At 64.6% G+C, this 57,054-nt stretch carries 53 protein-coding genes (1 of these 53 only partly in view); 38 read left to right on the forward strand and 15 right to left on the reverse strand.

What is annotated here, in order from left to right; genetic code table 11:
- Positions 1 to 248 precede the first annotated feature (248 nt).
- From P0D96_RS01365 to P0D96_RS01385, 5 genes are all read left to right on the forward strand, one after another.
- Positions 249 to 968, forward strand: a complete 720-nt coding sequence (locus tag P0D96_RS01365) for a FadR/GntR family transcriptional regulator (protein ID WP_408310972.1) — start codon at positions 249 to 251, stop codon at positions 966 to 968.
- Positions 969 to 1,129: 161 nt separating this feature from the next.
- Entirely contained in the window at positions 1,130 to 1,897 is a 768-nt protein-coding gene (locus P0D96_RS01370; protein WP_132374275.1) for an SDR family oxidoreductase, read from the forward strand.
- 81 nt (positions 1,898 to 1,978) lie between these two features.
- Positions 1,979 to 3,271 carry an MFS transporter gene (locus P0D96_RS01375; protein ID WP_408180721.1) on the forward strand — a complete coding sequence of 431 codons (1,293 nt, stop codon included), beginning with the start codon at positions 1,979 to 1,981 and terminating at the stop codon, positions 3,269 to 3,271.
- A 44-nt stretch (positions 3,272 to 3,315) separates the two neighbouring features.
- Positions 3,316 to 4,563, forward strand: coding sequence for an enolase C-terminal domain-like protein (locus P0D96_RS01380; RefSeq protein WP_408289967.1), 1,248 nt, complete (start codon positions 3,316 to 3,318; stop codon positions 4,561 to 4,563).
- A 294-nt stretch (positions 4,564 to 4,857) separates the two neighbouring features.
- Positions 4,858 to 5,109 carry a hypothetical protein gene (locus P0D96_RS01385; protein ID WP_408180719.1) on the forward strand — a complete coding sequence of 84 codons (252 nt, stop codon included), beginning with the start codon at positions 4,858 to 4,860 and terminating at the stop codon, positions 5,107 to 5,109.
- A 64-nt stretch (positions 5,110 to 5,173) separates the two neighbouring features.
- On the opposite strand, the gene P0D96_RS01390 is transcribed toward P0D96_RS01385, so the two are convergent.
- Both P0D96_RS01390 and P0D96_RS01395 read right to left on the reverse strand, forming a co-directional pair.
- Positions 5,174 to 5,422 (reverse strand): hypothetical protein, encoded by a 249-nt coding sequence (locus P0D96_RS01390; RefSeq protein WP_132374279.1) that lies wholly within the window; start codon positions 5,420 to 5,422, stop codon positions 5,174 to 5,176.
- A 78-nt stretch (positions 5,423 to 5,500) separates the two neighbouring features.
- Positions 5,501 to 5,884, reverse strand: a complete 384-nt coding sequence (locus tag P0D96_RS01395) for a hypothetical protein (RefSeq protein ID WP_132374280.1) — start codon at positions 5,882 to 5,884, stop codon at positions 5,501 to 5,503.
- Positions 5,885 to 6,674: 790 nt separating this feature from the next.
- On the opposite strand from P0D96_RS01395, the gene P0D96_RS01400 reads away from it, so the two are divergent.
- Entirely contained in the window at positions 6,675 to 7,607 is a 933-nt protein-coding gene (locus P0D96_RS01400; protein ID WP_408310975.1) for a TauD/TfdA dioxygenase family protein, read from the forward strand.
- Between the two features lie 11 nt (positions 7,608 to 7,618).
- Here the strand turns inward: P0D96_RS01400 and kdgR are convergent, their stop codons facing one another.
- The 3 genes from kdgR to kduI all read right to left on the reverse strand — a co-directional run bounded on the left by kdgR (position 7,619) and on the right by kduI (position 10,251).
- Positions 7,619 to 8,491: a DNA-binding transcriptional regulator KdgR gene (gene kdgR, locus P0D96_RS01405; protein WP_408180716.1), complete on the reverse strand. Its 873-nt coding sequence runs from the start codon at positions 8,489 to 8,491 to the stop codon at positions 7,619 to 7,621.
- 100 nt (positions 8,492 to 8,591) lie between these two features.
- Positions 8,592 to 9,362 carry a 2-dehydro-3-deoxy-D-gluconate 5-dehydrogenase KduD gene (kduD, locus tag P0D96_RS01410; protein ID WP_408310978.1) on the reverse strand — a complete coding sequence of 257 codons (771 nt, stop codon included), beginning with the start codon at positions 9,360 to 9,362 and terminating at the stop codon, positions 8,592 to 8,594.
- Positions 9,363 to 9,414: 52 nt separating this feature from the next.
- Entirely contained in the window at positions 9,415 to 10,251 is an 837-nt protein-coding gene (gene kduI, locus P0D96_RS01415; RefSeq protein WP_408233502.1) for a 5-dehydro-4-deoxy-D-glucuronate isomerase, read from the reverse strand.
- 270 nt (positions 10,252 to 10,521) lie between these two features.
- On the opposite strand from kduI, the gene kdgT reads away from it, so the two are divergent.
- On the forward strand, positions 10,522 to 11,538 hold the full coding sequence (gene kdgT / locus P0D96_RS01420) for a 2-keto-3-deoxygluconate transporter (RefSeq protein ID WP_408183591.1): 1,017 nt from the start codon (positions 10,522 to 10,524) through the stop codon (positions 11,536 to 11,538).
- Between the two features lie 63 nt (positions 11,539 to 11,601).
- Here the strand turns inward: kdgT and P0D96_RS01425 are convergent, their stop codons facing one another.
- Entirely contained in the window at positions 11,602 to 12,201 is a 600-nt protein-coding gene (locus tag P0D96_RS01425; RefSeq protein WP_408310983.1) for a GNAT family N-acetyltransferase, read from the reverse strand.
- Between the two features lie 87 nt (positions 12,202 to 12,288).
- Positions 12,289 to 13,734: an NAD-dependent succinate-semialdehyde dehydrogenase gene (locus P0D96_RS01430; RefSeq protein ID WP_408310986.1), complete on the reverse strand. Its 1,446-nt coding sequence runs from the start codon at positions 13,732 to 13,734 to the stop codon at positions 12,289 to 12,291.
- A gap of 319 nt (positions 13,735 to 14,053) precedes the next feature.
- Between P0D96_RS01430 and P0D96_RS01435 the strand changes: the two genes are divergently transcribed.
- The 4 genes from P0D96_RS01435 (at position 14,054) to P0D96_RS01450 (ending at position 18,262) form a co-directional block, all read left to right on the forward strand.
- On the forward strand, positions 14,054 to 14,257 hold the full coding sequence (locus P0D96_RS01435; protein ID WP_007181784.1) for a cold-shock protein: 204 nt from the start codon (positions 14,054 to 14,056) through the stop codon (positions 14,255 to 14,257).
- Between the two features lie 334 nt (positions 14,258 to 14,591).
- Positions 14,592 to 16,013: a hopanoid biosynthesis associated radical SAM protein HpnJ gene (gene hpnJ, locus P0D96_RS01440; RefSeq protein WP_408176507.1), complete on the forward strand. Its 1,422-nt coding sequence runs from the start codon at positions 14,592 to 14,594 to the stop codon at positions 16,011 to 16,013.
- A complete protein-coding gene (hpnI, locus tag P0D96_RS01445; protein WP_408281972.1) occupies positions 16,010 to 17,170 on the forward strand; it encodes a bacteriohopanetetrol glucosamine biosynthesis glycosyltransferase HpnI in 1,161 nt (386 codons plus the stop codon). The genes hpnJ and hpnI (P0D96_RS01445) overlap by 4 nt, the downstream gene beginning before the upstream one ends.
- Positions 17,171 to 17,263: 93 nt before the next feature.
- Positions 17,264 to 18,262, forward strand: a complete 999-nt coding sequence (locus P0D96_RS01450; RefSeq protein ID WP_408310990.1) for a flippase-like domain-containing protein — start codon at positions 17,264 to 17,266, stop codon at positions 18,260 to 18,262.
- On the opposite strand, the gene P0D96_RS01455 is transcribed toward P0D96_RS01450, so the two are convergent.
- Together P0D96_RS01455 and P0D96_RS01460 are read right to left on the reverse strand one after the other, a co-directional pair.
- Positions 18,259 to 19,662, reverse strand: coding sequence for an ATP-binding protein (locus P0D96_RS01455; RefSeq protein ID WP_408176511.1), 1,404 nt, complete (start codon positions 19,660 to 19,662; stop codon positions 18,259 to 18,261). The genes P0D96_RS01450 and P0D96_RS01455 overlap by 4 nt on opposite strands.
- Positions 19,659 to 20,318, reverse strand: a complete 660-nt coding sequence (locus P0D96_RS01460) for a response regulator (protein WP_408310993.1) — start codon at positions 20,316 to 20,318, stop codon at positions 19,659 to 19,661. The genes P0D96_RS01455 and P0D96_RS01460 overlap by 4 nt, the downstream gene beginning before the upstream one ends.
- Before the next feature lie 329 nt (positions 20,319 to 20,647).
- Between P0D96_RS01460 and P0D96_RS01465 the strand changes: the two genes are divergently transcribed.
- Genes P0D96_RS01465 through hpnK form a run of 3 tightly spaced genes read left to right on the forward strand, consistent with a single transcriptional unit; the run spans position 20,648 to position 23,099 of the window.
- On the forward strand, positions 20,648 to 20,998 hold the full coding sequence (locus P0D96_RS01465) for a hypothetical protein (RefSeq protein WP_132374293.1): 351 nt from the start codon (positions 20,648 to 20,650) through the stop codon (positions 20,996 to 20,998).
- Between the two features lie 12 nt (positions 20,999 to 21,010).
- Entirely contained in the window at positions 21,011 to 22,285 is a 1,275-nt protein-coding gene (hpnI, locus tag P0D96_RS01470; RefSeq protein WP_408310995.1) for a bacteriohopanetetrol glucosamine biosynthesis glycosyltransferase HpnI, read from the forward strand.
- Positions 22,275 to 23,099, forward strand: a complete 825-nt coding sequence (hpnK, locus tag P0D96_RS01475) for a hopanoid biosynthesis-associated protein HpnK (protein ID WP_408176515.1) — start codon at positions 22,275 to 22,277, stop codon at positions 23,097 to 23,099. Before hpnI (P0D96_RS01470) ends, hpnK begins: the two co-directional genes overlap by 11 nt.
- A gap of 89 nt (positions 23,100 to 23,188) precedes the next feature.
- On the opposite strand, the gene P0D96_RS01480 is transcribed toward hpnK, so the two are convergent.
- From P0D96_RS01480 to P0D96_RS01490, 3 genes are read right to left on the reverse strand one after another with little or no spacing between them, the layout of a single operon-like run.
- Positions 23,189 to 26,239 (reverse strand): efflux RND transporter permease subunit, encoded by a 3,051-nt coding sequence (locus P0D96_RS01480; protein WP_408310998.1) that lies wholly within the window; start codon positions 26,237 to 26,239, stop codon positions 23,189 to 23,191.
- Positions 26,236 to 27,369 carry an efflux RND transporter periplasmic adaptor subunit gene (locus P0D96_RS01485; protein ID WP_408176518.1) on the reverse strand — a complete coding sequence of 378 codons (1,134 nt, stop codon included), beginning with the start codon at positions 27,367 to 27,369 and terminating at the stop codon, positions 26,236 to 26,238. Before P0D96_RS01485 ends, P0D96_RS01480 begins: the two co-directional genes overlap by 4 nt.
- Complete coding sequence (locus tag P0D96_RS01490) at positions 27,359 to 28,837, reverse strand: TolC family protein (protein ID WP_408176519.1); 1,479 nt, start codon at positions 28,835 to 28,837, stop codon at positions 27,359 to 27,361. Before P0D96_RS01490 ends, P0D96_RS01485 begins: the two co-directional genes overlap by 11 nt.
- 205 nt (positions 28,838 to 29,042) lie before the next feature.
- On the opposite strand from P0D96_RS01490, the gene P0D96_RS01495 reads away from it, so the two are divergent.
- Both P0D96_RS01495 and P0D96_RS01500 read left to right on the forward strand, forming a co-directional pair.
- Positions 29,043 to 29,702, forward strand: a complete 660-nt coding sequence (locus P0D96_RS01495) for a response regulator (RefSeq protein WP_408176520.1) — start codon at positions 29,043 to 29,045, stop codon at positions 29,700 to 29,702.
- Entirely contained in the window at positions 29,702 to 31,066 is a 1,365-nt protein-coding gene (locus P0D96_RS01500; protein ID WP_132374299.1) for a sensor histidine kinase, read from the forward strand. The genes P0D96_RS01495 and P0D96_RS01500 overlap by 1 nt, the downstream gene beginning before the upstream one ends.
- A gap of 25 nt (positions 31,067 to 31,091) precedes the next feature.
- Here the strand turns inward: P0D96_RS01500 and P0D96_RS01505 are convergent, their stop codons facing one another.
- Positions 31,092 to 32,078 (reverse strand): LysR family transcriptional regulator, encoded by a 987-nt coding sequence (locus P0D96_RS01505; protein WP_408176521.1) that lies wholly within the window; start codon positions 32,076 to 32,078, stop codon positions 31,092 to 31,094.
- A 305-nt stretch (positions 32,079 to 32,383) separates the two neighbouring features.
- On the opposite strand from P0D96_RS01505, the gene P0D96_RS01510 reads away from it, so the two are divergent.
- The 9 genes from P0D96_RS01510 to P0D96_RS01550 all read left to right on the forward strand — a co-directional run bounded on the left by P0D96_RS01510 (position 32,384) and on the right by P0D96_RS01550 (position 43,073).
- Complete coding sequence (locus tag P0D96_RS01510; protein WP_408176523.1) at positions 32,384 to 33,868, forward strand: UbiD family decarboxylase; 1,485 nt, start codon at positions 32,384 to 32,386, stop codon at positions 33,866 to 33,868.
- Entirely contained in the window at positions 33,861 to 34,484 is a 624-nt protein-coding gene (locus tag P0D96_RS01515) for a UbiX family flavin prenyltransferase (RefSeq protein ID WP_408176524.1), read from the forward strand. The genes P0D96_RS01510 and P0D96_RS01515 overlap by 8 nt, the downstream gene beginning before the upstream one ends.
- Positions 34,481 to 37,519, forward strand: a complete 3,039-nt coding sequence (locus tag P0D96_RS01520; protein ID WP_408311003.1) for a xanthine dehydrogenase family protein molybdopterin-binding subunit — start codon at positions 34,481 to 34,483, stop codon at positions 37,517 to 37,519. Before P0D96_RS01515 ends, P0D96_RS01520 begins: the two co-directional genes overlap by 4 nt.
- Positions 37,516 to 38,337 carry an FAD binding domain-containing protein gene (locus P0D96_RS01525; protein WP_408311006.1) on the forward strand — a complete coding sequence of 274 codons (822 nt, stop codon included), beginning with the start codon at positions 37,516 to 37,518 and terminating at the stop codon, positions 38,335 to 38,337. The genes P0D96_RS01520 and P0D96_RS01525 overlap by 4 nt, the downstream gene beginning before the upstream one ends.
- 32 nt (positions 38,338 to 38,369) lie before the next feature.
- A complete protein-coding gene (locus P0D96_RS01530; RefSeq protein WP_408311656.1) occupies positions 38,370 to 38,891 on the forward strand; it encodes a (2Fe-2S)-binding protein in 522 nt (173 codons plus the stop codon).
- A complete protein-coding gene (locus P0D96_RS01535) occupies positions 38,884 to 40,461 on the forward strand; it encodes an AMP-binding protein (RefSeq protein WP_408311008.1) in 1,578 nt (525 codons plus the stop codon). The genes P0D96_RS01530 and P0D96_RS01535 overlap by 8 nt, the downstream gene beginning before the upstream one ends.
- A gap of 4 nt (positions 40,462 to 40,465) precedes the next feature.
- Positions 40,466 to 41,272 (forward strand): enoyl-CoA hydratase/isomerase family protein, encoded by an 807-nt coding sequence (locus tag P0D96_RS01540; protein ID WP_310815005.1) that lies wholly within the window; start codon positions 40,466 to 40,468, stop codon positions 41,270 to 41,272.
- Between the two features lie 151 nt (positions 41,273 to 41,423).
- Positions 41,424 to 41,603 (forward strand): hypothetical protein, encoded by a 180-nt coding sequence (locus P0D96_RS01545; protein ID WP_408176530.1) that lies wholly within the window; start codon positions 41,424 to 41,426, stop codon positions 41,601 to 41,603.
- A gap of 93 nt (positions 41,604 to 41,696) precedes the next feature.
- Entirely contained in the window at positions 41,697 to 43,073 is a 1,377-nt protein-coding gene (locus P0D96_RS01550) for an MFS transporter (RefSeq protein ID WP_408282010.1), read from the forward strand.
- A gap of 32 nt (positions 43,074 to 43,105) precedes the next feature.
- Here P0D96_RS01550 and P0D96_RS01555 read toward each other — a convergent pair whose 3' ends face one another.
- A complete protein-coding gene (locus P0D96_RS01555; protein WP_132374310.1) occupies positions 43,106 to 44,017 on the reverse strand; it encodes a LysR family transcriptional regulator in 912 nt (303 codons plus the stop codon).
- 224 nt (positions 44,018 to 44,241) lie between these two features.
- Here P0D96_RS01555 and P0D96_RS01560 point away from each other — a divergent pair, with 224 nt between their 5' ends.
- Positions 44,242 to 45,036, forward strand: coding sequence for a ProQ/FinO family protein (locus P0D96_RS01560; RefSeq protein WP_408311011.1), 795 nt, complete (start codon positions 44,242 to 44,244; stop codon positions 45,034 to 45,036).
- A gap of 161 nt (positions 45,037 to 45,197) precedes the next feature.
- Here P0D96_RS01560 and P0D96_RS01565 read toward each other — a convergent pair whose 3' ends face one another.
- Positions 45,198 to 46,550, reverse strand: a complete 1,353-nt coding sequence (locus tag P0D96_RS01565; protein WP_408176536.1) for a TAXI family TRAP transporter solute-binding subunit — start codon at positions 46,548 to 46,550, stop codon at positions 45,198 to 45,200.
- A gap of 264 nt (positions 46,551 to 46,814) precedes the next feature.
- Here P0D96_RS01565 and P0D96_RS01570 point away from each other — a divergent pair, with 264 nt between their 5' ends.
- The 12 genes from P0D96_RS01570 to P0D96_RS01625 all read left to right on the forward strand — a co-directional run.
- Positions 46,815 to 47,267, forward strand: coding sequence for a DUF2946 domain-containing protein (locus P0D96_RS01570; RefSeq protein ID WP_408311013.1), 453 nt, complete (start codon positions 46,815 to 46,817; stop codon positions 47,265 to 47,267).
- Positions 47,268 to 47,373: 106 nt separating this feature from the next.
- On the forward strand, positions 47,374 to 48,270 hold the full coding sequence (locus P0D96_RS01575; protein WP_408282019.1) for a hypothetical protein: 897 nt from the start codon (positions 47,374 to 47,376) through the stop codon (positions 48,268 to 48,270).
- A gap of 15 nt (positions 48,271 to 48,285) precedes the next feature.
- On the forward strand, positions 48,286 to 48,678 hold the full coding sequence (locus P0D96_RS01580; protein WP_408311659.1) for a copper resistance CopC family protein: 393 nt from the start codon (positions 48,286 to 48,288) through the stop codon (positions 48,676 to 48,678).
- A gap of 135 nt (positions 48,679 to 48,813) precedes the next feature.
- The gene (locus P0D96_RS01585) at positions 48,814 to 49,869 is read left to right on the forward strand and encodes a HoxN/HupN/NixA family nickel/cobalt transporter (protein ID WP_408311016.1); all 1,056 of its coding nucleotides are present in this window, start codon (positions 48,814 to 48,816) and stop codon (positions 49,867 to 49,869) included.
- 337 nt (positions 49,870 to 50,206) lie between these two features.
- Positions 50,207 to 51,265, forward strand: a complete 1,059-nt coding sequence (locus P0D96_RS01590; RefSeq protein ID WP_132374316.1) for an NADH-quinone oxidoreductase subunit B family protein — start codon at positions 50,207 to 50,209, stop codon at positions 51,263 to 51,265.
- Between the two features lie 53 nt (positions 51,266 to 51,318).
- Complete coding sequence (locus P0D96_RS01595) at positions 51,319 to 53,133, forward strand: nickel-dependent hydrogenase large subunit (RefSeq protein WP_408176541.1); 1,815 nt, start codon at positions 51,319 to 51,321, stop codon at positions 53,131 to 53,133.
- Positions 53,130 to 53,741: a NifU family protein gene (locus P0D96_RS01600; RefSeq protein WP_408311019.1), complete on the forward strand. Its 612-nt coding sequence runs from the start codon at positions 53,130 to 53,132 to the stop codon at positions 53,739 to 53,741. Before P0D96_RS01595 ends, P0D96_RS01600 begins: the two co-directional genes overlap by 4 nt.
- Positions 53,738 to 54,376 (forward strand): DUF5947 family protein, encoded by a 639-nt coding sequence (locus P0D96_RS01605; RefSeq protein WP_408311022.1) that lies wholly within the window; start codon positions 53,738 to 53,740, stop codon positions 54,374 to 54,376. The genes P0D96_RS01600 and P0D96_RS01605 overlap by 4 nt, the downstream gene beginning before the upstream one ends.
- Positions 54,369 to 55,028 (forward strand): DUF6084 family protein, encoded by a 660-nt coding sequence (locus tag P0D96_RS01610; protein WP_408176545.1) that lies wholly within the window; start codon positions 54,369 to 54,371, stop codon positions 55,026 to 55,028. Before P0D96_RS01605 ends, P0D96_RS01610 begins: the two co-directional genes overlap by 8 nt.
- Positions 55,025 to 56,437: a hypothetical protein gene (locus P0D96_RS01615; protein WP_408311025.1), complete on the forward strand. Its 1,413-nt coding sequence runs from the start codon at positions 55,025 to 55,027 to the stop codon at positions 56,435 to 56,437. Before P0D96_RS01610 ends, P0D96_RS01615 begins: the two co-directional genes overlap by 4 nt.
- Entirely contained in the window at positions 56,434 to 56,985 is a 552-nt protein-coding gene (locus tag P0D96_RS01620) for a hydrogenase maturation protease (protein ID WP_132374321.1), read from the forward strand. The genes P0D96_RS01615 and P0D96_RS01620 overlap by 4 nt, the downstream gene beginning before the upstream one ends.
- Before the next feature lie 60 nt (positions 56,986 to 57,045).
- A protein-coding gene (locus P0D96_RS01625; protein ID WP_408176547.1) for a DUF6893 family small protein crosses the window boundary here: on the forward strand, positions 57,046 to 57,054 show its 5' portion. 93 nt of this gene lie beyond the right edge of the window; the window shows 9 of its 102 coding nt (coding positions 1–9); the start codon lies at positions 57,046 to 57,048; its stop codon lies beyond the right edge, outside the window.

Here is a 57,054-nt window from a genome sequence, read left to right on the forward strand (position 1 = left end):
TCGCCTATCTCTTCCTTTGAAGAAATCCGGCACGTGCAGGGTTCTGTGGCCATAAGCAATCGACGGCGCGTGCCATGACCGCCGAATGATCTGATCATTTGCCGCCAGAATCCGCACCCGCCGCCCACCAGCCCGCCCGCTCGGGCATCTCCGTCCATTCCTTCCGACACCCCGGGTCAACCCGCATTGCCATCTCAAGTTCTTGCGACTATCTTTCTACATCATACGTATGACCTAGAGAGTAAATCGTGGCAACTTTGCACAGGCAGGTCCTGAACCAGATGGGCGAGCAGATCTGTTCAGGCAAGTTCATGCCCGGCGATATTCTTCCCGCCGAGCCCGTGCTTGCCGAACAGATGCAGGTGAGCCGCATCACCATCCGCGAGACGATGAAGTCGCTGTCCGCCAAGGGCATGCTTCAGGTGCGCCGCCGCTACGGCACCGTCGTGCTGCCGCGTTCGCAATGGCAGTTGTTCGACCCGGACGTGATCACATGGCGGGCGCGCGCGGGCGCCGTCGAGCCGGGTCTCATCGAAGATCTGATGGAGTTGCGTCTGATCATCGAGCCGAACGCGGCCCGGCTCGCCGCGAAACGCGCGACCGCGGAAGATCGCGTCGCGGTCCGGCGCGCGTTCAAGCTGATGGAGCGCGCGGTCGCCGGGCACGGCGAATATGTTCCCGCCGACCTTGCGTTTCACGGCGCCATTCTGACGGCCTGCCACAACCAGTTTGTCCAGCAGATGCAGAACGCGCTGTCGGCGATCCTGCGTACCAGTTTCGAACTCAGCTCGGAGATCGAGGGTGGGCCGGCTCGTTCGCTGCCCATGCACGAGGCGCTGTGCGTGGCGATCGAGCAGGGCGATCCCGTGGCGGCGGAACAGGCCGTGCTTACGCTGATCCAGCGCGCCGAGCAGGACTTCGAGGACCGTGCCGCGCTCGATCGCAGCGCTAGCGAGAAGCCCGTCTGACGAATCGCCTGAACCACGCAACACGACCACACGGGGCGGCCTCTTAGGCGGACCGTCCAGAAGCAGCGCCGTTGCATCCCCAACTCATTTATCGCGGCTGTCATGACGACACGCGAGGGGCGCACTCGCGCCTCGTTACCGAACCTCGAGAGGACACTTGCATGACACAGTTATTCGATCTGAGCGGCCGCACGGCGCTCATCACCGGATCGGCGCGCGGCATCGGCTTCGCGTTCGCCGAAGGCCTCGCCGCCGCCGGCGCCGGCGTGATCCTGAACGGCACGCGCGCCGACACGGTGGCGCAAGCCGTTGAGCGGCTCAGCGCCAAAGGCTTGAAAGCACAAGGCCGCGCGTTCGACGTGACCGACGAAGCCGCCGTCGCCGAAGCCTTCGCGCAATGGGACAAGGACGGTGTGCAGATCGACATCGTGATCAACAACGCCGGTATCCAGTTTCGCAAACCGCTCGTCGACCTCGAACTGAGCGACTGGCAGCGTGTGATCGACACCAACCTCACGAGCGCATTCATCGTCGCGAAGCAGGCCGCGCGACGCATGATCGCGCGCGGCACGGGCGGCAAGATCATCAACATCGGGTCGCTGACGAGCGAGGCCGGGCGAGCGACGGTCGGCGCCTATACGGCGGCGAAGGGCGGCATCAAGATGCTGACCCGTGCCATGAGCGCCGAGTGGGCGGCCGCGAACATTCAGGCCAATGCCATTGGTCCGGGCTACATCCTGACCGACATGAACAAGCCACTGATCGAAAACGCCGCGTTCGATGCGTGGGTCAAGAACAGCAATCCTTCGCAACGCTGGGGCAAGCCGGAAGAACTCGTCGGCACGGCGGTGTATCTGGCGTCGCCGGCTTCGAGCTACGTGAACGGCCAGATCATTTACGTGGACGGCGGCTGGCTGGCCGTACTGTAAAGACCGATTCGCGCGGGTAGAGCACAACCAAAACACCGCCCGCGCCAGATAGTGAGTATGCCGTACCGATCCGGAGACATCATGGAAAGCGTCAAACCCGTAGCACCCCAAAGATGGTGGTATCTGATGCCCATCATCTTCATCACCTACAGCCTCGCCTATCTCGATCGCGCGAACTACGGCTTCGCCGCCGCGGCCGGCATCGATCGCGATCTCGGCATCACGCACGGCACGTCGTCGCTGATCGGTTCGCTGTTCTTTCTCGGGTACTGCCTGTTTCAGGTGCCCGGCGCGATTTACGCGCAACGCAACAGCGTGAAGAAGCTGATCTTCTTTAGCCTGATTCTCTGGGGGCTGTGCGCGGCGGCCACCGGCATGGTCAGCAACATTCCGATGCTGATGGTGCTGCGCTTCGTGCTCGGCGTGGTTGAGGCGGCCGTCATGCCGTCGATGCTGATGTACATCAGCCGCTGGTTCACCAAGACCGAGCGCTCGCGCGCCAACACCTTCCTGATTCTCGGCAATCCGGTGACCGTGTTGTGGATGTCGGTGGTATCGGGCTATCTGGTGCGCAGCTTCGGCTGGCGCGAGATGTTCATCCTCGAAGGCTTGCCCGCGCTCGCGTGGGCGGTCGTGTGGTGGTTCACGGTGAAGGATCGCCCGGCCGACGCGCCGTGGATGAGCGATGCCGAAAAGACCGAACTCGACGCACGCCTGAAAGCCGAGCAGGCGCATATCGCACCGGTGCGCGACTACAAGGCGGCGTTCCGCTCGTCGATCGTGTTGAAGTTCTGTGCGATTCACGCGTTGTGGAGCATCGGCGTGTACGGCTTCATCATGTGGCTGCCGTCGATCCTCAAGACGGCGTCGACGATCGACATCGTCTCGGTCGGCTGGCTCGCCGCGGTTCCGTATCTCGCGGCGATCATCCTGATGCTGCTCGCGTCGTGGCTGTCGGACAAGACGCGCAACCGCAAGCTGTTTGTCTGGCCGCTGCTGCTGGTGGGCACGATTGCGTTCGTGGCGTCGTACCTGATCGGCGGCTCGCATTTCTGGATCTCGTTCGCGCTGCTGGTCGTGGCGGGCGCAACGATGTACGCACCGTACGGTCCGTTCTTCGCCCTCGTGCCGGAGCTGATTCCGGGCAACGTGCTGGGCGGCGCGATCGGTCTGATCAACGCGTGCGGCGCGCTGGGCGCGTTCGCCGGCTCATGGGTGGTGGGATACCTGAACGGCGCGACCGGCAGCCCGGCGGCTTCCTATATTTTCATGGCGGGCGGCCTGCTGTCGTCCGTGATCCTGATGATGACGGTGCCGGCGAGTTCCGATGAACGTGCGAAGCGCGAAACATCGCTGTCGCTGCATCGCACGTAACGCTAGTCGATCGAACTCATTGGCTGAAACCTGGCAGATAGAACATGGCAACCCTGATTACCAATGTAAAAGTCATCCTGACCGCGCCGGAAGGCATCAACCTGATCGTCGTCAAGGTGGAAACGAACCAGCCCGGTCTCTATGGGCTGGGATGCGCGACGTTCGCCTACCGGCACGTCGCGGTGCAGTGCCTGATCGAGGAGTATCTGCGGCCGCTGCTGATCGGGCGCGACGCGGACGCGATCGAGGAACTGTGGCAACTGATGCATCAGAACGCGTATTGGCGCAACGGACCGATCGAGAACAACGCGATTTCCGGCGTCGATATGGCGCTATGGGACATCAAGGGCAAGCTGGCGAACATGCCGCTATACCAACTGTTCGGCGGCAAGTGCCGCGAAGGCGTGCCGATCTATCGTCACGCGGATGGCCGCGATCTGAACGAGTTGTGCGAGAACATCCAGAAGTATCGCGAGCAGGGCATCACGCACATTCGCTGCCAGAGCGGCGGGTACGGCGGAGGCGGCTTCGGCAAGGCGCCGGCGAGCGCGCCGCAAGGCGCCGCGGACGGCGTCTATCTCGACAGCCGGAAGTACATACGCGATACGCTCAAGCTGTTCGACGGCATTCGCAGCAAGATCGGTTTCGACGTCGCGCTGTGTCACGACGTGCACGAACGTTTGAAGCCGGTCGAAGCGATCCGCTTCGCGTGCGAACTGGAACGGTACGAGCTGTTCTTTCTCGAAGACGCGATCGCGCTGGAGGAGGGGGAATGGATGCGCCAGTTACGCGCCAAAACGACCACGCCACTGGCACAGGGCGAGCTGTTCAACAATCCCTATGAATGGCGCTTCATGATCACGGAGCGCCTGATCGACTTCATCCGCGTGCATCTCAGCCAGATCGGCGGCATTACCGCCGGACGCAAGCTGCAGATCTTTGCCGAGCAATTCGGGGTTCGGACGGCGTGGCACGGCCCCGGCGACATGTCGCCGCTGGCGCATGCGGCGAATATTCATATCGATCTGGCCGCGCGCAATTTCGGGGTGCAGGAATGGTCGGGCACCGAGCCGCCGAACTTCGTGATTCAGGACCTGAAAGGGCCGAGGGCAGCCTTGCTCGATGTCTTCCCGGGCCTGCCCGAATTCAGGCAAGGTTACGTGTACGCCAACGACAAGCCGGGTCTCGGCGTCGATATCGACGAAGCCGAGGCCGCGAAATATCCGTGCGAAAACAGCGTGACGACGTGGACACAAACGCGGCTGAAAGACGGTACGCTGCAAACGCCGTGAAGCACCCGAGTTTGTCTGGCACGTTAGCCCCACGACTGTTGCGCCGCAAAAAACGCGACTGTGCGCGCAAGGCAGAACAGTCTCTCCATTGATGTCCGGGAAACGGCTGGTTTCGAGCAAATGAAATTTAAAAAACAATCGCTGAACAGCCGTTTTTCATTGTAGTGGCAGCAGCAACAGTGAATTCAGGATTGGCGGATTTATCCCGCCGCGCTGGCCACCTACACTCAAGCTACCGCTGCAACGACAGCCCTATCCGCAGCGCGTAGAAAGACAATCTTTGGAGGTGGTTTCATGAAGTCGCTCATTCAAACCGTTGCTATCGCCGTTGTTCTTGCCGCGCCGGTAGCCGCGTTTGCTCAGTCGTCCAACGAGCCTGTATCGCAAGGCGCACAGGCTGCGCAAGCACAGGCCTTGAGCCAGCAAGGCGCGGCTCAAGCCGACAATAGCGGATATGGTTCAGCCAGCGTTGGCTCGTGGCAAGCAGGTCAGAGTAACAACACGACGGTCAGCTCGTACTCGCCGCCGATTCGCAACGCGCGTTAAGCGATTCACGAAACGCGCGGCGAGCACATCGCCGCGCGCAAATCCTATTGTCTTCTTCTGTCTTCTATGACGTGCGCAACAGTGTCATCTCGTTGTGCAGCAACGCCAGCAAATCATCATCGCTAGGCCGCGTGCCCCAGTGCCGCGCGCCCGCCACTGACGCAATCGCGATCCACGAGTGAGGTGGAAACCATTCGCGCAACAGTGTGCCGTCCTGACGCAAACACAATTGACCGGTTTGTTCGCTATATTCGGCGCAGATCAGCGTGTTGTTGATTTGCGCGGTGACTCGTCTTGGATCGCTGCGTAGCAAATCGTCGCTCCTACAGAAGGTGTGGCGCGAATGCGTGCGCGGCACGGCCGCGTCATCGACGCGGCCGCGGCCTATGCATCAATGATCGCCGTGCCCGTGGCCGTGGTCGTCGCCATGACCATGCCAGCCGTTATCGTGACCGCGCCAGTCGCCGTGCGGACCACGCGCTTCATGCCACTCGCGTCCGCCGTGATGTCGATCTTCCCACTCGCGCCGTTCCCAGTAACGGTGGCCGTCGTAATAGCGCTCGCCGTACCAGCCCGGACTCACCACGACCACCGGCGGAGCCGGCGCATAGACCGGCGGTGGCGGCGGGGCATACACGGGTTCGGGCGCATAAGCGACGCCCGGAATGCCGATGTTCACGCCCACATCGACGTGGGCCAGCGCGACCGACGATGCGCCGATTCCGAGACCCGCGACAATCGCCATGGACAGCCAGCGGTTTTGTGATTGGTTCATGTTTTATTTCCGGCTTCTACGATGGTGAGTGGAAAGTCTTGCGCGGCTCGCGCTCAATAGCGATCGTGATAGTGGTTGTGGTAGCCGCCTTCCGGCACCACGATGCAACCGCCCAATGCACTGCCGAGCGTGACGGCCAGAATGACCAGCGCGAAAATTCTTTTCATGACATTGCTCCTGTTTCCTTGTGACCCGAACTCTACTGAGCCGCGGCATTTCCGGTGTGTTTGTGTGTAACAGGACGTGTCGATTGCGATGCATGCCGGCAAGGCGCGCGTCGCTTCAATAGCGTGCGTCAGGGCGCAGCGAGGAGGTAGGGCTCGGCGGGCAGTTGAGCGCGCAAGCCATTGAACGCGTTGCGGAAAAGACGACGTGGTCGCGCGTCTCGCGTGTTGCGGAGCGTTGAACGGCGCGTGTAGTGACAGCCGTTAAGCGTGCGGTGGCGCCTATCGTTGCAGCTACGCCGTACAGATACATTCGGTTGCAGACTAGCTGTACCGACGGGCATCGTCGAACGATTTAATGGACGCAAACGTGCGTATGCATGTGTTCGCGCGATGCGCGCGCCTCGATAGCGAACATGAGCGGCAGCATCGCGGCGATATTGGCGCCATCGCGTCCATGCGCGATCCTCACGACGTCGCGTGTGATAAGCACATGAAAAACAAGTGTTTTACGCGCGCCGCCAAGACTGGTTAGATCGCTGGGTCGGCTGTGTGTCAGTCCGCGCGCCGGCTGGCACGCTGAGCCGCCTCGTTCTCGATCGTCCTCACACCAGGAGTTGCATAGCATGTCGAACCTCAGTCTCGCGACGTCCAACGCACTGGACATTCATCCCGTCACTGGCCGCGTCGGCGCGGAAATTCGCGGCGTACGCCTGTCGAGCCAGCTTGAGCCGGCCACTGTCGAAGCGATTCGTGCGGCGCTGGTACGTCACAAGGTGATATTTTTCCGCGACCAGACGCACTTGCAGGACGCCGATCAGGAAGCCTTCGCCAAGCTGTTCGGCGAGCCGGTTTCGCATCCCACGGTGCCGGTGGTGGACGGCACGGACTATCTGCTCGAACTCGACTCGCATCGCGGCGGCCGCGCCAATTCATGGCACACGGACGTGACCTTCGTCGACGCCTATCCGCAGGCGTCGATCCTGCGCGGCGTGACGATTCCCGAAGTGGGCGGCGACACGGTCTGGGCCAACACGGCGACCGCCTACGACGATCTGCCGCCGCCGCTCAAAGCGCTCGCCGATCAGCTCTGGGCCGTGCACAGCAACGACTACGACTACGCGAATCACACCAGCGTCGGCGAGCGTGGCCGCGACGCTGAAGCGATCAAGCGTCATCGCGAGGCGTTCGTGTCGACGCGTTACGAGACCGAGCATCCGGTCGTGCGCGTGCATCCGGAATCCGGCGAAAAGACGCTGATTCTCGGGCACTTCGTAAAGAGCTTCGTGGGTCTCACGCCGAGCGCGTCGGCGCATCTGCTGGAACTGCTGCAAGGCTACGTGACGCGTCTGGAGAACATCGTGCGCTGGCGCTGGCAGACGGGCGACGTCGCGATCTGGGACAACCGCGCGACCCAGCACTACGCGGTCAACGACTATGGCGACGCGCACCGCGTGGTGCGTCGCGTGACGCTGAAGGGCGACGTGCCGGTGAGTGTGGACGGCCGCCGCAGTTTCACGCGCAGCGTGCAGCCGAATCCGGCGGCGAAGGCGGCCTGACGGCTTGTGGTTCAGCCCGGCTCGGCGGCGATCTGTTGCGGCGCCGGCGCTTGCCGATAACCGAGCCGCGTCGAGATCGCGAGGCCCGATTTCTTGAGCAGCGCGACATAGTGCGACTTCGTGTCGGCGCCGCAGCGCATGGTCGGAAACGAAATCGACAGGCCGGCGATCACGCGGCCGAAGCGGTCGAACACCGGCACCGCGAGACACCGCAGACCTTCTTCCTGTTCCTCGTTGTCCTCGCCGTAGCCTTGCTCGCGCACGTGCGGCAGGATGCTCAGCACGGCTTCGGCGGACGAGAGCGTCTTTTGCGTCGACTTGCGGAATTCGACGTGCGAGAGCACCTCGCGCGCGTCGGCCGGGTCCATCCACGCGAGCAAGACTTTGCCGATCGCGGTGCTGTGCAGCGGGTTGCGCCGGCCGATGCGCGACTGCATGCGCAGCCCGTAGTCGGCGTCGATCTTGTGAATGTAGATGATGGCGTCTTCGTCGAATGCGCCGAGGTGAACCGCCTCGCGCGTCGCTTCGCCGATGCGGCGCATTTCGGCATCAGCCTCGCGCACCAGATCGACACTTTCCAGCGCCTTCGCGCCGAGTTCGAACAGACGGATGGTCAGCCGGTAGCGCTCGGTTTCCACTTCCTGCGTCACGTAGCCGAGCGCCTTGAGCGTCTGGATCACGCGGTGCACGGTGGTCTTCGACATGCCGAGCCGTTGCGACAGTTCGCTGATGCCGATCTGTCCGCTGTCGCCGATCGCGCCGAGAATCGCGAAGACGCGGCCGATCGACGAGGCCGATTCGCCGCGTTCGCCGCAGTCGGCATTCTCCGCGTCTTGCGCCTGTGCGGTGCCGTCGTCCTTGCGCTGTTTGCCTGTTGATGCCATTTCCGTCTTCCCTGTCTATCTGTACCCGCGACGTTCCCGCAATGCCGGCACACGCCGGCGAGGCGCCGAGAGCATACCGCGTCCGGCGCGCGCTGCCGAGTCAGCGCGCGAGCCAGCCGCCGTCCACCGCCAGTGTATGCCCATGCACGTAGTCCGAAGCCGACGACGCGAGGAACACCACCGGTCCCGCGAGATCGTCCGGCGTGCCCCAGCGGGCGGCCGGAATGCGGCTGAGAATCTCGTCGTTGCGCTGCGCGTCGTCGCGCAGCGCGGCCGGGTTCGCGGTCGCCATGTAGCCCGGCGCGATTGCATTGACGTTAATGCCTTGCGACGCCCATTCGTTCGCGAGCAGCCGCGTCAGTCCGAGCACGCCGCTTTTCGACGCCGTATAGGACGCGACGCGGATGCCGCCTTGAAACGACAGCATCGACGCGACGTTGATGATCTTGCCGCCGCTTTGCTGCTTCACGAACTGCCGCGCGGCGGCCTGCGAGAGAAAGAACAGGCTTTTCAGATTGACGTCCACCACGGCGTCCCAGTCGGCTTCGGTGAAATCGAGCGCGTCCTCGCGGCGGATGATGCCCGCGTTGTTCACCAGCACGTCGACGCGGCCGAAGGCTTCGACCGCGGCGCGCACGATGTCCTCGACCGGCGCGATCGAGCCGAGATCGGCGCGCACGTCGGCGAAGCGGCGTCCGCAGGCTTCGACGCGTGCTGCGGTGTCGCCGGCGTCGGCACGGCTTACGCCGACGATGTCGCAACCAGCGGCGGCAAGCGCGACCGCCATGCCGGCGCCCAGGCCCGTGTTGCTGCCGGTGACGATGGCGACGCGGCCGGTGAGATCAAAGGGGTTCACGATGTTCGAGCCCATGTCGTGCGGTCGTAGTGGCAGAGGTCAAAAAGCGGCGTAAAAAAGCGGCCCATCAACGCAAGTCCCGAACCGCGACGTGATCCATGTCGCTGAACACCTGGTTTTCACCGACCATGCCCCAGATGAACGTGTACGCCTGCGTGCCGACGCCCGAGTGAATCGACCAGCTCGGCGAGATCACCGCCTGCTCGTTGTGCACGAGAATGTGCCGCGTCTCGTTCGGCTCGCCCATCATGTGAAAGACGGCGGCGTCGTCGGCGACGTTGAAGTAGAAATACACCTCCATACGGCGCTCGTGCGTATGGCACGGCATGGTGTTCCACAGGCTGCCGGGTTCGAGTTTGGTCATGCCCATGGAAAGCTGGCAGGTGGGCAGCACCTCGGGAACGATGAACTTGTAGATCGTGCGGCGGTTGCTCGTGGCGGGGTCGCCAAGAGTTTGCGGCGAGGCCTGCGCGAGCGAGATAGTGCGGGTCGGATACGACGTGTGAGCAGGCGCGCAGTTCAGATAGAACTTCGCCGGACGTGCGGCGTCGTCGCTGCCGAAGGCGATGGCCTGCGCACCTTGGCCGATGTAGATCGCCTCTTCGTTGCGCACTGTGTAGCGCGTACCGTCCACGTCGACCCAGCCGTCGCCGCCGATGTTGATCGCGCCGAGTTCGCGCCGCTCCAGCAGATAGCTCACGCCGATCGTCTTGCCGAGCGAACTGGGCACCTCGACCGCGCGCGCCACCGGCATCACGCCGCCGACGATGATCCGGTCGATATGGCTATAGGTCAGCTTCAGCGCATCGCGCTCGAACACCTGATCGACCAGAAACGCCTTGCGCAGCCCGTCGGTATCCAGCGTCTTCGCGTATTCGCTGTTGATGGCCTGTCTCACTTCCATTGTTCTTTCTCCGCTGGGGTTGTGGGCTCGACTGTAGCGCAGAAATACAGTTTCGGAACAGTGGTCCGAAAATATTGCGACGCCGCATCACGGCTGGCAAGGCTTTCAAAGAACACGCGGGTAAACGATGAGCGCTATTTCTAACAGAAACGGAACAGCGTTCCTTTCACGGTGCTATATTGCGCCGAAAGGGAGCAGCCCGGCGTCAGAACGGGGACATTACCCAGGGTGAATTACCCAATAACTGGACGCGAAGTCCATGGAGGAGGCATGAAGCTCAAGAAGGCCATCGACCGCATTCCTGGCGGCCTGATGTTGGTGCCGTTGCTGCTCGGCGCCTGCGTCCACACGTTTGCGCCGGGCGCGGGCAAGTACTTCGGCTCGTTCACCAATGGGTTGATCTCCGGCACCGTGCCGATTCTGGCGGTGTGGTTCTTCTGCATGGGCGCGACCATCGATCTGCGGGCGACCGGCACGGTGCTGCGCAAGTCGGGCACGCTGCTGGTGACGAAAATGCTCGTGGCGTGGATCGCGACGATCATCGCGTCGCACTTCATTCCGATCGACGGCGTCAAGGCGGGGCTCTTCGCCGGCCTCTCGGTGCTGGCAATCACGACGTCGATGGACATGACCAACGGCGGTCTCTACGCGGCTGTGATGCAGCAATACGGGACCAAGGAAGAGGCGGGCGCGTTCGTGCTGATGTCGATCGAATCGGGGCCGCTCGTCAGCATGATCATTCTCGGCGCGACCGGCGTGGCGTTCTTCGAACCGCGTCTGTTCGTCGGCGCGGTGCTGCCGTTTCTGGTCGGCTTCACGCTGGGTAACCTGGATGGCGAATTGCGCGAGTTCTTCGGCCGTTGCGTGCATCCGCTGATTCCGTTCTTCGGCTTTGCGCTAGGCAACGGCATCGACCTCAGCGTGATCGCGAAGAGCGGCTTGCCGGGCATCGTGCTGGGTCTCGGCGTGATCGTCGTGACGGGCATTCCGCTGATTCTCGCGGACCGCTGGATCGCCGGCGGCAATGGGGCGGCGGGGCTGGCGGCGTCGTCGACGGCGGGGGCCGCGGTGGCGAATCCGGCGATCATCGGCGAAATGATTCCGAGCTTCAAGCCGCTGGTGCCGGCCGCGACCGCGATGGTCGCGACGGCCTGCCTGGTGACCGCCATTCTGGTGCCGATCCTCACGGCGATGTGGGTGCGCCGGCATCATGCGCGCGATGCGTTACGCGAGGAGTTCGCGGTGGCCAACACGCCGCCGCTGAATGAGCGGGATGTGCATGTGTAGAGCAGGGTGAAGGCGGCTCGCTTACGCTTTTCAGAAGCGTGAGCGGGCCGCGCGCTGGTGGCTTTACCGCGCCAGCTTTGCCTCCAGCATCGCCTTCACCTCGTCCCATTCCTCGTCGATGATGCTAAAGCGCACTGAGTTGCGCTTACGCCCATCCGGCATGATGCGTTCGTGCCGGACCACGCCTTCCTGTTTCGCGCCGATGCGCAGAATCGCCGCGCGCGATTTCTCGTTGAGTTCGTCGGTGGTGAATTGCACGCGCACGCATTGCATCGCTTCGAATGCGTGGCACAGCAGCAGATACTTCGCCTCGGTATTCACCGCCGAGCGCTGCACCGATTCGCTCAGCCACGTGTGGCCGATTTCGAGTTTGCGATTGACCCGGTCGATCTTCCAGAACCGCGTGCTGCCGACCAGCGCGCCAGTGTCGCGCCGCGCGATCACGAATGGCATCACGGTGCCGGCCGCGCGGCCTTCGAGCGCCGTCGCGATATAGCTGTCGATGCTGCCGGGTCCGGGCACCACGGTCAGCTTCATATTCCACAATTGCCCGTCCGCGGCGGCGTCGAGCAAACCTTGCGCATGGTCCCGCTGAAGCGGCCGCAGCTCCACGGTCTTGCCGGTCAGCGTGGCTTGCATGAGTTGTTGGGTGGTGTCGTTCATGGCAATAAAAAAGGCCCGCGAGCGACGGCTCGCGGACCCGGTACGGTGGTGTAAAAAGAGGCGGCCGGTAAGCCGCCTCGGTCCGTCTTAAACCGACATCACCGATACCGCCTTGGTGACCAGATAGCCTTCCATCGCTTCCGGGCCGCCTTCCGAACCGTAGCCCGAATCCTTCACGCCGCCGAACGGCATTTCCGGCGACGGCGTGGCCGGCTGGTTGATCCACAGCATGCCGACTTCCAGCTGCTGCGACAGCAGATGCACGTTGGTGAACGACTTCGTGAACGCATAACCCGCCAGACCATACGGCAGACGGTTGGCTTCGGCGATCGCCTCCTCGAGCGTGTCGAAGCCGCGAATCGCGGCGATCGGGCCGAACGGCTCGTTGTTGAACACGTCCGATTCGAGCGACACGTTGGTCAGCACGGTCGGCGCAAAGAAGTTGCCTTCCGAGCCCACGCGTTCGCCGCCGGTTTCGACCTTGGCGCCGGTCTTGCGCGCGTCGTCGAGCACCTTGCTCATCGCGGTGAGACGGCGTGCGTTGGCGAGCGGGCCGAGCGTGGTGCCTTCGACGAGGCCGTCGCCGAGCTTGAGGCCTTCAGCGTGCTTGACCAGCGCCGCGGCGAATTCTTCGCGGATGCTGTTGTGCACGAGAAAGCGCGTCGGCGAGATGCAGACCTGACCGGCATTGCGGAACTTCGCACCGCCCGCGGCTTTCACGGCGAGCGCCACGTCGGCGTCTTCGGCCACGATGACCGGCGCATGACCGCCCAGTTCCATCGTCGCGCGCTTCATGTGCGCGCCGGCCAGTGCCGCCAGTTGCTTGCCGACCGGCGTCGAGCCGGTGAACGTGACCTTGCGGATCACCGGATGCGGAATCAGGTAGCTCGAAATCTCAGCCGGGTCGCCGAACACGAGGCCGACCGTGCCCGCCGGCACACCGGCTTCGACGAAAGCCTGCAGCAGCGCGGCCGGCGATGCCGGGGTTTCTTCCGGCGCCTTGACGAGGAACGAGCAGCCGCACGCGAGCGCGGCGCTCAGCTTGCGCACCACCTGGTTGACCGGGAAGTTCCACGGCGTGAAGGCGGCTACCGGGCCGATCGGTTCCTTGAGCACCAGTTGCTGCGCCGCGAGATTGCGCGACGGCACGATCCGGCCGTAGACACGGCGGCCTTCGTCGGCGAACCATTCGATGATGTCCGCTGCCGCCAGCACTTCGACGCGTGCTTCGGCGAACGGCTTGCCCTGTTCCAGCGTCATCAGGCGGCCGATGTCCGAGGCGCGCTCGCGCACCAGCGCGGCGGCCTTGCGCATGGTCGTGGCGCGCTCGTTGGCCGGCACTTTGCGCCAGGCTTCGAAGCCGCGCTGCGCGGCGGCCAGCGCCCGGTCCAGATCGGCAATGCCGGCGTGCGCCACTTTGCCGATGGCCTTGCCGGTGGCAGGGTTGATGACGTCGAGCGTCTTGCCGCTGGCGGCGTCGCACCACTCGCCGTTGATCAGAAGTCGGGTATCCGTATAGTTCGAGGTGGCCATGCTGGGGTTCCTGTATAGGGGAAAACGACAGGTCGCGCGGTCGTGAAACATTGGGCTGGACCTGCGCGGCCATGGGTGGACTGCCGATAACCAAACATCTTATCTGATTGTGTGAAATCGCACCGGCGGCCTGCCCGGACTTGGTGCGCGGCACGCGTCTTGCGGCTCGGCTGTTGCGGCGGCGGAAAACCGGGCGAAGCAGCGCCGCGCAAAGAAGCGTAGAGTCGAGCAGCGGTGACAGGATCCGGCGCACACCCGCGGCGGCGGGCGAAGCTCGGCGAATGCAGCCCAATCAACCCAGATGCACAGAGGAATCGACATGCCAACCGGTACAGTGAAATGGTTTAACGACGCAAAAGGCTTTGGTTTCATCACCCCCGACGACGGCGGCGAAGATCTGTTCGCCCACTTCTCGGAGATTCGTTCCGAAGGTTTCAAGTCCTTGCAGGAAAACCAGAAGGTCAGCTTTGAAATCAAGCAGGGGCCGAAGGGCAAACAGGCGGCGGATATCAAGCCGGTCTGACGTCATGGCCGGTTCGCGCGCGCAACGCGTGCGGCCGGCCATCAATCTGCATGATCTCCACATCGAAAAAAGCGGCTCGTTCACACGCTTGACATGAAGCGCCGTGAGCCGGATTTTGCCCGCACGATCCTGGCTGCCGCACGTAGTCCGACGCCAGTTTCCAAGCACATGGAACAGCGCCGCCGGTATCGTCGGCGTCCGTATTTTCCTTAAGGTTTCCTTCAGCTTTGCTCCGTAGTATTTGCGCGATTCCCCCGCCGGGTGGCGGGCAATAGTTCCGATAGTTTGGCGACAGAGAACTGAAAGCGCCGATACAAGGCTTGCTGGAGCATCCATGAAAACCCTGTTCTTGCAGGCGCCGTCGTATGACGGCTTCGATGGTGGCGCGGGTTCGCGCTATCAGGCCAAGCGTGAAGTCCGCTCATTCTGGTATCCGACGTGGCTCGCGCAGCCCGCCGCACTCGTGCCCGACAGCCGTGTGCTCGACGCGCCCGCCGACGGCCTGTCCGTCGAGGCATCGCTCGACATTGCGCAGCAATACGATCTGGTGCTGATCCACACCAGCACGCCGTCCTTTCCCACCGACGCGCTATTCGCCGAAGACCTGAAAAAGCGCAAGCCGTCGCTGCTGATCGGTATGGTCGGCGCGAAGGTGGCGGTCGATCCGCACAATTCGCTGACCGCGAGCGAGGCGATCGACTTTGTCTGCCGCGAGGAATTCGACTTCACCTGCCAGGAAATCGCCGAGGGCAAACCGTTCGCGCAGATCAAAGGGCTCAGCTATCGCAACCGCGACGGTTCGATCGAGCACAACGAAGCGCGCCCGATTCTCGAGAATATGGACGAGCTGCCGTTCGTGGCGCCCGTGTACAAGCGCGATCTGAAGATCGACAACTACTTCATCGGCTATCTGAAGCATCCGTACGTGTCGATCTACACGGGCCGCGGCTGCCGTTCGAAGTGCACCTTCTGTCTGTGGCCGCAGACCGTGGGCGGGCATCGCTACCGCACGCGTTCGGTCGAGAACGTGCTGGCGGAAGTGAAGTGGATTCGCGACAACATGCCTGAAGTCAAGGAGATCATGTTCGACGACGATACCTTCACCGACTTCAAACCGCGCGTCGAGGAAATCGCTCGCGGCCTCGGCAAACTGGGTGTGACGTGGTCGTGCAATGCGAAGGCGAACGTGCCGTACACCACGCTCAAGATCATGAAGGAAAACGGCCTGCGCCTTCTGCTGGTCGGCTACGAATCCGGCGACGACCAGATCCTGCTGAACATCAAGAAAGGTCTGCGCACCGACATCGCGCGCCGTTTCAGCGACGATTGCCGCAAGCTCGGCATCAAGATTCACGGCACTTTCATTCTCGGTCTGCCGGGCGAAACGCAGGACACGATCCAGAAGACGATCGAGTACGCCAAGGAGATCAATCCGCACACGATCCAGGTGTCGCTCGCCGCGCCGTATCCGGGCACGACGCTCTACAACCAGGCGGTCGAAAACGGCTGGCTCGAAGAGAACAAGGTGATCAATCTCGTGAGCAAGGAAGGCGTGCAGTTGGCCGCGATCGGCTATCCGCATCTGTCGCGCGACGAGATCTACCATCAGCTCGAAAACTTCTATAAGCGGTTCTATTTCCGCCCGTCGAAGATCTGGGAAATCCTGCATGAGATGTTGACGAGCTGGGACATGATGAAACGGCGCTTGCGTGAAGGCGTCGAATTCTTCCGGTTCCTGCGCGCCCACGAGGCGTGAACGCCGCGCACCTGCTCGATGTCACGCTGGCCTATGCGTGCGCGGCGGGCGCCGTTGTCGGCGTCGGCTACACTGTGCTCGCCGGCGCGTTGATCGGACGATTCTTCGCGCGAGCGGTGTCCGAGCCGAGCACCTTTCCGCCGGTCACCATCGTCAAACCGCTGCACGGTAACGAGTGGGCGTTGCTCGCCAATCTGTCGAGCTTCTGCCGGCAGGATTATCCAGGGCCCGTGCAATTCCTGTTCGGCGTGCACGACTCGGCCGACCCCGCGCTGCAAACCGTCGACGATCTGCGGCGCCACTTTCCCGAAGCCGACATCACCGTGGTGGCCGACACGCGCCTGTACGGCCCGAACCGCAAGATCAGCAACATCCTCAACATGCTGCCGCAAGCGCGGCACGACGTGCTCGTTTTCGCCGACAGCGACGTGAGCGTCGGCCCGAACTATCTGCGCAATGTGATCGGCGAGCTGCAGAAGCCCGGCGTCGGACTCGTCACCTGCGCGTATCGCGGACAGCCCGATCCGGGCTTCTGGCCGCGCCTGTCGGCCAAAGCGACCAACTATCAGTTCCTGCCGGGTGTCGTGACCGGTCTCGCGCTCGGGCTCGCGCGCCCGTGCTTCGGGCAGACCATCGTGATGCGGCGCGATACGCTCGAAAAAATCGGCGGCTTTACGCCGTTCGTGCGGCATCTGGCCGAGGACCATGCGATCGGCGAGGCGGTGCGCCTGATCGGCGAGAAGGTGGTGATTCCGCCGTTCACGATCTCGCATGCCTGCGTCGAATCGAGCGCGGCGCAACTGATCGCGCATGAACTGCGCTGGAGCCGCACTATTCGCCGCATCGATCCGCTCGGCCATCTCGGCTCCGCGCTGGTTCATCCGTTCGCGTTCGCGCTACTCGCGGTCATCTTCTCGGCTGGCGGCTGGTGGGCGTGGTCGCTCGCGCTGGCCGCCATGTGCGCGCGGCTCGCCTTGAAACTGCTGTCCGATCGCGCGTTGAAGCAGGCGCATCGCGATCTGTGGCTGCTACCGTTCTGGGATATCGTATCGTTTGCGATCTTCGTCGCGAGCTTCTGGTCCTCGCGCGTGATCTGGCGAGGCGTCAGCTTCAAGGTGGATGGCGACGGCCTGTTGTCGGCGGCACAGGACGAATGAACGGCACCACGGATCGGTCATGATGCGCAGGTTTTTTAAAGCAGCGGTTAAAAGCACGGCAAGGCGCCTGAAGCGCGCGCAGGGGGTGCTCGCGTGACGAAGCATCTCGGCCGCGTAGCCGCGCTAGCCGGCTTGCTGGTGTCGCTCTGGCTCGTCTGGCAGGACAATCCCGGCGCCGTGCTCGGCGCGCTGCGCGCGGCCGGCGTGGGGCTGCTGCTGGCGGCGCTCGCGCACGTGCTGCCGATGCTCGCCAACGCTTGCGACTGGCGTTCGCTGATTCGCGGCGCGAACCGTCCTGGTCTCCTCAATATGCTGCACCTCGTGTGGGTGCGCGAATCGGTGAATAGCATGCTGCCGGTGGCGCGCATCGGCGGCGAAGTGGTGTCGTTTCGCATGCTCAAGCGCTGGGGCGTGCGGCCATCCATGGCGGTGGGCAGCATCATCGTCGATATGCAGCTCACGGTGATCAGCCAGTTGCTCTTCACGATGGTCGGCATCGGCTTTCTGTTTGCACACGCGCATTCCGACACGCTGCGGCTCGCCGGGCAACTGGCGTGGGGCGTGGTGGTGCTCACGCCGTTGCTGGTGCTGTTCGCGCTGGTGCAGCATGCGAGTCCGTTCGAGCGCATCACGCGCGCGCTCAATCATATGACGAGCGGCAAGCTCGCCGCGCTGGTCGGGCAGTCGGCGCAGATCGATCAGGCCATCAAGCTGATCTGGCGCCGGCGTGGCGTGGTGTTGCGCTACCTGTTCTTCTGGCAGCCGCTGCAGTGCTTCCTCACGTCGCTGGAAATCTGGCTGGCGCTGCACTTTCTCGGCGTGCAGGTCACGCTGGTGGAAGCGGTGGTGATCGAATCGCTGATCCAGGCAATCAGTAGCGCGGCCTTCTTCGTGCCGGGCGGTCTCGGCGTGCAGGAGGGCGGCTTCATTCTGATCGGCGGCGCGCTGGGCCTCGATCCATCCATCTGTCTCGCGCTGGCCGGCGCGCGCCGGATTCGCGACCTCGTGATGTTCGTGCCCGGCCTCATTGCATGGCAGTTCGCGGAGTCGTCGAACCGGGCACCGGAGCGGGCGTTCGAGCGCGCACCTTAGCCCGCCTGCGCATAAGCGGGAAACGACACCTCGACCGCGAGCCCGCTCTCGCCGATACCCTTGCCCAGACGCAGGCTCGCGCCGAAATGCTCCGCGATCCGCGCGACGATCGAAAGACCTAGTCCGCTGCCGGTGGCCTGATTGCCGGTCGCGCGGAAAAAACGATTCGTCAGACGGTCGAGGTCGCCCGCCGCGACACCGGGGCCGTCATCGCGCACGGTCACCTGCACCCGGTCTTCGGCGTGCTGCACCGCCACTTCGATGATGCCGCCGGCGTGCCCGTACTTGATCGCGTTATCGAGCAGATTGTCGAGCAGGATGCCGATCAGCACGGGCTCCGCGTCGATCTCTGCGCGCATGTCGCCGAGCAGCATCACGTGAATGTTTTTCTGCTGCGCGTTGCGCTCGTTGGCGAGCAGCGCGTCTTTCGCCACCGTTGCCGGTTTGAGCGGCGCCGTCGAGATTTTTTCATGCACGTCCAGGCGCGCGAGCAGCAGCAATTGCTCCGCGAGCCGCGCGCTGCGGTCGACGCCTTGCACCACGCGCTCCATGGCCAGCCGCTGGCGCACGGTGTCCTGTTCCGCCAGCGCGACTTGCGCCTGCACCTTGATCGCGGCCAGCGGCGTTTTCAGTTCGTGCGCGGCGTCGGCGGTGAACGCGCGTTCGCGCTCCAATGAATGCAGCAAACGCGACAGCAGCTGATTGATCGCATCGACCAGCGGGCGCACCTCGGTCGGCGCGCGGCCGATGTCGATCGGTTCCAGCCGGTTCACGTCGCGTGAGCGGATAGCGCGCGAGAGCAGCCTGAGCGGCGCCAGACTCCAGCCGATGCTGAGCCACACCAGCACCGCCAGCACCGGCAGCGCGACCAGCGTAGGCCGGGCGATCCGGCTCGCGACGCCGCTCACCAGGTCGCTGCGCGTATTGGCCGGTTCGAAGACGCGCACGGTGTGGCCGAGCGTGGTGTCGCGCAAAGTGAATGAGTGGTACATCTGGCCGCCGAGCGTGATGTCCTGCGTGCCGCTCACGGCCGGCACCGGCAGGTCCCACGCCTTGAGTTCGCGCAATTGCGGGCTGCCCGCCAGCACGGCGCCGTTCGGGCCGCGCACCTGGAACAGCGCGTCGCGCGGCAGCGCGTCGTCGTCGTCGCTGTCGTTGGCGCCCGGCTCGCCGCCTTTTTCTTCCTCGCGCACGTCGATGCGCGCGTTGGCGAGCGTGGTCAGATTGCGCTGATCGAGCAGGGCGAGAATCTGCGCGAGTTCGGCGAGACGCGCCTCTTCCCATTCGGCGACTTCGCGCGTGGCCTGACGATAACTCGACACCAGCGCAATGCCCCAGACCAGCGCGATGCTGGTGAGGACCAACAGCACGAGACGCCGGCGAATCGACGCGCCCATCATTCTTTCTCCACCACGTAGCCGATATTGCGCACGGTCTTGATCAGCTTCGCGCCGAGTTTCTTGCGCAGATTGGACACATGCACCTCGATCGCGTTGCTCTCGATTTCTTCCTGCCAGCCATACAGGCTTTCTTCGAGACGCGAGCGCGACTGGGGAATCCCCTGGTTGGTCAGCAACTGCAACAGGATCGCCCACTCGCGCGAGGTGAGCGACACGCGCGTCGCGCCCACTTCGACGGTTTGCGCGGCCGGGTTGACCGTCAGGTCCTGATAGCGGATCCGCTCGACGCTGCGGCCCTGCGCGCGGCGCAACAACGCCCGGCAACGGGCGATCAGTTCGGTCAGATCGAAGGGCTTGCCGAGATAGTCGTCGGCGCCCGCTTCGAGGCCGCCGACACGGTCGACCACCGTGCTCCGCGCGGTCAGCACGAGCACCGGCACGTCCTTGCCCGAATCGCGCAGGCGTTTCAGCAGTTCCATACCTGACACGCGGGGCAGGCCGAGATCGAGCAGCACCAGCGCGTAGGCGGTGGTGTCGAGCGCGAGACCGGCCTTGTGGCCGTCGCGAGCCCAGTCGACCGTGAAGCCGGCTTGACGCAGTCCCGCTTCGATACCGCAGCCGATCAGGTCGTCGTCTTCTACGAGGAGTACGCGCATGAGTTGATTATTTCCGTTCGATGTTCCATTGCACGGCAGCGGCGATATTCGAGCAGGCGCTGGGCCGTAATCCGAAGTTTAACCATGCTGTTCATCCCCCGCTTTATACGCCTTCTTCCTTAAGGTTTCCTTCAGCTTGAATCGCTACTATCGCCCCTCAACAGATCGCTGTCGCTGCGTCATCGCGGACACGCGGCGGCGGGGCTGTTGCGATGTCGTTGCAGTTCAATCGTAAGCACATCGATGGGATGACAGTCGGTGCTTTTCCACGCCGACGAGTTGCGTCGAATCAGGGCGCCGGGCATTCCATCAGGTCACGAGACCCAGCCATGAAGCCAGCCACCGTCGACATGCTGCGCGCCCACCTGATGGTGGCCTCGCTCACCGCCATGGGCGCCGAGTTGCTCGCGTGCCTCGCACTGCTGGTGCTGCCGGTTTCGCAGAGCGTCTTCAGTTCCATGCCGTTCCGTCTGCTCGCCATCGCCGTGATTGCGAGCGGCGTGATCGTGACGCGCCAGTTCGCGCACGCTGCCTTCGAACTCGCGCTGCAGGGCCACTATGCGACCGGGACCAACCGTCTCGCGCGGCCGGTCGCGATCGCCTCGGATTGTCCGCGGCGCTGGCTCGTGATTCTTCATCTGCGCCTGACCGGCAGAGCGTTCGTGCTGGCCGAGCACTGACGGAACCGGACGATGGCGGTGCACGCGGTGACGGCATCCCAATGGATCCTGCTAGCCGGCTGCGCATGCGCGTCGCTGTACGCGCTGCTGGCGGCTGTCGCGATGCCGTTTTTCGGCTCGCGCCGCGGCACAGCGGGTCGTGCCTCTTATTCCACCTCGCAAGCTTCGCAGCCGCTGCATCGCTTCGCGCGTGTCAGCGTCAGCGTGCTCAAGCCGCTGTGCGGCGCGGAGCCGCGTCTCTACGACAATCTGCGGACCTTTTGCGATCAACGTCATGAGCATTTTCAACTGGTGCTCGGCGTGTCCTCGCCGGACGATCCGGCGATTGCCGTAGTGCGCCGTTTGCAAGCCGCCTATCCATCGCACGACATCGAACTCGCGATCGACACGCGCGTGCACGGCAGCAATCTCAAGGTCAGCAATCTGATCAACATGGCGGCGCGGGCACGCCATGACGTGATCGTGATTGCCGACAGCGACATTGCCGTCGAAGCCGATTATCTCGACACTGTGGCCGCGCCACTCGCGGACGCGCGTGTTGGCGTGGTCACGTGCCTCTACGTGGCGCGCGGCATCGGCGGCTTCTGGCCGCGCGTGGGCGCGCTCTTCATCAACGAATGGTTCGCGCCGTCGGTGCGGGTCGCGCACGCGGCCGGCTCGCGCCGTTTCGGCTTCGGTGCGACGCTCGCGTTGCGGCGCGCCACGCTCGAGCGCATCGGCGGTTTCGAGGCGCTGAAAAACTGTCTCGCGGACGATTACTGGCTGGCCGAACACGTACGCGCCCTCGGCCTGCAAACCGTGCTCTCGCGCGTGACGGTGGCCACCGACGTGATCGAGCCGGCGTTATCCGCCTTGTGGCAGCGCGAAACACGCTGGCTGCGTACGATTCGCTCGGTGAATGCGCCGGGTTTCGCGTTCCTCTTCATTACGTTTCCTACACCCTGGCTCGTGGCCAGCGCGTGGCTCACCACCGCCCTCGCGGCCAGTTCGTCCGACGCGGTGCATGCGTGGGCCGCGTTCACGAGCGCAACCGGCACGGCCGCCGGCCTCGCCGCGCGTCTGTTGTTGCATCTGCGCTCGGCGCGTCGTGAGCGGACGTTCTGGCGAGATCTGCCGCTGGTGCCGTTGCGTGATACGTTGCTGGCGTTGCAGTGGTGCGCCGCCGTGTTCGGCTCACATGTGATATGGCGCGGTGCGCGCGTGCCCATCGACGCTTCCACCTCGAAGGCCGCGCGCAACGGCGCGTTGAACGTGATGGATGTGATGGAGACGTCGGATGGCGGCTAAGCCACGCGCATTGATCGTCACCGCCGACGATTTCGGCCTGCACGCGCGGGTGAATCTGGCGGTCGAGCAGGCGCATCGCGAAGGCGTGCTGAGCGCCGCGAGCCTGATGATCGGCGCACCGGCTGCCGGCGACGCGGTGGCGCGCGCCCGCGCCTTGCCGCGGCTGCGCGTCGGCCTGCATCTGGTGCTGGCCGACGGCGACGCGGTCACGCCGCGCGCGGGGATTGCCGCCTTGCTCGACGAGCATGGCCGCTTCGGCGACAACATGGTGCGCGACGGCGTGCGGTTTTTCTTTTTGCCACATGTGCGCAAGCAGCTTGCGCGGGAAATTCGCGCGCAGTTCGATGCCTTTGCGCAGACCGGTCTGACGCTCGACCACGTCAACACGCACAAGCATTTTCATTTGCACCCGACGGTGCTCGGATTGATTCTGGACATCGGCCGCGAGTATGGGATGAAGGCCATGCGCTTGCCGTTCGAAGCGAATGCGCCGCTGTGGTTGCGGCCGTGGATCGCGCGGGTCAAGGCGCGTCTGGATCGCGCCGGCATCGCGCATAACGATTACGTAGTGGGAATCGCCGATAGCGGCCGGATGGATGAGGCGGCGTGGCTGGCGGCGCTCGCCGATCTGCCGCATGGGGTGGGGGAGATTTACTGCCATCCCGCGGTGGCGGGGGAGCGGCCGTTGAGTGACGGGATGAGGATGTATCGTCACGAGGACGAATTGCGCGCGTTGTTGTCGCCGAAAGTTGCTATGGCGATTCGTGCGGCGGGGGTGCGGGTTGGCGGGTTTGGTGATGTGCTGAAGGTGTAGGTCTTTCAGTGCGTCGACTGAGTCGGAGATGCGCCCGCGGCGAGCCACAGGCGCACACACCGGAAGCCGCGCGGGCCGCATAGCGCGGCTTAAATCGCCTCCTTCTTCATCAACAACTTCAACAACACCGGCAGCAACAGCAACACCAGCGGCAACTGAACAATCAGCCCCGAGATAATCGCGATCGCCAGCGGCTGCTGCATCGCGGACCCTTGCCCCAATGCAAAAGCCAGCGGCAGCAGCGCCAGAATCGCGGCGATCGTCGTCATCGCGATAGGACGCAGACGATTGCGCCCGGCGCTCAGTAACGCTTCCTCGAATGGCATTTCGTCATCCCGCACGAGCCCCTGCAGCTCCGACACATAAAAAATCGCCACCTCGGTCACGATGCCGATGATCATCGTCATCCCCATCATCGCGGAGATGTTCAACTCGATGCCGGTGATCCACAAGCCGATGAACACCGCGCCCGCCGCCAGCAACGGCATCGCCATGACCGCCAGCGCGACGCGAAAGCGCTCGTACAGAAACAGCAGCAAACCGAACACCAGCGCGATCGCCGCACCGAACACACTCAGCAGCCCTTTGAACGCAATCTGCTGCTGCTGATACAGGCCGCCCAATTCGTAATACACGCCGCTCGGCAATAGAGCCTTATCGCTGAGTGTCTTCTGCACGTCGGCGATCGTCGAGCCGAGATCGCGGCCGTCGATGCGTGCGGTCACCGCCACCATCCGTTTCAGATTGTCGCGGCTGATTTCCGGTTGGCCGGTCACCGTCACCTGATCGGCGACGCGATCGAGCGCGAACAGGTGGCCGTCTGGCGCGCGAATCTGCAACTGTCCCAGTTGCGTATCCGTGAGCTTCATTGCGCCGGCCACGCGCACGCGCACGCCGACCGTTTTCGGCCCGCTCTGGAATTGCGTGGCCACATTGCCTTCCACCATATCGGAGACGGCCTGAGCGATCGACTGCGGGTCCATGCCTTCGGCGGCCGCCGCTTCCGGGCGGATGTGCAATTCGAGGGCGTCGCCGGCCGGATTGATGCCGTCGTTCACGTCCACCACGCCCTGGATCTTGCCGATTTGCGCCGCGACCTTGCGCGCGGTCGTGTCGAGCGTGTTCGGGTCGTCGGAATAGATCTTGATCTGGACCGGTTGCGGCACCGCCGTCAGGTCGCCGATCAGATCCTCCATCAACTGCGCGAGTTCGATACTCACGCCCGGCACCTGAGTCTCGATCTTCGAGCGGATTTCTTCCATCACGGTGTCGATCGGTTCGCGGTTGCCAGACTTCAGCCGCACGAAGAAGTCGCCCTTGTTGGGCTCGTTCAGGTCGCCGCCAAGACCGGCGCCGGTGCGGCGCGAATAGGTCGCGACATTCGGATTCGCGCGGATGATGCTCTCGATCTGCATCATCAAGCGGTCGGTCTCCGTCACCGATGTGCCCGGTTCAGTGTGGTAATCGAGCACGAAACCGCCTTCGTCCATGCTCGGCATGAATCCGCTGCCCACGCGAGTGAACGCGAACGCGGCCACCACGATCAACGGCAGCAGGCCCAAAAACACGAGCACCGGCCGCGCGGTGACGCGCTCGACCAGAAACGCGTAGCGCCGGTTCATCCACGAGGCGAAGCGGGTTTCCTGGTGTTCCTCGGCGTCTTTCGGGTTCAGCCAGCGGTCGCACAGAATCGGCACCGCGAGCCACGTGACGAGAAACGAGATGAACAGGGCGCTTGCCATGGTCACGGAGAGCGCCTTGAAGAACGCACCCGTCACGCCGGATAGAAACGCCAGCGGCACGAAGATGATCAGCGTTGCCGCCGACGACCCGGCCAGCGGTCGCGTGAATTCGAGCGCCGCCGCCATCACGCGGCCATGAAACGCGCGTGCGCCGCCCTCGCGCATGCGCCGCACGATGTGTTCGATCATCACGATCGCATCGTCGATCACGAGACCGACGGCGGCTGCCATGCCGCCGAGGGTCATGATGTTGAAGCCCATGCCGAACACGTCGAGCAGGAGGATCGTCGCGGCCATCACCACCGGCACGAGCGCGACGGCGATCGCGGTGATCTTCCAGTTGCGCAGGAAAGCGAACAGCGTCAACGCCGCCAGCACCACGCCGATCATGATCGCGTCGCGCACGCTGGTGGCCGAGGCGATCACCAGTTCGCTCTGGTCGTACCAATTCGACAGATGCACGCCGGCCGGCATCTGATGCTGGAAATCGGCGAGCTTCGCGCGGATCGCCTTGGCCATCGCCACGCTGTTCGCGCCCGGCTGCTGATACACGTTGATGAGCACGGCGTCCTGGCCGTCGGCGGTGACGCGCATCCATTGCGGCACCACGCCAGCGCGTACGGTCGCGATGTCGCCGAGGCTGATCTGCGTCGCGCCGTTGGCCGATACCACGACATTGCGCAGTTCGTCGAGCCGCGTAATGGTGGTGTTGGCGATCACGAGGTAGAGCTTGTAGTGATCCTCGATGCGGCCGTTCGCCATCAGCACATTGCTCGCGCCGATCGCCTTCGACACATCGGACAGCGAGAGCTTGTACGCGGCGAGGCGGGCGGGATCGATCGCGACTTCGAACTCGTCCTGATCGCCGCCCGTCACGTCGACGCGCGCCACGCCTTCCACCGAAGACAGCAACGGCCGCATCTGGAATTGCGCGAGATCGTGCAGCGCGGAGAGCGACTGCCGCTGCGAAGTCAGGCTATACGCCAGCACCGGAAACACGGTGGGGTCCATGCGCCGCACCTGCATCGAGGTGCCTTGCGGCAGCGTCGCGAGTATTTCGCTGATGGCCGACTGCGCCTGCAAGGTGGCTTGCGCCATGTCGGTGCCCCAGTCGAAATTGATCGAGATTTCGGCTGCGCCGCGGCTCGTTTTCGATTCGACGTCGCGCACGTTCGGCACGCGTCGCAGCGCTTCTTCCACAGGCATCGTGACGAGCGTGGCCATCTGTTCGGCGGGGCGGTCGCCCGCGTCGAGCGAGACGACCGCACGCGGAAACGCGACGTTCGGGAACAGCGAGATCGGCAGGCGGAACGCGGTCAGTGCGCCCGCCATCGCCAGCAACGCGATCACGAACAGCAGCGAGCGCCGGTGCTTCTGCATCCATTGACCGAAATTCATCGCGGCGCGCCTCCGCTGGTTTGCACCGCCATGCCGTCCTTCAACTCATAGTTGCCGCTGACCACGAGGCCCTCACCGGCGTCGAGCGGGCCATCCACACCGTAGCGGTCGCCGTTCTCCACCTGCGTGGTCACCGCCACGCGGCGCGCCTTGTTCTGCGGCGTGATCTGAAACACGTACGCACCGTTGTCATCTTTCAGCACGGCGGCGCGCGGCACGATCCAGTGCGTGCCGCTGCGGGTCGCGATATCGGCGCTTACGCGCGTGCCGGGAATGAAGGCAGTCTGACCGAGCGGCACGTTCGCGCCGACGTCGACGAGTTGACTCTGCTGATCCACGGACGCGCCGACCAGCGCGACGTGGCCGTTCACCGAAGTCTTCGCGAACGACGCGGACAGGCCGTGCAACGTGACGGTGTCGCCGGCGTGGATCGCGGCGGCATCGGCGGGTTCGACGCCGAGCATCACGTTGGCGCGCGCGTCCTTGCCGCTGCCGCCGGCGAGTTGCAGGATCGCCGCGCCGGGCTGCACCTGGTCGCCCTGAGCGGCCGTGACCTGCAGCACCACGCCGTCGTTTGGCGCGGTGATGATCTTGTTGCCGCTTGCCACGCCTGTCTGGATCTGCGCGGCGAGCGCCTGCTGTGCGTCGTCAGCAGCCTTGCGGGCACTGGCGAGTTGCGACTGGGTGGCGAGCGCTTTGTCGTACAGCGATTGCGTGCGCGCCAGCTCGCCTTGTGCGAGTGTCACGGCGCTTTTCGCCTGGGTGGCCGCGAGGACGGCGGCAGGGTCGGCCTGCACGACGAAGAGCGGCGTGCCGCGCGCCACGGTTTGCCCAGGCTGCACGCGCATCTGCACGATACGCGCGGTATACGGCAGATTGACGGTGGTGAGATTCGACGCGGACGCCGCGACGATGCCATATGCCCGCACCGGCTGCGCGATCTCGGCGCGCTGCACGTGCACGGTCTGGACGGCGACCACCGGTTGATCGGCGGCGTCGGCGGCGGGCGCTGCCGCGGCGCTTGCGGCACCGGCCGCATGAACGCCGGCGCACAGCAACGTGGCGCAGGCGATAAAAATCGCACCGGCGGCAATGCGCGGCCGCAGCGCTGAAGTCTGGCTATTTCGCATGAGAGTCGGAGTCAGTCAGAGCGGTGGAGTAGGCATCGGGAATCGCACTGCCGAGCAGCGCCTGCAAGCCGACGCGTTGTTCGGCGAGCGACTCGCGCAACGTCGCGACGTCGATCTGTTTGGTGAGCGCGGCGCTTTGCGCGTCGGTGTACGCGCCGAGCGCGAGGTTGTGTTCCGCGTAGGCCGCGGCCGCGTCGTTGGCGGCTACGTCGACATCAGGCAAGGCGGCCTCGGTCTGCTGCAACTGCCGTGTGAGGATCGTGTTGTCCGCGCGCAGATGCGCGACATCCGCGTAAGCGTTGTTCAGCCGCGCCTGATATTCGTCGCGCAGGTGCTGGCGGGTCGCTTGCTCGATCGCGACGTTGCCCTGGTTACGGTTGAAGATCGGCAGGCTCAAGTTGATCTGGAAGCCGCTCGTGTAGATGTTCGAGGTATCGCGCGCCCGCACGAAGCCCACGGACAGACTCGGAAACTGGCTGAGAATCGCGGCGCGATATTTCTGTTCCTGCGCCTCGTAGCCGGCTTGCAGCGCGATCAGATCGGGGCGGCGTCGAGGCAATCCGGCGAGCGCGGCGTCGAGCGTCGTGTCGGAGAGCGGCTCGATGTCTTCGCCGCCGGTGAGTTGCAACTGCACCTCGGGCGAGACGCCGAGCAGCGCGTTCAGATCGTGGTGCGTTTGCTCGGCTGCGCGTTCGGCGTCGGTGTATTGCTTGCGTGCGTCGCTATAGGCGAGGAGCGCCGCATTCAGCGTGTCGTCGGTGAGGTTGCCGTCGCGGCGTGCTTCCGCCATGCGTTCGTAGCGCGTGCGCGCGAGGTCGCGCTGACGCTGCAAAAGCGGCAACGTGTCCTGCTGGAAGCGCGTCTTGATGAACAACTGCCGCGCCTGCGCGACGATCTGCCATTCCTGCCACAGCAGACCAAGATCGGTTTTGGCGACGGTGGCGTCGGCTGATTGTTGGTTGGCGCTGCGCACGACGATCGCCATCACGTCCATGCTCAACCCGTAGCTGAACGCGCGCGTGGTGCCGATCTGGCCGGGATAATCGCTCGATACGCTCAGTTGCGGGTCGGGCAGCAGACCCGCCGAGTAGGCCTGCGCGCGGGCGATGCCGAGGTCGTCGCGGGCCAGCTTGAGGTCGGGATTGTTGGCCACCGCGAGCATCGCGACTTCGTCGATATCAAGCCCGTCGGACGGGTCGAAGCGATGCGCGGCCAATTCCAGCAGCGGCATGCTCGACGGATCGATACGGATGCGTTCGAGCGAATGCGCGGAGGTGGACGTGTCCTGCGGCGCGAGCGGCTCGCGGTGATACCACGTGCAGCCGCCCATCAGCAGCGCGCAGAGCGGCACGAGCGCGCGCAGCCGGTCGTATGGTCGCGAAGTGTGTTTGACCGCGGGCTCGGCCGGCGCGGCGAACCCAGACACGGTCGCCGATATAGCCGCCGTTGCGGCATTGATAACGGGCAAATCCGGCTCCTGAACGAAGAAATAGGGCATCCGCGCAGGGATGCCGCGAACAGGAGCCGATTCTGCTGATGGACTGCTTAAGACACGCTTAACGCCAATTTAAGCGTCCCTTCAGCGTCGCTTCAGGAAAACATAAGCAAGCCATAAGGAAGCGTTAAGCTACCGGGCGAGACAATGCCGGGGCCAACACGGGAGAGGAGAGACCATGCGTCTGCTACTGGTCGAAGACGACGACATGATTGCGGAAACGGTACTGGGCGCGATGCGCCGCGCCGGCTACGCGATCGACTGGGCCGAAGACGGCCGCGCGGCGGAGCTGTCGCTCGACAATGGTGTGTACGACCTCGTGCTGCTCGATCTCGGCTTGCCGAAGAAGGACGGCATCGACGTCCTCAACGCCTATCGCAAGGGCGGCGGCGCCGCGCCGGTCATCATCCTGACGGCTCGCGACGCCGTCGACGAACGGATTCGCGGCCTCGACGCCGGCGCCGACGACTATCTGATCAAGCCATTCGACCTCGACGAACTGGCCGCGCGCGTGCGTGCGCTGCTCAGACGCCGCACCGGCCAGAAGCAGCCGGTCTACGCCCACGGCGAGCTCACGCTCGACCCCGCCGCGCACGAAGTCACCAAGTCCGGCGAGTCGCTGCCGCTCGTGCCGCGCGAATTCGCGCTGCTGCAGGCGCTGATCGAAGAGCCGACGCGCGTGTTCACCAAGGCCGAGCTGGAAGAGAAACTGTACGGCTGGGGCGAGGAGGTGGGCAGCAATACCATCGAAGTGCATGTCCATAGCCTGCGGCGCAAGATCGGCGCGGAGCAGGTGGTGACCGTGCGCGGCGTGGGCTACCGTCTGAAGAGGTGCTGATGAAGTCGATTCGCCGCTGGCTGCTGGGTTGGCTGATCTTCGGCCTGGCGGTTGCCTCGGGCGTGGCCGGCTACGGCATCTTTCACACGGCGCGCGAGGAAGCGAGCGAACTGTTCGACTACGAGTTGCGCACGATCGCGCTGTCGCTGCCGTCGAACCTCGCCGGTGCGGGCGACGGTGAACATCGCAACCCCGACCTCGGTGGTCTGGCCGACGACCGGGTCGTCATCGAAATCTGGGACGCTGCCGGCAAGCTCATCTATCACTCGCTGCAGGCGCCGGTGTTTCCGCGTCAGCCCGCGGGCTTCAACACGGTGGAGCGCGGCGAGTATCACTGGCGAACATTCGCCGTGCAGCAGGCGCAGCGTTATATCCAGGTGGCGCAGCCCATCTCCGTGCGCGAGGACCTTGCGCTGCAACTCGCGCTGCACACGCTCTGGCCGCTCGGCGTGCTGGTGCCGGTGACGATCGTGCTGGTCCTGCTGGTGGTGGCGCGCGGGCTGGCGCCGATCGGCGGGCTGTCGCGCGCGCTGTCCACCCGCACCATCGACTCGCTCGAACCGCTGCGTCTGGACGGCAGCGTGCCGGTCGAAATCAAGCCGCTGGTCGAAGCCCTCAACGATATGCTGCAGCGACTGCACACGGCGTCGCAGGCACAGCGCACCTTCATTGCCGATGCCGCGCACGAGTTGCGCTCACCGCTCGCCGCGCTGAAGCTGCAATTGCAGGCGGCGTCACGCGACGGTTCGTTAAAGGGCGAAGGGCAAACGCTCGAGCGCGTCGAAGGGCGCGTCAACCGCATCATTCACCTGGTGCAGCAACTGCTGACGCTGGCGCGTGAAGACGCGCATCCGGTCACGTCGATGGTGCCGGTCAGCTTGCGCCGGATCGGTGAGCAGGCCGTGGGTGATTTTTCGTTGCTGGCGGAAACGAAGGAGATCGACATCGGCCTGGAATGCGAGGGCGCGCGCACGGAGGGCGATGCTTATACCGTGCTGGCGGAGCCGCACGGCATGAGCGTGCTGCTCGGCAATCTGATCAACAATGCGATCCGGCATACGCCGCGCGGCGGCCGTGTCGACGTGATCCTGAAGCGTGCCGGTACGCGCGTTGGCTTCGAGGTCGTCGATACCGGCGCGGGCATTCCGGAGGCCGAACTCGAACGGGTCTTCGACCGCTTCTATCGCGGCGAGGAAGCGCAAGGCGAGGGCAGCGGCCTCGGGCTCGCGATCGTGTCGCGTATCGCCGAGCGGCATCAGATGGACCTTTCGCTGCGCAACAACGAGGGCCGGCACGGCTTGCGTGTGACCGTGTCCGGTCTGAAGGCGCATGACGTCGACGCGCCGGTGGCCGTCAAAAGCTGACGGCCATTGCTTCATGGCGCGGCATTCATACGGAGCGCTCCCTGGACAAGGGCGATGAACGCTGATCGTTCGATGCATCACTGGGCGGCCCGTTTAGCGTCGCGTCCAGTTCCGGTGCGCTCGACACCTGGCGCAATTCGTCGGCGATGATCGACACCAGCGCATCCGCCGCGGCGCTCAACGGGCGGCGCGGATGGCTCACACACACGATATGCCGCACGATGCGCGGCGCGAGGATCGGATAAGCGCGCAGGCTGCCCAGGCGCACCGCGCGCTGCACGGCGATACGCGGCAGGATGGTCGCGAAGTGCGTGCTTTCCACCAGCTTCACGATCGTGCTCAACACGTCGATCTCGAAGCGCGGCGCGAGCAGCACGTCTTCATGTTGCGCGGCTGTATCGAGCACGCCGCGCAAGCCGTGGCGCTTGGTCGGCAACACCAGCTCCAGTTCGGGCAGTTGCGCGAGTTCGATCGCATGCGGCAACTCGGGGCCGTGCTCGGCGCTCGTCACCAGCACCATTTCCTCGTCGAGCAAGGGCTGCGCGTCGAGCGAGAGACGTGCGCGCGGTTTGTTGATCAGCGCCGCGTCGAGCTGACCGCCCGCCACCCAGTCGATGAAGGTCGCGCTGTAGCCGTCCGCCACGGTCACCTCGACATGCGGGTAGCGCGCGTGGAAACGCGACAGCGCGTCGGCCAGCACGCTTTCCGTAACCGACGCGATCAGCCCGATCGACACATGGCCGGTCACCACCTCGTCGCGCTGCACGAGTTGCTGACGTGCATGCGCGAGATCGCGCATGATCGGTAGAAAGAGCCGATACATGAGCCGGCCGGCGGCAGTCGGCGCCATGCCGTGCGCGTTGCGCTCGAAGAGCTGCTGGTGCAGTTCGTCCTCGAGTTTGGCGATCTGCATGCTGAGCGCGGGCTGCACGATGTTCAGGCGTTTCGCCGCCCGCGTGACCGAACCGTCCTCGAAGAGCGCGATGAAATACTGGATTTGCCTAAGGTCCATGTTGGTATGAATAAAACATCAGCAAACATAATGAGAATGACGCGCCATATCAGATAAAGGCCAGCACCGTGTGCCGCGGACGCTCCCAAACCCTCAGCCGACGGTGGCGCATGCGCCCCCGCCCGCGCGGTGTCTATTGATATCCTGCCTACAATTACCTGTCATTGGTGCTAACACGCATATCATCGGGAATGATTCGACGCATCAATAATCAATATTAGAAGTTATACGCTGATCTCGTTACGCTTCCATCATCAACTGGCCGTCCGGTTCGGACATGAAGCCAGGCATTGATGGAGACGTAGATGAATACTCGCGATGCCGCATCGCACGGTACTTTTCACCTGACGTGGGCCCGCCCGTCCGCCGCGCTCACGCTGCGCGACTGGCTGGCGCATCTGGCGCGCACAGGCCGGGTCGCGACGATCGACAAGCCGGTCGCGCTCGAACACGAACTCGCCGCGATTGCAAAGCGGCTGGACGGCACGCAAGCCGCGTTCTTCACGAAGCCGGGCGGTCACGACGTACCGGTGGTCAGCGGTTTCATGTCGCGGCGCGCGTGGATCGCGGAAGCGATGGGTGTGGCCGAGGCCGATCTGCTGGCGCGCTTTCGCGACGCGGCCGATCAGCCGGTTCCTTCGAAGGAAATCCCGCGTGCCGAAGCGGCCTGCCAGCAGGTCGTGCATACCAGCGGCATCGATCTTCACAAGCAGCTGCCGATTCCTACGCATAGCGAGCACGACAACGGGCCGTACATCACCGCGGGTCTCGTGATTGCACGCAATCCGCGTACCGGCGTGCAGAACGTGTCCATCAACCGCATTCAGGTGCATGGACCCGATCGCATGGCGATCCTGCTGTTGCCGCGCCATCTGTATGCATTCCAGAAAACCGCGGAAGAGGCGGGCGACGCGCTCGACGTCGCGATCGCCATCGGCGTCGATCCGTTGACGATGCTCGCCTCGCAAGCCATTTCCCCGATCGATTCCGACGAGCTGGAAATCGCCGGCGCGCTGCACGGCGCGCCGCTGCCGGTGGTCAAGTGCGTGAGCAACGGCGTGAACGTGCCGGCCTTCGCGGAGATCGTGATCGAAGGGCGCATTCTGCCCAACGTGCGCGAACCGGAAGGCCCGTTCGGCGAATTTCCGAAGTACTACAGCGCTCAGGAAGCGCGTGAAGTGATCGAAGTCACCGCGGTGACGCATCGCGAGAAGCCGATCTTTCATACGATCGTGCCGGCGGAAATGGAGCATCTGCTGCTCGGCGCGATTCCGCGCGAGGCGACTTTGCTGGCGCATCTGCAACGTAGTCATCCCAATGTGAAGGACGTGCATCTCTCCGTGGGCGGCGTGTGCCGTTATCACCTGTGGGTGCAGTTCGAAAAGAAGCGCGAGGGCGAAGCGAAGAACGTGATTCTGTGCGCGTTCGGTGCGCACTACGACATCAAACAGGTGGTGGTGGTCGATACCGATGTCGACGTGCACGACCCGGCCGAAATCGAATGGGCGATTGCCACGCGTTTTCAGGCCGATCGCGGTCTGGTCGTGATCGAAGGCGCGCAAGGCTCGCCGCTCGATCCGTCGACCACCGTGGGTCAGCCGGAAGACGCGCCGCCGCATCTGCAAGGCGTGAGCGCGAAAATGGGACTCGACGCTACACGGCCGGTGGTGTACCCGTCGCACGTATTCACGCGGGTGCGCATTCCCGGTCAGGACACGGTGAATCTGGACGCGCTGATCGCCGCCGACAACGCCGCGTTCGACAGCTATCTGGGTGGCGCACATGGTTGAACACAAACGTGAGCGTATCGTCGTGGGCATATCCGGCGCGAGCGGCGCGCTGATCGGCGTGCGTCTGCTCGCCGCGTTGCGGCGCCTCGGCACGCACGAGACGCATCTGATCGTGTCGGCCTCCGGCGCGGTCACGGCGGCGCAGGAACTCGGCATGACGCGCGGCGATCTGGAGCGTCTCGCCGACGTGGTCTACAACGTGCGCGACATCGGCGCGGCCGTGGCGAGCGGTTCGTTCATCACGGCGGGCATGGTGATCACGCCGTGCTCGATGAAGACGCTCGCGGGCGTGGCCAACGGTTTCGCCGACAACCTGCTCACGCGCGCCGCCGATGTGATGCTCAAGGAGCGCCGCCGGCTCGTGCTGGTCGCGCGCGAAACGCCGCTCAATCTCGCGCATTTGCGCAACATGACTTCCGTCACCGAGATGGGCGGGATCGTCATGCCGCCGGTGCCCGCGTTCTATGCGCATCCCACGACCATCGAGGACGTGGTCGACCACACGGTGGGGCGGATTCTCGATCTGTTCGGTATCGAGCATCGCGAGATCGCGCAGCGCTGGAGCGGACTCGCCGACGAATTCGCGCAGCGCCGCGAATCGGGAGCGGACCAATGAATCGGCGCGACACGCTTCACGCAGGCGACACGGCGACGCAGGACCGCGAGCCGGAACTGGACAAGCGCCCGCAGCGTCATCTCGGCCGCCCGATGGAGCGTCTGGAAGATCCCGCGATTCTCACCGGTCGCGGCCGTTACGGCGACGACATCGGCATCCGGCCCGGCACGCTGCACGCCGCCATCCTGCGCTCGCCGCACGCGCATGCCGAACTGGTGTCGATCGACACGGATGCCGCCGCGAAACTGCCCGGCGTGCGCGCGATCCTGACACGCGACGACCTGCGCGCGTGGTCGCGGCCCTTCTTGGTCGGCGTGAAATCGCCGATGGAACAGTGGGCGCTGGCGATGGACCGCGTGCGCTATGTCGGCGAACCGGTGGCGGTGGTGCTGGCGCAATCGCGCGCCATCGCCGAAGACGCGCTCGATCTGCTCAAGGTCGAGTACGCGACGCTCGATCCGGTCACATCGATCGAACAGGCGGCAAGCGACCAGTCGCCGGTATTGCACGAGAAGGTCGGCAGCAACGTGATCAGCGACCGGCACTTCCGCTACGGCGAGCCGGAAGCGGCGTTCGAGAAAGCGCCGCATCGCGTGAAACTGGTCGCGCATTATCCGCGCAATAGCTGCGCGCCGATCGAATGCGGCGTGGTGATCGCGGAGTATCTGGCGGGCGATGAAGGCTACGACGTCACGTCGAATTTCATGGGCCCGTTCTCGCTGCACGCGGTGATGGCGATGGCGCTGAACGTGCCCGCCAACCGTTTGCGTCACAAGGCGCCGCGCGATTCGGGCGGCAGCTTCGGCGTGAAGCAGGCGGTGTTTCCTTACGTTGTGCTGATGTGTCTCGCCTCGCGCAAGGCGGGTGCGCCGGTGAAATGGGTCGAGGACCGGCTCGAACATCTGAGCGCGGCCACTTCCGCGACCGCGCGCGTATCGACACTCGAAGCGGCGGTGGAAAACGACGGCCGCATCACGGCGCTCTCCTACGATCAACTCGAAGACTGCGGCGGCTATCTGCGCGCGCCGGAACCGGCCACGTTCTATCGCATGCACGGCTGCCTGACCGGCGCGTATGCGATCGACAATCTGCTGGTGCGCAACCGCGTCGTGCTGACCAACAAGACGCCGACGGGGCTAGTGCGCGGCTTCGGCGGACCGCAGGTGTATTTCGCGCTCGAACGGCTGATGCAGCGCATCGCGCTCGAACTGAAGCTCGATGTGCTCGATGTGTACCGCCGCAACTTCGTCGCCGCCGATGCGTTCCCGTATCGCGCCGCGGCCGGCGCGCTGCTCGATTCGGGCAACTATCAGGAAGCGCTGCGCCGCGCGCTGGCCGAAGGCGGCTATGACGAACTGCATGCGCGTCGCGAGGCGGCACGCAAGGAAGGACGTCTGTACGGCATTGGCTTTGCGGCAATCGTCGAACCGTCGGTGTCGAACATGGGCTACATCACGACGGTAATGCCCGCCGACGCGCGCAAGAAAGCCGGACCGAAGAGCGGCGCGATCGCGAGCGCGACGGTGAGCGTCGATCTGCTCGGCGGCGTGGTGGTGACGATTGCGTCGACGCCCGCGGGCCAGGGGCATATGACGGTGTGCGCGCAAGTCGTCGCGGACGTGCTCGGCGTCTCGCCGCACGATGTCGTCGTCAATGTCGAATTCGATACACACAAGGATGCGTGGTCGGTGGCGGCGGGCAATTATTCGAGCCGCTTTGCCGGTGCGGTGGCGGGCACGGTGCATCTGGCGGCGGTGCGCGTACGAGACAAGATCGCGCGCATCGTGTCGAAACAATTGGGCTGCGCGCCGGACGATGTCCGTTCTGAAGAAGGCCGCATCTTTGCAAAGGGCGCCGAGGATCGCGCGCAGCCGTTCGGCCGCGTCGCCGCCAATGCGCCGCATTGGGCGCCCGCGCTGTTGCCCGAGGGCGAAGAACCCGGTCTGCGCGAGACGGTGTTCTGGAATCCGCCGAACATGGCGGCGCCGGACGAGAACGATCGCGTCAACACATCGGCGGCCTACGGCTTTGCGTTCGACATGTGCGGGGTCGAAGTGGATCGCGCCACCGGCCGTGTGCGGATCGACCGCTACGTCACCGCGCACGACGCCGGCACGCTGCTGAACCCCGCGCTCGCCGACGGCCAGATTCGCGGCGCCTTCGCGCAAGGGCTCGGCGCGGCGTTGATGGAGGAATTCCGCTACGGCGCGGACGGCAGCTTCCAGTCCGGCACGCTCGCCGACTATCTGATGCCGACCACCTGCGAAGTGCCCGACCCGGTGATCGTGCATCTGGAGACGCCGTCGCCGTTCACGCCGCTCGGTGCGAAAGGACTCGGCGAGGGCAACAACATGAGCACGCCGCCGTGCATCGCGAATGCGGTGGCGGACGCGCTCGGCGTCGACGATATCCGTTTGCCGCTGACGCCTTCGAAAGTGATGGCGCTGATCGGCATCGACGATCCCGCGCCGTCGCGTCCCGAGTTGCGTGAAGCCGCAGCGGCCAAACCGGCGCTGCCGGGCGGCGGCAAGGCGCTTACCGCGCAGGGCAGCGTCGATCTGCCGGCAGCGCCGGAAGCGATTTTTGCCGTGCTGCTCGATCCGAACGCGCTCGCCAAGGTCATTCCCGGCTGCCATGCGCTCGAAGCCGAAGGCACGAATCAGTATCGCGCCGACGTGACGGTCGGCGTCGGCATGATCAAGGCGCGTTTCGAAGCGAAGATCGGCCTGTCGGAAATCGACGCGCCGCATCGGCTGCGTTTGGCTGGCGCGGGCATGTCGTCGCTCGGCAGCGCGCGCGGCAGCGGCCTCGTCGAATTGACGCCGATTGAAAACGGCACGCGTCTTTCGTACGACTACGAAGCCCAGGTGTCGGGCAAGGTCGCGGCGGTCGGCGGCCGCATGCTCGAAGGCGCGGCCAAGGTCGTGTTGCGGCAACTGTTCGAATCGCTCGGCCGTCAGGCGGCGGGCAAGCCGGTTCAAACCGGTGGCTCGTGGCTCTCGCGCCTCTTCGCCCGTTTCAGGAGACAGGCATGAAACCCGCGCCGTTCGATTATCTGCGCGCCATGACCACCCAGCATGCGCTCGACGCCCTCGCGCAAAGCGGCGAGGACGCACGCGTGCTGGCCGGCGGCCAGTCGTTGATGGCGGTGCTGAACATGCGGCTCGCGCAGCCGCGCATGCTGATCGACATCTCGCGCACCGACGAACTGAACTCGGTGCGTGTCGATCACAAGGCGGGCTTGCTGGTGGTGGGCGCGGCGGCGACGCAGGGCAGCGTCGAGTGGCGTGAATCTCTGCGCGACGAAGTGCCGTTGCTGGCGATGGCGTTCCCGCACATCTCGCACTTCCAGATCCGCAATCGCGGCACGGTGTGCGGTTCGATAGCGCACGCCGACCCGAGCGCGGAACTGCCGCTGGTGCTGGCCGCGCTCGGCGGCGACGTGATGCTGCGCTCGAAAAAGAAACATCGCGTGCTGCCCGCCGCCGAGTTTTTTCAAGGCATGTTGATGACCGCGCGCGAGCCGGATGAACTCGTCGAAGCCGTGCGCTTTCCGCTGAAGCGGCCGGGCGAACGCTACGGCTTCACGGAATTCTCCGCGCGCCACGGCGACTTCGCGATGGTTGCTTGCGCGGCCGTCGTGACGAGCGATTCGATCCGCCTCGCGGTGGGCGGCGTCGCGGACCGGCCGGTGGTCGAGCAATGGCCGCGTCTGCGTGACGAGGATCTGCGCAGCGCATTGAACGATTTGAGCTGGAAGTTGGGCGCGCAGGACGACGCGCATATCAGCGCGGCGTATCGCCGGCATCTGGTCCGGCAACTCGGATGGCGCGTAATCGAGGAGGCGAAGTGAGCAACACATCGAACGGCAACGTCGTGCACGTGATGCGGCAGGGCGAACGGCAGTGCGTCACGCTGACGCTCAATGGCCGTGAGCGCAGCGGCTATTGCGAGTCGCGCGAACTGCTGTCGGATTTCATCCGTCACGAACTGGGCGCGACCGGCACGCACGTCGGCTGCGAACACGGCGTGTGCGGCGCGTGCACGGTGCACGTCGACGGCGTGGCGGGACGCTCGTGCCTGATGCTGGCGGTGCAGGCGGAGGGACGCCGCATCGACACCGTGGAGGGACTCGCGCCCGACATGAAACTCGGAGACTTGCAGCAGGCGTTCCAGCGTCACCACGCGTTGCAGTGCGGCTTCTGCACCGCCGGGATTCTGATGTCGTGCGCGGACTATCTGCAGCGCGTGCCCGATCCGAGCGAAGCGCAGGTGCGCGACATGCTCTCGGGCCATCTGTGCCGCTGTACGGGCTATACGCCGATCGTCGCCGCGGTGCTCGACGTGGCTTCGCGGCGCCGGCAAGGCAAGACGGCTGGCGAGACCGTGGAGGCCGCTCATGCTTGACCTCGGCCGAACCTTTCTGCAGAGCGTGGAACGCAGCCCCGATGCACTCGCGCTCGTCGACGGTGAGTTGACGCTGACGTATGCGCAGTGGCATCGACTGATCATGAAGGTGGCCGAAGGTCTGCGCGGCCTGGGCCTCGCGCATGGCGACCGCTTGCTGGCGGTGCTGCAAAACCGCTGGGAAATGGCGACCTTGCATTGGGCCTGCCAGTTCACGGGCGTGGTGATCGTGCCGCTGAACTGGCGTGCGAAACCCGATGAACTCGAATACTGCGTGACCGATGCCGGTGTGAAGGCTATCGTGTACGAACCGGTTTGCGCCGATGCCGTCGCGCAGAGTCCCGCAGCGCAACGTCTGCCGCGTATCGGTCTCGACGACGCGCAGGGCCGCACCGCGAGCTTCGAAACACTGATGGCGCACAGCACGCCGGACGCGCCGAACGCCGGGCACACCTGCGCGAATGCCGACGACTACTCGCTGATTCTCTACACCTCGGGCACCACCGGCAAGGCGAAGGGCGTGCCGCGCCGTCATCGTCATGAACGCGCCGCCGCGCTCGCGCATGTCGCGCAGAATCTGTATGGCCACGGCGAGCGCACGCTCGGCGTGATGCCGCTTTATCACACGATGGGCGTGCGCTCGCTGCTCTCGATGGCACTCGTGGACGGCCTGTTCGTCTGCGTGCGCCGCTGGAATGCGCGCTTCGCACTCGATGCGATTGCGCAGCACAAGCTCACGTGTCTCTATCTGGTGCCGACGCTGTATCACGATCTGCTGGCCGATCCGGCTTTCGCGTCGATTAATACGACGACGGTGAAGAAGCTCGGTTTTGCCGGCGCGCCGATGAACGACGGTTTGCTCAAGCGCCTCTCGGCGGCGTTCGAACCGGAACTGTTCGTCAATCACTACGGCTCGTCCGAGGTCTACACCTTCAGCATCGATCAGGACGCCACGCGCAAGCCGGGCAGTGCAGGGCGCGCGGGCATCAACACGCGTTTGCGCGTCGTCAGGCTCGACGCCCACACGCCCGAAGACCTCGCGCAAGTGGGCGAGGAAGGCCAGATCATCGCCGACCTGCTCGGCGACGAAGCCTTCGAAGGGTACTGGAACCGTCCCGATGCGAACGCCAAATCATTGCGCGACGGCTGGTATTTCACGGGCGACACCGGTTTCTTCGACGCGCAAGGCGACCTGTACGTGTCGGGCCGCGTCGACGACATGATCATCAGCGGCGGCGAGAACATCTCGCCGGTCGATATCGAGTCGGTGCTGTCGCTGCATCCCGCGGTCGACGAGGTCGCGGTGGCCGGCGTGAAGGACGAGCGCTGGGGCCAGCGCGTGGTCGCCTTCGTCAAGCGCCGCGATTACGTCGACGCCGACACGCTCGATGCGCACTGCCGCACCTCCGACCTCGTCAACTTCAAGCGTCCGCGCGAATACGTGTTCGTCGACGACATACCGAAGTCGCCGGTCGGCAAGATCCTGCGCCGCAAGCTGTCCGCGGGCGAGTACCAACGCGACACGCGCGGCGAATCCATTGCACGTCACACGGAAACCACCAAGGAGTAACCTCATGACCGACCTGACCCACCGCGGCCAGAGCCTGCTGCAAGATCTCGACGGCTTTTCCATCGAGATCGACGCGCAACGCGAGCGGGCCGACATCATCCTGCACCGGCCGCCGCTGAACGTGATTTCGATGCATGCGCGCGACCAGTTGCGCGCCGCCTTCGAGGCGCTCGACGAAGATCCGCGCGTGCGCGTGATCGTGGTGCGCGCCAAGGGCGAGCACTTTTCGAGCGGCGGCGACATCAAGGGCTTTCTCGAAGCATCGCCGGAAACCGTGTCGAAGCTTGCCTGGAATATCGCCGCGCCCGCGCGCTGCTCGAAGCCGGTGATCGCCGCCAACCGCGGCTTCTGTTTCGGCGTGGGCTTCGAACTGTCGCTCGCGTGCGACTTCCGCATTGCCACCGACACCACTTTTTACGCGCTGCCGGAACAGAAGCTCGGCCAGATTCCGGGGTCGGGCGGCTCGGCCCGTTTGCAGCAGATGGTCGGCATCGGCCGCACCAAGGACATCGTGATGCGCTCGCGCCGCATTCCGGGCAAGCAGGCCTACGAGTGGGGCATCGCGGTCGAGTGCGTGGCCGACTCGGAACTCGAAGCCACGACCGACGCGCTGGTGGACGAGCTGCGCGCGTTCTCGCCGCTCGCGCAACGCACCGCGAAGAAGCTGCTCAACGACACCGAGGACGCGCCGCTGTCGATCGCGATCGAACTCGAAGGGCACTGCTATAGCCGTCTGCGCACTTCCGACGATTTCCGCGAAGGCGTCGAGGCATTTCACGGCAAACGCAAGCCGGTGTTTCGCGGAAGTTAATGCGACCGCCGCACGACGGCGAATGGGAAGACAGCGGCCAGGTTGCATGGGATCGGAGTAAGCGCTAAAGCGCTAACTCCGGTCGACAGCCTTGCATGGGACCGGAGTAAGCGCTAAAGCGCCAACTCCGGTCGACAAAGGAGACAGGGGGATGGAGCGTTTCTTCACGCGGGGTCAACGCATGTCCGCGCTGCTGGCCGAGTCGGGCGCGCTCGAAGACTTCATTGTCCCGGCTATCACGATGGCCGAAAAAATCGCCGACGCGATGCTCGCGCGGCGCGAGGCAAACGCAGCATCGAATACGGCGCCGCTCACCGCGGCCTCGCCATAAGGTTTCTTAACACCACCAAGAGCGCGCGCAAGAGAGCGTGCCTACAAACGCGGACGATCGAGAGACGGCCCGCTGACAGTCAAGGAGATGACGATGTCCGTAGCAGCGCAAAATGGCGCCGCCTTGCCCGCGGTAGACCAGCGGCAAGTGATGGGTGCGGTAATGGCCTCGTGCCTCGGCTGGGCACTGGATCTGTTCGATCTGTTCGTGTTGCTGTTCGTCGCGCCGGTGGTGGGGCGGCTGTTCTTCCCGTCCGAACACGCGATGCTCTCGCTCGCCGCGGTTTATGCGTCGTTTGCCGTGACGCTGCTGATGCGCCCGCTCGGCTCGGCATGGTTCGGCTCCTATGCGGATCGCCACGGACGCAAGGGCGCGATGATCATCGCGGTGGTCGGCGTCGGTCTTTCCACGGCCGCGTTCGGCGTGCTGCCGACCGTCATGCAGGTGGGCCTCGCCGCGCCGATCCTGTTCCTCGTGTTGCGCCTCGTGCAGGGCGTGTTCGTGGGCGGCGTGGTGGCGTCGACGCATACCATCGGCACGGAATCGGTCGCGCCGAAATATCGCGGCGCGGTGTCGGGGCTGATCGGCGGCGGCGGAGCAGGCCTCGGCGCGTTGCTCGCCTCGCTCACGTATCTGGCGATGTCGGCGCTGTTCCCCGGCCCATCGTTCGATGTGTGGGGCTGGCGCTGCATGTTCTTCACCGGCATCATCAGTTCGGTGCTCGGGCTGTTCGTTTTCAGCAGCCTCGAAGAGTCGCCGCTGTGGAAGAAGCTCGCCGCCGAGAAGGCCGCCAAGGCCGCGGCGCAGAAGCTCGATGCGCCCGTCGAAATCGTGCGCTCGCCGGTGCGCACGCTGTTTTCCCGCGACTATCGCTCGATTCTGTTCGTCAACCTGCTGCTGACCATCGGCGGCGGCAGCGGCTATTACCTGACCTCGGGCTATCTGCCGACCTTTCTCAAGGTGGTGAGCCACGCTCCGAACGGTGCCGCGGCGGCGATCCTGCTGATCTGCAGTGTGGCGGTGGTGATCGCGTCGGTTGCGGCGGGGCATCTGAGCACGTTCATCGGGCGCAAGAGCGCTTTCATCTGGCTCGGCCTGATTCGCCTGTTCGCGTTGCCCGCGCTGTTCCTGCTGCTGCCCACGGCGCAAAGCATCACGATGATCGGCGTGTACGCGGTGATTCTCAGCGCGCTTGGCAGTGCCGGCTACGCGCCGGTCCTGATCTTCCTGAACGAACGGTTTCCGACGGCGATTCGCGCGACCGGCACGGGGCTTTCCTGGAACATCGGCTTCGCGATCGGCGGGATAATGCCGACCGCCGTCTCCCTGGTGGCGAAAGACGCGAGCGAGTTGCCGATGACGCTGGCGATCTTCGTCGGGGCGATCAGCGTGATTTTCCTGATCGGCGCGTTCGTCGTGCCGGAAACGCGTGGGAGGCTTGAGGAGGGGCCCGTGCGCGAGGCGGTTTAGGTCGCGGGTTGGGCGGGTGGCCTGGCGACGTTTCAGCCGGCCGGGACACCGGTAGTCACACGCCGGATCTCCTCGCCGATGATATCGATCAGCGCATGCGCCGCCGGCCCGATCGGCCGCTTCGGATGGCTCACGCGGATGATGTGCCGCACGATCGGCGGCGACGCGATGGCGCGCGCGCACAGCACGCCTTCGTCGACCTTGCGCTGAACCACCACGCGCGGCAGGATCGTCGCGACGCCGCTCTGTTCGACGAACTGCACGATGGTGTTGAGCAGGTCGATCTCGAACTTCGGCTTGATGACCACGTCGGCGGCCAGCAGCGCCGCGTCCAGCACGCCGCGCAAGCCATTGCGGCGGGTCGGCAGCACCAGTTCGATGCCGGCCAGTTTCGCGAGATCGACGGTCGGCGGCAGGTCGGGGCCGAGCGCGGCGCTCGTCACCAGCACCATTTCCTCGTCGAGCAACGGCACCACGTCGAGCGTGAGACGCCCGCGCGGCTTGTTGATGATGGCCGCATCCAGCCGGCCGGCTTCGACCGCGTCGATCAACTGCGCGCTGAAGCCGTCGGCAACCGACACTTCGACCTGCGGGAACATCGCGTTGAATCTGGCGAGCGACTCCGGCAGCACGCTTTCCGCCTCCGACGACACCATGCCGAGCGACACCCGCCCCGTGACGATCGCATCCTGCCGGCTCAACTGGTCGCGCGCCCGTTCGATGTCGCGCATGATCGGCGTGTACAGGCGATACATCTGGCGCGCCGCGTCGGTCGGCGTCATGCCGTGCGGCCCGCGTTCGAAGAGTTTCTGGCGCAATTCGGTTTCGAGCTTCGAAATCTGCATGCTGAGCGCGGGTTGGACGATATTGAGCCGTTTCGCCGCGCGCGTGACGGAGCCGTCTTCGAAAAGCGCGATGAAATACTGGATTTGCTTGAGGTCCATGAAGCGCGGGAGCGGGGCCGGGAAGGGACAAAAAGGGGGCGGAGACGGGGCCGGAAGGGGGCGGGAAGGGCCGCAAACATCGAGTTTAACCGTGCCGCGCCGAGCCTACAGGGTAACACTCGCGCAACCCCGCACGGAGCCTCGCGCGGCGCGGCTCGCGGCGTCGTCACGAGCGTGTTTCCTTACGCTGCTACAATCTCGTCTTTCTCGATTGATTGTGCGCTATGGGTTTCGAACAACTCGCTGAACTGAAGAAGCAATTGGCCGCGGCTCGCCGCGAGGCTGCGCCTGCCGCGAAGTCCGGCGCCAAGCCTGCTTCGAAGGACGCTTCCAAGCCCGCTAAGGACGCTTCCAAGCCTGCTGCAAAGGACGCGTCCAAGCCGGGCGCGAGGCCTGCCCGCAAGCCCGCGCCGCCGCGCCGTGCCGCGCCCGCAGCCGCGTCCGACGCTAAACCGCCAGTGGACGCGAAGCCCGTGGATCCGGTGGTGAAATCGATCGGGCGGCTGCAGAAGCGCTTCCCCATTGCCTTCCCGAAGAATCCGGCGCCCAAGCTGCCGCTCAAGGTCGGTATTTTCGAAGACCTGGTGGTGCACGCCAAGGACCTGTCGTTGAGCGAAGCGGAATTGCGCGACGCGATCAAGACGTGGTGCCGTGGCAGCCGCTACTGGAAATGTCTCGTGGAAGGCGCGGCTCGCGTCGATCTGACGGGCGCCGAGGCGGGCAAGGTCACGGCGCAGGAAGCCGCGGGCGCGCAGCGTCTGCAGGCGCATCGCGCAGCCAGGGGTGCGCAGAAGGCGGCAGCCGGTGCGGCGAGCGCGAATGCGAATGCGGCCGGCGAGACGGCCACGCAAGCGACGGCTGAAGTAGCCTCGCAAGCGTCCACCGAGACAGCCGCGGAGCCGAACGCTGAAGCGGCCACGCAAGCGCCCGCTGAAGCGACCACGCAGGCCACTGCCGAAGCAGCGAATGCGCCGGCCGAGGCCGCCACGGCTTCGCAGGACGGCGAAGCGAAGGCGTAAGGCGTAGGCCGGCTCGACGAGCCGGCCGGCTGATCGGTGACACCGCACACGAAAATGTGCAGGACACCCGGCACGAAACCGCGCCCGAAGTCTCCCACGCAGCTTCCGGCCGAACCGCCCAACTACCCGTCACCCAAAAAGCGCAAAACCCGCCACCCCGCCTAGGGGTGGCTGCCTAGCCGCGACGCAGCCCCCAGCCGGCTGCGCACGAAGCCGACGTGTTCGCGCAGCACATAGAACGCGTCGGCGTAGGCGAGCGGCATGCGCAGCCGATTCAACGAATCCTCGATCTGATCCAGTTCCGCGAAGAGCCGCGCGCGCTCCTCGTCGGTCGAATCGGCGAGCGCACCGCGTTCGATCGCAATCAGCGAACCATAATAGCGATAGATGCGCGAGCGCACCCGCCAGCGATAGAGCGCCGGAATCAGGCGCATGGCCGGGAACAGCAGCACGGCCATCGGCAGCAGCAGAACGAGCGTGCGGTCGCCGATGCTCGCCAGCCAGAACGGCAGCGTGCGATACAGAAAGCTCTTGCCCGTCTTGTAGTAGCGCTGCGCGTCTTCGCTGATCTGATATTCGCGTGCGACGGGACTCGGAAATTCCCCCGCGCGCTGCAACAGGCCCGGCATGCCATGCACTTCCTGCGCCGCTTCGATCAACAGATCGGAAATGGCCGGATGCAGTGTGGTACGGGCCACCAGTTCGACGGTCGGACTGATCAGATGCACCGTTTCGGGCGGAATCCTGCGCTTCAGATCCAGCACGCCGGCCGGCAGGTCGATCTGGTCCAGATAGGGAAAGAGACGCGTATACGCGTTCGCTTCGGCGAAGTTCATCACCGACACGCCGGGCACCTTGAGCAGGCGCAGCATCAGGCCGCGCGTGGCCGAGTCGCCGTTCAGGATCGCGGCGTCCACGTCACCCGCCACCAGTTGGGTGGCGGCCTGCATGCCGTCGCTCGGCACCAGCGTGGTGTCGCCGCCCGGCTCGATGCCGTTCGCATCCAGCAGTTTGAGCGCCAGCAGCCGCGTGCCGCTGCCTTCGCGGCCCACCGCGACGCGTTTGCCTTCCAGTTGCGAAAGCTGGCTCAGGCCCGTGCCGCGATAGAAGACCACCACAGGAATATAGAAAACGCTGCCGAGCGACATCAGCGACGAGGTGTCGAGGCCGTCGGCGACGCCGCCTTGCACGAGCGCGACGTCGACGCGCTCTTTCGGGTCCAGCAGACGGTGCAGGTTCTGCACGGAGCCGTCGGACTCCAGCACGTTCAGCTTGATGCCGTTGCGGGCGAGAATTTTCTTGTACTGCTCGGCGGCGACGAGAAACGAGCTGTCATGCGGACCGGCGCTCAGGGTGATCGTCTTGGGCGGCGCCGGATCGACCAGCCAGACGACCAGCGTGACCATCAGGATGATGACCCCGGCCACGACGACATAGAGCAGGGTGTGGTCGCGCCACTCGGCATGCGGCTCTTCGCCAGGAAAGTGCGGGGGACGCGGGCGCTGCGCTTTCATGGACACTCCGTGCCGAGCCGGGATGATCGCATTGTCCACCGTCCGCGGTGGGTTTGGCGTCGGCAGTTTGCTCTATTGACCGGGCGGTCGCGAAGCTCTTGCCGGTTGGCGACGCGGGCCCTCCGCGCGGCTCCTTCGAAGACGTGCGCTGCATGCGTGGTGCATGAGTGAAATGCCCAACATAACTGCCGCATCAGGACCGGAATGCGGTATCGACCGTGGCATAATCCGCGACAGCTTCCTCATCGTGTCGCCGGGCGCATCGTGAGTCGTTTCTATCGGAAGATCGGCAGTTGGCTGGGATTGTTCGCGATCCTGATGGCCACGCTCGCTCCGACGATCTCGCACACGCTCGCCGCACGCAGCGATGAAAGCGGCATGTCAGCCGAGCATTGCGACATGCCGTCGATGGCGTCCATGGGTTCGATGGACTCGATGGACTCGATGCAGGACGACACGCCGGACGCGACATCGGTCACGTCGAGCGCGCCGGATCCAGCAGGCGACAAACACGCCGACCACACGGCCATGTCCGACGGCGACCTCTGCGGCTATTGCAGCCTGCTCGCCCACATGCCGGCCGTGCCGAGCGTCGAGGCACTGTTCGTCGTCACCGTCCGCGCTGTGCAGCACACTGTCGCGACCCGCTTCGAGAGCGTGCGCCGCGTCGAACCGCTCACCTTCGCTCAACCCCGGGCACCTCCGTCCGCATCCTGATTCGAGTCACCACGGCGCGATGCATCGAATGCATCGCGGTTGCCGCCGCGCGTCCCTATCGACTGCGTGCGCCGGCATTGTCACGACCCATGAAACAGGATGAATCATGCTTACCCACACAACGCCCCGCAGGCAACCGCTGCGCGCGGCGGCGCTTTTCGCGGCCACTGCCGGCGCATTGTTGTGCGCCCCTTCGCTTGCCGGCGCTCACGCGATTGCGGGCAACCGCGTCTTCCCATCGACGATGGCCGTCGACGACCCCGGCGTCGGCGACGAAGCCAACCTTCAGTTCGGCCATCAACGCGTGCCGGGCGACAACGGCGACCAGAGCATCAACACCTTCGACTTCGAATACGACAAGCTGATCACACCTCGGCTCGCGGTGTCCGTCGACGGCACATATGCAATGCAGAACAATCCGCGGGCGCACGGCTTCGACAACTTCGGCGTTGGCTTGAAGTACCTGCTGTACGTCAACGACGCGCACGAATTCATGACCTCGGTCGGTGTGGATGCCGAACTCGGCGGCACGGGCAGCCGCGCGATCGCCGACAACTTCTCGACAATCTCGCCGACCATCTTTGCCGGCAAGGGCATGGGCGATCTGCCCGATTCGCTGGCGTATCTGCGGCCGATCGCCATCACGGGCGAAGCGGGACCGGCGCTGACCACCGGCGCGGGACAGCCAAACGCCTTCAATTACGGCTTCACCGTGCAGTACAGCTTGCCGTATCTGCAACAGCATGTGCGCGATGTCGGCCTGCCGCAGCCGTTCGCCAACCTGATTCCGCTGGTGGAAATTCCGTTGTCCCGCAGCCAGGGGCAGACGACCGGCACGGTCAATCCGGGCTTTATCTGGATCAACCGTTATGGGCAGTTCGGCGTCGAGGCGCAGATCCCGATCAATCGTGCGAGCGGCTCGCATGTGGGCATTCTGGTGCAGGCGCATATTTTCTTCGACGATGTCGCGCCGACCACGATCGGCAAACCGCTGTTCCAGTAACGCAGGAGAGTGATGATGAATGGCACGATGAAACACCGACGTTTGCGCGGCACTAACTCCGTGGCGAAACTGGCGGCGCTGTGCGCTGGCCTCGCGCTCGCGGGCGCGGCCTTCGCTCACGTGTTCCCTCAAAAGCAGGAGCCGGGAGCGGGCGCGACGGTGGCCTCGCCCGCGCAGGTGCGGGTGATTTTCGACGGGCCGCTCGAAGCGGCGTTCAGTTCGCTGACGGTGACCGACGCGAGCGGCAAGCAGGTCAACACGCAGAAGGCCGCGGTCGACGAGCATCAGCCGGCGCTCATCGCCGTGGCGCTGCCGCCGCTCGCGGCCGGTCACTACACGGTGCATTGGGTGGCCGTGGCGTCGGACGGACATCGCACGCATGGCGACTATGCGTTCAATGTGAAATAGCCTGAAGGGGTGATGCGCTGCGTCATCCATCGAGCGATGGCGCAGCGTGTGAAAAGGTCTATTATCGAAAAGACGCCTCGCGCGCCTGGCTGTGCAAAGCAGCCGCCTTCGCCTTCGCTCCGGGGAGAAGAACACATGACGGAGTTCGTGAAGGCGTTTCCGATAGCGGCATCCGGCCATCGGCGCCGGCGGATCGCGTGGCTCTACGCGTTGCTACTGACCTTTAATCTCGCGGCGTGGCTTGCGGCCTTCATGGCGTTTCGCGGCTATCCGCTGCTGATGGGTTCCTGTCTGCTGGCTTACTCGCTCGGTTTGCGGCACGCCGTGGACGCGGACCACATCGCCGCCATCGACAACGTTACGCGCAAGCTCATCCAGTCCGGTCAGCGTCCGCTCACGGCAGGGCTCATGTTCTCGCTCGGCCACTCCACCATCGTCGTACTGGCCACGCTCGGCATTGCCGTCACCGCGATGGCCTTGCAAACCCGGCTGAGCGGATTCAGGGAAACGGGCGCCATGATCGGCACGCTCGTGTCGACGTTTTTCCTGTTCGCCATTGCGCTGCTGAACCTCGTCGTGTTGCGCTCCGTGCTGCGTGCGTTTCGGCGCGTGCGCCGCGGCGAGCCCTACGTCGACGAAGATCTCGACATGCTGCTCGCCAATCGCGGTTTTCTCGCGCGCCTCTTCCGGCCGCTGTTCCGCCTGATCACACGAAGCTGGCACATGTATCCGCTCGGCTTTCTGTTCGGCCTCGGTTTCGACACCGCGACCGAAGTCGGCTTGCTCGGCATTTCCGCGGCGGGCGCCGCGCAAGGCATGTCGATCTGGTCGATCCTCGTGTTCCCGGTGCTGTTTACGGCGGGCATGACGCTGATCGATACCACCGACAGTATCCTCATGCTGGGCGCTTACGGCTGGGCCTTCGTGAAGCCGGTCCGCAAGCTCTACTACAACCTCACCATCACGACGATTTCGGTGCTGGTGGCGCTGCTGGTCGGCAGCATCGAAGGGCTTGGGCTGGTAGCCGACAAGCTGCATCTGAATGGCGGATTCTGGCAGGCGGTGGCGGTTCTCAACGATAACTTCGGCATGCTCGGCTATGCGATCGCCGGCGTATTCGCGGCCGCCTGGTTATTGTCCGTGGCGGTCTACAAATGGCGGCGAATCGGGGAGATGGAGATCCGTTCCTGATTGGTACGCAACGGCAGATCAGTTTGGCGCAAACCCTTAAGAGCTATCGTCAGAGAATTGAATAGAGCGTGTGGATGCGGCTATCGCGGCGCGCGAAGCTTCGCGAATAAGCTATGAAAATTGGGTTATTCCGAATCGCTGACCTATACTCGAAAAAGTTTTGCGGGCTCATTGCGGTGGGCACCATTCAAACGAAAACATGCAGCAAATCCGATCTTTTTAACCGCTCCCCACGCGGAAATTATCCCTGATCGATTGCTGGACACGTGACTGCCGTGCGGCGCTCGCCACGTATCTTTGTTTGTCCAAAAGAACGTGAACGTCGTGGAGACACATCATGGCAGAAGCAGACAACGTCCCCTATGGGCGCAAGACTCAGCACGCGCCGGCCCTCAAGGAAGTGCACATCATCTGGATCACCGCGGGCCTCGGCTGTGACGGCGATTCGGTCTCCATTACCGCCGCCACCCAGCCGAGTATCGAGGACGTGATACTCGGCGCGATTCCCGGCTTGCCGAAGGTCCATTTACACAATCCCGTGCTGGCGTATGAAAACGGCGACGAGTTTCTCAAGCCGTTTCATCAGGCCGCGCGTGGCGAGCTGGACAACTTCGTGCTGGTGATGGAAGGCTCGATACCCAATGAGCGGATCAATCGCGAGGGCTATTGGGCCGCCTTGGGCACCGACCCCGATACGGGCGACCCGATCACGATTCCGCAATGGCTCGACCGGCTTGCGCCACGCGCGTTGGCGGTGGTCGGCGCGGGAACCTGCGCGACGTATGGCGGCATTCACGCGATGCAGGGCAACCCGACCGGCTGCATGGGTCTCGCCGATTATCTCGGCTGGGACTGGAAGTCGAAAGCGGGTCTGCCGATCGTCAACGTGCCGGGATGTCCGGTGCAGCCGGACAACTTCATGGAGACGCTGCTCTATCTGCTGTATCAGCTCGCGGGCCTCGCGCCCATGATTCCACTCGACGACGCGTTGCGGCCGAAGTGGCTGTTCACCCGCACCGTGCACGACGGTTGCGACCGGGCGGGTTCGTACGAGCAGGCGATCTTCGCGACCGAATACGGCAGCCCGAATTGCATCGTCAAGCTCGGTTGCTGGGGACCGGTCGTGCAATGCAACGTGCCCAAGCGCGGCTGGATGGCGGGCATCGGAGGCTGTCCGAACGTGGGCGGCATCTGCATCGGCTGCACGATGCCGGGCTTCCCGGACAAGTTCATGCCGTTCATGGACGAGCCGCCCGGCGCGGTGCTGTCGTCGAATCTGATCAGGAGCTATGGCCCGCTGATCCGCAGCTTGCGCAAGCTGACCAAAAACACGCTCAACGATGAGCCGAAATGGCGTCATAACCGTTCGGAACTCACCACCGGTTACCGTCGCTGAGCGGGCGGGATTCGCGTAGTCAGTGTCGTCAGCATAGTCAGCAGGAGAAGGTCATGGCCGTCAGCACCGCACCTGAAGCGACCGGCACCACCCAGGCAGCGCCGGGCAAGCTGGTCGAAATGAACTGGGATCCGATCACGCGGATCGTCGGCAGTCTGGGGATTTACACCAAGATCGATTTTGCGAACCGGCGGGTGGCGGAATGCTATAGCACCTCGTCGATCTTTCGCGGCTATAGCATTTTCATGAAGGGCAAGGACCCGCGCGACGCGCATTTCATCACGAGCCGGATCTGCGGCATCTGCGGCGACAATCACGCGACCTGCTCGGTCTACGCGCAGAACATGGCCTACGGCGTGAAGCCGCCGCCGATTGCCGAGTGGATCGTCAATCTCGGCGAAGCGGCCGAATACATGTTCGATCACAACATCTTCCAGGACAACCTGGTGGGCGTGGACTTCTGCGAGACGATGGTCAAGGAGACCAATCCGGGCGTGTGGGACAAGGCCCAGAAAACACCCGCGCCGCACGCGGACAAGCACGGCTATAAAACCATTGCGGAGATCATGACCGCGCTCAATCCGTTTACCGGCGAGTTTTACCGCGAGACGCTGATGGTGAGCCGCTACACGCGCGAAATGTTCTGCCTGATGGAAGGCCGCCACGTGCACCCGTCGACGCTATATCCGGGCGGCGTGGGCACTGTGCCGACCATTCAGCTCTTCACCGACTACATCACGCGCCTGATGAAATACGTGGAGTTCATGAAGAAGGTCGTGCCGCTGCATGACGATCTGTTCGACTTCTTCTACGAGGCATTGCCAGGTTACGAAGAAGTGGGCCGGCGCCGTGTTCTGCTCGGTTGCTGGGGCTCGTTCCAGGACCCGAACGTGTGCGACTACAACTACAACACCATGACGCAATGGGGCCGCGGCATGTTCGTCACGCCGGGCGTGGTGGTGGACGGCGAGCTGGTCACGACCGATCTCGTCGACATCAACCTGAACATTCGCATTCTGCTCGGCAGCTCCTATTACGACGACTGGGATCACGAAGAAACCTTCGTGAAGAACGACCCGCTCGGCAACCCGGTGGACCGCAAGCATCCGTGGAATCAGACTACGCTGCCGCATCCGCAGAAGCGTAAATTCGACGGCAACTATACGTGGGTGATGTCGCCGCGCTGGCTCGACAAGCGCACAGGCGATCACCTCGCGCTCGATACAGGCGGCGGTCCGATTGCGCGCCTGTGGGCCACCGCGTTGGCGGGACTGGTGGATATCGGCTATATCAAGGCGACTGGTCACAGCGTGAAAATCTACTTGCCGAAGACCGCGCTCAAGCCCGAAGTCGAGTTCGAATGGAAGATTCCGAAGTGGAGCAATGCGCTCGAACGCGATCGCGCCCGCACGTATTTTCAGGCCTATTCGGCGGCGGCAGCGCTGTATTTCGCCGAGCAGGCGCTCGCCGAATTGCACGCGGGCCGCACCCGCACGTTCAGCGATTTCACGGTGCCGGAAGAAGGCCTCGGCTGCGGCTTCCATGAGGCGGTGCGCGGCGTGCTCTCACATCACCTCGTGATTCGCGAGGGCAAGATCGCCAACTATCATCCGTATCCGCCTACGCCCTGGAACGCCAACCCACGCGATATTTACGGCACGCCCGGACCTTATGAAGACGCGGTGCAGAACACGCCGATCTTCGAGGAGAACGGCCCCGACAAGTTCAAGGGCATCGACATCATGCGCGCGGTGCGCAGCTTCGATCCATGCCTGCCGTGCGGCGTGCATATGTATGTGGGCAACGGCAAGACCATCGACACCTCGCACTCGCCGACCTTCGGCGTGATGCAGGGAGCGCATACGTGAGCGCCCAGACGAGCGACTCGCGCTCGGTCGCCGCCCAGCAACGCCGCATCGAGGAACTCATTGCGGCGCTGGAGACGCTCGACGATCCGCCTGCGCGCGAGAGCGCTCAGGAACTGCTGCAGGTGGTGCTCGATCTGCATACGAACGGGCTCGCGCGTCTGCTGGAAATCGTTTCGTCCGCCGGGGCGATGGACGACGCCATGCTCGAAGCGTTCGAACGCGATGCCAGCGTATCGGCGCTGCTGCTGTTGCACGGGTTGCATCCGCAAGATCTGGCGACGCGCGTATCGCGCGCGGTGGAGAAGATGCGGCCGCTGCTCGGCGTGCAAGGCATTCAGATCGAATTGCTCGACGCCGCCGAAGAAGCGGTGCGCGTGAAAGTGGCCGGGCGTCTCCAAGGCAAGCACAATTCGGTCGGCGAATTGCGGCAGGAAATCGAGCTTGCGATTTTCGAAGCTGCGCCCGAGACGATGCGCGTCGACATCGCGGGTTTGCAGGACGTCAACGTGCATGAACTGCGCTTCGTGCCTAATACGCACACTGACCCGCACGCCGAGCACACTGAGCACACCGAGGTAGCCAGCCGGACCGAGGCCGGCGCGCAATGACACCCGCCGCCGCCACGACGCGCGGCTGGGTCGCGGCCGTGCGCCATTTCGTGCGCCTAGCCGACGACGTGCATTGCGAGTTGTGCGGCGCGCCGCTGCTGGCCGACCATCCTCATCTGTTCGAAATCGCCAAACGCCAACTGTATTGCTGCTGCCGTGCCTGCGCGCTGCTGTTCGGCAATCAGCAGAACGCGCGCTATCGTCCGGTGCCGCGCGACGCGCGTTATCTCGACGGCTTTCGCATGAGCGACGCGCAGTGGGACGCGCTGGCGATTCCCATCGACATGGCTTTCTTCTTTCACGACAGTTCGGCGCAACGGATCGTCGCGCTGTATCCCGGCCCGGCGGGCGGCACGCAGTCGCTGCTGGATCTGCAGGCGTGGACCGAACTGGTCGCCGACAATCCGTGGCTCGCGCAACTGGAGCCCGATGTCGAAGCGCTGCTCGTGAACCGCAGCGAGGGCGCGCGCGAGTACTACCGCGTGCCGATCGACCAATGTTATGCGCTGACCGGCGTAATTCGCGCGCGTTGGCGTGGCGTCTCGGGCGGACGGCAGGCCTGGGACGCGATCCATCGTTTCTTCGCCGCGCTGAAGACTCAGGGCCGCGTGCCGGAGGGCTTGCTCCATGCCTGATCTCGGATTCACCGTCGAGTCGGCGGAAGTGGTGCCGTTTGCCGCGGCGCCGCTGCTGATGTTCAAGCTGCGTGTCGTCGATACGGCGGTTGACAATGCGCCGCAGCGCGAGATCGCCAGCATCACGCTGCAATGCCAGATCCAGATCGAAGCCGCGAAACGCCGCTACGCGCCCGCCGAGCAGTACGGTCTCGAAGACCTGTTCGGCATTCCGCCGCGTTGGGGCGATACGTTACGCACGATGCTGTGGACGCATGCGTCGGCAGTGGCGCCTCCGTTTACCGGCGAATGCACGCTCGATCTGCCCGTGCCGTGCAGCTACGATTTCAATGTAGCCGCCACCAAATATTTTCACGGACTCGAAGAGGGTGAGATTCCGCTGATGCTGCAGTTCAGCGGCACCGTGTTCTATCGCGAGGCCGACGGCGCATTGCAGGTCGCGCCGATTCCGTGGCACAAGGAGGCGGCGTACCGTCTGCCGGTGGCGCTATGGCGCGACATGATGGCTCGCTATTACCCGAGCGGCGCATGGCTGTGCCTGCATCGCGACGTGTTCGATCGCCTCTCGCGCTTCAAAACCCGTGGGGGGCTGACGAGCTGGGAGCAGGCGGTCACGAGCCTGCTCGACAAGCTCGAGGAGGACATATCGTGAACGCGGTCGAAAGCGTGGTGCAGGCGGTGCTGTACGAAGGCTACATGCTGTATCCGTACCGGCCGACTTCGGTGAAGAACCGGCAGCGCTGGACCTTCGGCGGCGTGTATCCGCGCGCCTATGCGGAGGCATCCGGCAGCGATCCGTGGGTGACGCAAAGCGAGTGTCTGCTGCGCGGCGGCGAACATACGCGCGTGGCGGTGCGGCCCGGGTTTTTGCAGGTGATCGAGCGGATGGTGCTGGACGTGTCGGAGAACGCCGCGGTGCGCCCGGAGTCGGGCGAGCCCGCGTGGCGCACGGTGCCTGGGCTCGATATCGACGAACGGCGCTATACGCCGTGGCAGGAAGCGGCTGAACGGCATCTCGCGCTGCCCGTGCTGGTGCTGGGCGAATTGCTGAACGCGCCGCGCGATATGCCGTTTTCATTCGACGCCGGCAGTGACCTCGAACCGCTGGCGGACCGGCATGGCACGCTGCGTGGCGCGCTGCGCCGCACGCGTGCGGCGCTGCAAGGCCGCGTCGAAATCAGTGCGGCGAGCGTGGCGGCGGGCGTCTATCGGCTGAAAGTGCGCATCGTCAACGAGACGCCGCTCGAGCATGTGCGCGACCTCACGCGCGACGCTGCTTCGCTGTATGCGCTGGTCTCGTGCCATACCGTGCTGAGCATCGAGCGCGGCACGTGGATTTCGTCGATCGATCCGCCCGACGATCTCGCGGCGGCGTCGGCCGCGTGCCGCAATATCGGCGTGTGGCCGGTGCTGGTCGGCGATGAACAGCGGCCCGACACCATGCTCGCCTCGCCGATCATCCTCTACGATTTTCCGCAGATCGCGCCCGAAAGCGCCGGCGATCTGTTCGACGCCACGGAGATCGACGAGATTCTCACGCTGCGCATTCTCACCATGACGGACGAAGAAAAGCGCGAAATGATCGCCACCGACGAGCGTGCTCGCGCCTTGCTCGCGCGCACCGAAGGTTTGGGCGCCGAGCAGATGCAGAAGCTGCACGGCACCTTGCGGCAGGTGCGCGCGCTCGACGCGGCGAGCGTGGGCGCGTCCATCTCCGCGGCGCAGACCGCCATGCCCGTCTCGCCGTGGGCCGAACTCGATGCGCGCCCGCATCTTGCCTGCGTGCGGGTCGCGGGCGTGGAGATTCGCATCGGCGATCAGGTGCGCTTGCGCCCGCGCGGCCGCGCCGACATCTTCGATATCGCGCTGAGCGGCATGGTCGCGACGATCGAATCGATCGAACGCGATTTCGACGACCACGTGCATGTCGCCGTGACTATCGACGACGATCCGGGCAAGGACTTCGGCGTGCAGCGCATGCCGGGCCACCGGTTCTTCTTCGGGCCGGACGAGATCGAGCCGCTCGGCCATGCTGCCGGCGCTCGGCGGGGGCTCGTATGAGCGCGATTCTGGTGGCCGGCATCGGCAACGTGTTTCTCGGCGACGACGGCTTCGGCGTCGAAGTGGTGCGGCGTTTGCAGGAACAGTTGGCCGCGGGTGAGTTGCCGGCATTCGCGGCCGGTGTAAACGTCGCGGACTTCGGCATTCGCGGCGTCGATCTGTGCTACGCGCTGCTCGACGGCGTGGACAGCGCGATCCTGATCGACGCGACGCAGCGCGGCGGCGCGCCCGGCACGCTATACGTGATCGAGCCGTCCATCGAAGAGTCGGGTGGCGCTGCGAGCGACGATCCGTACGCCGTGCCGATCCTGATGTCGCCGCATGAGATGGACCCGGCCAAGGTGCTGCAAACCGTGCGGATGCTCGGCGGCGGGTGCGAGGACATCGTCGTGCTCGGCTGCGAGCCGCAGGATTTCGGTTGCGAAGAGGGCGAAGAAGGACGGATGAGTTTGAGCCGCCCCGTGGCGGCCGCGGTGGAGCAGGCCGCCGAAGTGGTGGTGCGGCTCGTGACGGCGAGGCTGGAACAGCGCGCCGCGCGCGTGGCCTGACATGCGGGGTGCGCGAACACGTCATGCATACGGTGTGAAACGACTGAAGCGGGAGACATCATGAAAGGA

It is taken from the genome of Paraburkholderia sp. RL17-347-BIC-D, from assembly GCF_046027915.1.
Taxonomy (GTDB): domain Bacteria; phylum Pseudomonadota; class Gammaproteobacteria; order Burkholderiales; family Burkholderiaceae; genus Paraburkholderia.

Coding starts and splice junctions, on each gene's coding strand:
- P0D96_RS01370 (WP_132374275.1), top strand. CDS start 1,130: ATGACACAGTTATTCGATCTGAGCGGCCGCACGGCGCTCATCACCGGA.
- P0D96_RS01375 (WP_408180721.1), top strand. CDS start 1,979: ATGGAAAGCGTCAAACCCGTAGCACCCCAAAGATGGTGGTATCTGATG.
- P0D96_RS01380 (WP_408289967.1), top strand. CDS start 3,316: ATGGCAACCCTGATTACCAATGTAAAAGTCATCCTGACCGCGCCGGAA.
- P0D96_RS01385 (WP_408180719.1), top strand. CDS start 4,858: ATGAAGTCGCTCATTCAAACCGTTGCTATCGCCGTTGTTCTTGCCGCG.
- P0D96_RS01395 (WP_132374280.1), bottom strand. CDS start 5,884: ATGAACCAATCACAAAACCGCTGGCTGTCCATGGCGATTGTCGCGGGT.
- P0D96_RS01400 (WP_408310975.1), top strand. CDS start 6,675: ATGTCGAACCTCAGTCTCGCGACGTCCAACGCACTGGACATTCATCCC.
- kdgR (WP_408180716.1), bottom strand. CDS start 8,491: ATGGCATCAACAGGCAAACAGCGCAAGGACGACGGCACCGCACAGGCG.
- kduD (WP_408310978.1), bottom strand. CDS start 9,362: ATGGGCTCGAACATCGTGAACCCCTTTGATCTCACCGGCCGCGTCGCC.
- kduI (WP_408233502.1), bottom strand. CDS start 10,251: ATGGAAGTGAGACAGGCCATCAACAGCGAATACGCGAAGACGCTGGAT.
- kdgT (WP_408183591.1), top strand. CDS start 10,522: ATGAAGCTCAAGAAGGCCATCGACCGCATTCCTGGCGGCCTGATGTTG.
- P0D96_RS01425 (WP_408310983.1), bottom strand. CDS start 12,201: ATGAACGACACCACCCAACAACTCATGCAAGCCACGCTGACCGGCAAG.
- P0D96_RS01430 (WP_408310986.1), bottom strand. CDS start 13,734: ATGGCCACCTCGAACTATACGGATACCCGACTTCTGATCAACGGCGAG.
- P0D96_RS01435 (WP_007181784.1), top strand. CDS start 14,054: ATGCCAACCGGTACAGTGAAATGGTTTAACGACGCAAAAGGCTTTGGT.
- hpnJ (WP_408176507.1), top strand. CDS start 14,592: ATGAAAACCCTGTTCTTGCAGGCGCCGTCGTATGACGGCTTCGATGGT.
- P0D96_RS01455 (WP_408176511.1), bottom strand. CDS start 19,662: ATGATGGGCGCGTCGATTCGCCGGCGTCTCGTGCTGTTGGTCCTCACC.
- P0D96_RS01460 (WP_408310993.1), bottom strand. CDS start 20,318: ATGCGCGTACTCCTCGTAGAAGACGACGACCTGATCGGCTGCGGTATC.
- P0D96_RS01465 (WP_132374293.1), top strand. CDS start 20,648: ATGAAGCCAGCCACCGTCGACATGCTGCGCGCCCACCTGATGGTGGCC.
- hpnI (WP_408310995.1), top strand. CDS start 21,011: ATGGCGGTGCACGCGGTGACGGCATCCCAATGGATCCTGCTAGCCGGC.
- hpnK (WP_408176515.1), top strand. CDS start 22,275: ATGGCGGCTAAGCCACGCGCATTGATCGTCACCGCCGACGATTTCGGC.
- P0D96_RS01480 (WP_408310998.1), bottom strand. CDS start 26,239: ATGAATTTCGGTCAATGGATGCAGAAGCACCGGCGCTCGCTGCTGTTC.
- P0D96_RS01485 (WP_408176518.1), bottom strand. CDS start 27,369: ATGCGAAATAGCCAGACTTCAGCGCTGCGGCCGCGCATTGCCGCCGGT.
- P0D96_RS01495 (WP_408176520.1), top strand. CDS start 29,043: ATGCGTCTGCTACTGGTCGAAGACGACGACATGATTGCGGAAACGGTA.
- P0D96_RS01500 (WP_132374299.1), top strand. CDS start 29,702: ATGAAGTCGATTCGCCGCTGGCTGCTGGGTTGGCTGATCTTCGGCCTG.
- P0D96_RS01505 (WP_408176521.1), bottom strand. CDS start 32,078: ATGGACCTTAGGCAAATCCAGTATTTCATCGCGCTCTTCGAGGACGGT.
- P0D96_RS01510 (WP_408176523.1), top strand. CDS start 32,384: ATGAATACTCGCGATGCCGCATCGCACGGTACTTTTCACCTGACGTGG.
- P0D96_RS01515 (WP_408176524.1), top strand. CDS start 33,861: ATGGTTGAACACAAACGTGAGCGTATCGTCGTGGGCATATCCGGCGCG.
- P0D96_RS01520 (WP_408311003.1), top strand. CDS start 34,481: ATGAATCGGCGCGACACGCTTCACGCAGGCGACACGGCGACGCAGGAC.
- P0D96_RS01525 (WP_408311006.1), top strand. CDS start 37,516: ATGAAACCCGCGCCGTTCGATTATCTGCGCGCCATGACCACCCAGCAT.
- P0D96_RS01530 (WP_408311656.1), top strand. CDS start 38,370: ATGCGGCAGGGCGAACGGCAGTGCGTCACGCTGACGCTCAATGGCCGT.
- P0D96_RS01535 (WP_408311008.1), top strand. CDS start 38,884: ATGCTTGACCTCGGCCGAACCTTTCTGCAGAGCGTGGAACGCAGCCCC.
- P0D96_RS01540 (WP_310815005.1), top strand. CDS start 40,466: ATGACCGACCTGACCCACCGCGGCCAGAGCCTGCTGCAAGATCTCGAC.
- P0D96_RS01545 (WP_408176530.1), top strand. CDS start 41,424: ATGGAGCGTTTCTTCACGCGGGGTCAACGCATGTCCGCGCTGCTGGCC.
- P0D96_RS01550 (WP_408282010.1), top strand. CDS start 41,697: ATGTCCGTAGCAGCGCAAAATGGCGCCGCCTTGCCCGCGGTAGACCAG.
- P0D96_RS01555 (WP_132374310.1), bottom strand. CDS start 44,017: ATGGACCTCAAGCAAATCCAGTATTTCATCGCGCTTTTCGAAGACGGC.
- P0D96_RS01560 (WP_408311011.1), top strand. CDS start 44,242: ATGGGTTTCGAACAACTCGCTGAACTGAAGAAGCAATTGGCCGCGGCT.
- P0D96_RS01565 (WP_408176536.1), bottom strand. CDS start 46,550: ATGAAAGCGCAGCGCCCGCGTCCCCCGCACTTTCCTGGCGAAGAGCCG.
- P0D96_RS01575 (WP_408282019.1), top strand. CDS start 47,374: ATGCTTACCCACACAACGCCCCGCAGGCAACCGCTGCGCGCGGCGGCG.
- P0D96_RS01580 (WP_408311659.1), top strand. CDS start 48,286: ATGAATGGCACGATGAAACACCGACGTTTGCGCGGCACTAACTCCGTG.
- P0D96_RS01585 (WP_408311016.1), top strand. CDS start 48,814: ATGACGGAGTTCGTGAAGGCGTTTCCGATAGCGGCATCCGGCCATCGG.
- P0D96_RS01590 (WP_132374316.1), top strand. CDS start 50,207: ATGGCAGAAGCAGACAACGTCCCCTATGGGCGCAAGACTCAGCACGCG.
- P0D96_RS01595 (WP_408176541.1), top strand. CDS start 51,319: ATGGCCGTCAGCACCGCACCTGAAGCGACCGGCACCACCCAGGCAGCG.
- P0D96_RS01605 (WP_408311022.1), top strand. CDS start 53,738: ATGACACCCGCCGCCGCCACGACGCGCGGCTGGGTCGCGGCCGTGCGC.
- P0D96_RS01610 (WP_408176545.1), top strand. CDS start 54,369: ATGCCTGATCTCGGATTCACCGTCGAGTCGGCGGAAGTGGTGCCGTTT.
- P0D96_RS01620 (WP_132374321.1), top strand. CDS start 56,434: ATGAGCGCGATTCTGGTGGCCGGCATCGGCAACGTGTTTCTCGGCGAC.